The sequence below is a fragment of the Methylovirgula ligni genome (assembly GCF_004135935.1).
GTDB classification, from domain to species: domain Bacteria; phylum Pseudomonadota; class Alphaproteobacteria; order Rhizobiales; family Beijerinckiaceae; genus Methylovirgula; species Methylovirgula ligni.
This window is the reverse complement of the sequence record NZ_CP025086.1, coordinates 3,081,596-3,137,544: the sequence shown is the minus strand read 5'-3', so window position 1 is coordinate 3,137,544 and position 55,949 is coordinate 3,081,596. Positions and strand designations below refer to the sequence as shown.

At 62.6% G+C, this 55,949-nt stretch carries 57 protein-coding genes and 1 tRNA gene (1 of these 58 cut by a window edge); 25 read left to right on the top strand and 33 right to left on the bottom strand.

The annotated features are described in order from the left end of the window. Positions 1–4: 4 nt before the first annotated feature. Positions 5–78, top strand: a tRNA-Gln gene (locus CWB41_RS15185). 189 nt (positions 79–267) lie between these two features. Continuing rightward, entirely contained in the window at positions 268–675 is a 408-nt protein-coding gene (locus CWB41_RS16525; RefSeq protein ID WP_342633304.1) for a hypothetical protein, read from the top strand. A 39-nt stretch (positions 676–714) separates the two neighbouring features. On the opposite strand, the gene CWB41_RS15175 is transcribed toward CWB41_RS16525, so the two are convergent. The 5 genes from CWB41_RS15175 to CWB41_RS15150 all read right to left on the bottom strand — a co-directional run bounded on the left by CWB41_RS15175 (position 715) and on the right by CWB41_RS15150 (position 5,683). Further along, on the bottom strand, positions 715–1,026 hold the full coding sequence (locus tag CWB41_RS15175) for a hypothetical protein (protein WP_115836148.1): 312 nt from the start codon (positions 1,024–1,026) through the stop codon (positions 715–717). Between the two features lie 43 nt (positions 1,027–1,069). Continuing rightward, the gene (locus tag CWB41_RS15170; protein WP_147301471.1) at positions 1,070–1,363 is read right to left on the bottom strand and encodes a hypothetical protein; all 294 of its coding nucleotides are present in this window, start codon (positions 1,361–1,363) and stop codon (positions 1,070–1,072) included. A gap of 707 nt (positions 1,364–2,070) precedes the next feature. Then, on the bottom strand, positions 2,071–2,850 hold the full coding sequence (locus CWB41_RS15160) for an SDR family NAD(P)-dependent oxidoreductase (RefSeq protein ID WP_115836151.1): 780 nt from the start codon (positions 2,848–2,850) through the stop codon (positions 2,071–2,073). Beyond that, positions 2,847–4,172, bottom strand: a complete 1,326-nt coding sequence (locus tag CWB41_RS15155; protein WP_115836152.1) for an FAD-binding oxidoreductase — start codon at positions 4,170–4,172, stop codon at positions 2,847–2,849. Before CWB41_RS15155 ends, CWB41_RS15160 begins: the two co-directional genes overlap by 4 nt. Before the next feature lie 11 nt (positions 4,173–4,183). Beyond that, on the bottom strand, positions 4,184–5,683 hold the full coding sequence (locus tag CWB41_RS15150; protein ID WP_115836153.1) for a UbiA family prenyltransferase: 1,500 nt from the start codon (positions 5,681–5,683) through the stop codon (positions 4,184–4,186). 229 nt (positions 5,684–5,912) lie between these two features. On the opposite strand from CWB41_RS15150, the gene CWB41_RS15145 reads away from it, so the two are divergent. After that, on the top strand, positions 5,913–7,307 hold the full coding sequence (locus CWB41_RS15145; protein WP_115836154.1) for a hypothetical protein: 1,395 nt from the start codon (positions 5,913–5,915) through the stop codon (positions 7,305–7,307). A 2-nt stretch (positions 7,308–7,309) separates the two neighbouring features. Here CWB41_RS15145 and rnhA read toward each other — a convergent pair whose 3' ends face one another. The 11 genes from rnhA to CWB41_RS15090 form a co-directional block, all read right to left on the bottom strand. Then, entirely contained in the window at positions 7,310–7,753 is a 444-nt protein-coding gene (rnhA, locus tag CWB41_RS15140) for a ribonuclease HI (protein WP_115836155.1), read from the bottom strand. Continuing rightward, complete coding sequence (thrB, locus tag CWB41_RS15135; RefSeq protein ID WP_115836156.1) at positions 7,750–8,715, bottom strand: homoserine kinase; 966 nt, start codon at positions 8,713–8,715, stop codon at positions 7,750–7,752. The genes rnhA and thrB overlap by 4 nt, the downstream gene beginning before the upstream one ends. Positions 8,716–9,166: 451 nt before the next feature. Continuing rightward, the gene (tgt, locus tag CWB41_RS15130) at positions 9,167–10,300 is read right to left on the bottom strand and encodes a tRNA guanosine(34) transglycosylase Tgt (RefSeq protein ID WP_115836157.1); all 1,134 of its coding nucleotides are present in this window, start codon (positions 10,298–10,300) and stop codon (positions 9,167–9,169) included. After that, on the bottom strand, positions 10,297–11,361 hold the full coding sequence (gene queA / locus CWB41_RS15125) for a tRNA preQ1(34) S-adenosylmethionine ribosyltransferase-isomerase QueA (protein ID WP_115836158.1): 1,065 nt from the start codon (positions 11,359–11,361) through the stop codon (positions 10,297–10,299). The genes tgt and queA overlap by 4 nt, the downstream gene beginning before the upstream one ends. Positions 11,362–11,468: 107 nt before the next feature. Further along, complete coding sequence (locus tag CWB41_RS15120) at positions 11,469–11,924, bottom strand: peptidylprolyl isomerase (protein WP_115836159.1); 456 nt, start codon at positions 11,922–11,924, stop codon at positions 11,469–11,471. A gap of 106 nt (positions 11,925–12,030) precedes the next feature. Continuing rightward, positions 12,031–12,579, bottom strand: coding sequence for a peptidylprolyl isomerase (locus CWB41_RS15115; protein WP_115836160.1), 549 nt, complete (start codon positions 12,577–12,579; stop codon positions 12,031–12,033). Positions 12,580–12,598: 19 nt separating this feature from the next. Continuing rightward, positions 12,599–13,102, bottom strand: coding sequence for a pantetheine-phosphate adenylyltransferase (gene coaD, locus CWB41_RS15110; RefSeq protein WP_115836161.1), 504 nt, complete (start codon positions 13,100–13,102; stop codon positions 12,599–12,601). 73 nt (positions 13,103–13,175) lie between these two features. After that, positions 13,176–15,923, bottom strand: coding sequence for a DNA gyrase subunit A (gyrA, locus tag CWB41_RS15105; RefSeq protein ID WP_115836162.1), 2,748 nt, complete (start codon positions 15,921–15,923; stop codon positions 13,176–13,178). A 235-nt stretch (positions 15,924–16,158) separates the two neighbouring features. Continuing rightward, entirely contained in the window at positions 16,159–17,265 is a 1,107-nt protein-coding gene (locus CWB41_RS15100; protein ID WP_115836163.1) for an E22 family MetX-like putative esterase, read from the bottom strand. A gap of 36 nt (positions 17,266–17,301) precedes the next feature. Continuing rightward, on the bottom strand, positions 17,302–17,790 hold the full coding sequence (gene ssb, locus CWB41_RS15095; RefSeq protein ID WP_115836164.1) for a single-stranded DNA-binding protein: 489 nt from the start codon (positions 17,788–17,790) through the stop codon (positions 17,302–17,304). 129 nt (positions 17,791–17,919) lie between these two features. Beyond that, positions 17,920–19,056, bottom strand: coding sequence for a radical SAM protein (locus CWB41_RS15090; protein WP_115836165.1), 1,137 nt, complete (start codon positions 19,054–19,056; stop codon positions 17,920–17,922). Between the two features lie 144 nt (positions 19,057–19,200). Between CWB41_RS15090 and CWB41_RS15085 the strand changes: the two genes are divergently transcribed. After that, positions 19,201–19,572: a cyclic nucleotide-binding domain-containing protein gene (locus tag CWB41_RS15085; protein WP_115836166.1), complete on the top strand. Its 372-nt coding sequence runs from the start codon at positions 19,201–19,203 to the stop codon at positions 19,570–19,572. A 12-nt stretch (positions 19,573–19,584) separates the two neighbouring features. On the opposite strand, the gene dctA is transcribed toward CWB41_RS15085, so the two are convergent. Next, the gene (gene dctA, locus CWB41_RS15080; RefSeq protein WP_115836167.1) at positions 19,585–20,925 is read right to left on the bottom strand and encodes a C4-dicarboxylate transporter DctA; all 1,341 of its coding nucleotides are present in this window, start codon (positions 20,923–20,925) and stop codon (positions 19,585–19,587) included. 205 nt (positions 20,926–21,130) lie between these two features. On the opposite strand from dctA, the gene uvrA reads away from it, so the two are divergent. From uvrA to CWB41_RS15060, 4 genes are all read left to right on the top strand, one after another. After that, positions 21,131–24,079: an excinuclease ABC subunit UvrA gene (gene uvrA / locus CWB41_RS15075; RefSeq protein WP_115836168.1), complete on the top strand. Its 2,949-nt coding sequence runs from the start codon at positions 21,131–21,133 to the stop codon at positions 24,077–24,079. A 153-nt stretch (positions 24,080–24,232) separates the two neighbouring features. Continuing rightward, positions 24,233–26,188 (top strand): pilus assembly protein TadG-related protein, encoded by a 1,956-nt coding sequence (locus tag CWB41_RS15070; protein ID WP_115836169.1) that lies wholly within the window; start codon positions 24,233–24,235, stop codon positions 26,186–26,188. 62 nt (positions 26,189–26,250) lie between these two features. Next, positions 26,251–26,784 (top strand): TadE/TadG family type IV pilus assembly protein, encoded by a 534-nt coding sequence (locus CWB41_RS15065; protein WP_115836170.1) that lies wholly within the window; start codon positions 26,251–26,253, stop codon positions 26,782–26,784. Continuing rightward, entirely contained in the window at positions 26,785–27,228 is a 444-nt protein-coding gene (locus CWB41_RS15060; protein WP_115836171.1) for a TadE/TadG family type IV pilus assembly protein, read from the top strand. A gap of 116 nt (positions 27,229–27,344) precedes the next feature. Here CWB41_RS15060 and CWB41_RS15055 read toward each other — a convergent pair whose 3' ends face one another. From CWB41_RS15055 to cysS, 6 genes are all read right to left on the bottom strand, one after another. Next, positions 27,345–27,593, bottom strand: coding sequence for a hypothetical protein (locus CWB41_RS15055; RefSeq protein ID WP_129396523.1), 249 nt, complete (start codon positions 27,591–27,593; stop codon positions 27,345–27,347). A 3-nt stretch (positions 27,594–27,596) separates the two neighbouring features. Further along, on the bottom strand, positions 27,597–28,403 hold the full coding sequence (locus tag CWB41_RS15050; RefSeq protein ID WP_129396522.1) for a polysaccharide deacetylase family protein: 807 nt from the start codon (positions 28,401–28,403) through the stop codon (positions 27,597–27,599). Beyond that, positions 28,400–29,170: a hypothetical protein gene (locus CWB41_RS15045; RefSeq protein WP_115836173.1), complete on the bottom strand. Its 771-nt coding sequence runs from the start codon at positions 29,168–29,170 to the stop codon at positions 28,400–28,402. Before CWB41_RS15045 ends, CWB41_RS15050 begins: the two co-directional genes overlap by 4 nt. Before the next feature lie 135 nt (positions 29,171–29,305). Next, a complete protein-coding gene (cimA, locus tag CWB41_RS15040) occupies positions 29,306–30,901 on the bottom strand; it encodes a citramalate synthase (RefSeq protein ID WP_115836174.1) in 1,596 nt (531 codons plus the stop codon). Further along, a complete protein-coding gene (locus CWB41_RS15035; protein ID WP_115836175.1) occupies positions 30,898–31,398 on the bottom strand; it encodes a GNAT family N-acetyltransferase in 501 nt (166 codons plus the stop codon). The genes cimA and CWB41_RS15035 overlap by 4 nt, the downstream gene beginning before the upstream one ends. Beyond that, positions 31,395–32,753, bottom strand: coding sequence for a cysteine--tRNA ligase (gene cysS, locus CWB41_RS15030; RefSeq protein WP_115836176.1), 1,359 nt, complete (start codon positions 32,751–32,753; stop codon positions 31,395–31,397). Before cysS ends, CWB41_RS15035 begins: the two co-directional genes overlap by 4 nt. Positions 32,754–33,057: 304 nt before the next feature. Here cysS and CWB41_RS15025 point away from each other — a divergent pair, with 304 nt between their 5' ends. Next, positions 33,058–33,405, top strand: a complete 348-nt coding sequence (locus CWB41_RS15025; RefSeq protein ID WP_115836177.1) for a hypothetical protein — start codon at positions 33,058–33,060, stop codon at positions 33,403–33,405. A gap of 36 nt (positions 33,406–33,441) precedes the next feature. Here CWB41_RS15025 and ubiA read toward each other — a convergent pair whose 3' ends face one another. Beyond that, positions 33,442–34,368, bottom strand: a complete 927-nt coding sequence (gene ubiA, locus CWB41_RS15020) for a 4-hydroxybenzoate octaprenyltransferase (RefSeq protein WP_115836178.1) — start codon at positions 34,366–34,368, stop codon at positions 33,442–33,444. Then, positions 34,365–34,835, bottom strand: a complete 471-nt coding sequence (locus tag CWB41_RS15015) for a hypothetical protein (RefSeq protein ID WP_245411224.1) — start codon at positions 34,833–34,835, stop codon at positions 34,365–34,367. Before CWB41_RS15015 ends, ubiA begins: the two co-directional genes overlap by 4 nt. A 91-nt stretch (positions 34,836–34,926) precedes the next feature. On the opposite strand from CWB41_RS15015, the gene CWB41_RS15010 reads away from it, so the two are divergent. Together CWB41_RS15010 and CWB41_RS15005 are read left to right on the top strand one after the other, a co-directional pair. After that, the gene (locus CWB41_RS15010) at positions 34,927–35,673 is read left to right on the top strand and encodes a 16S rRNA (uracil(1498)-N(3))-methyltransferase (RefSeq protein WP_115836179.1); all 747 of its coding nucleotides are present in this window, start codon (positions 34,927–34,929) and stop codon (positions 35,671–35,673) included. A gap of 235 nt (positions 35,674–35,908) precedes the next feature. Continuing rightward, positions 35,909–36,187, top strand: a complete 279-nt coding sequence (locus tag CWB41_RS15005; RefSeq protein ID WP_165203877.1) for a porin — start codon at positions 35,909–35,911, stop codon at positions 36,185–36,187. A 55-nt stretch (positions 36,188–36,242) separates the two neighbouring features. On the opposite strand, the gene CWB41_RS15000 is transcribed toward CWB41_RS15005, so the two are convergent. Then, positions 36,243–37,616 carry a glutamate--cysteine ligase gene (locus tag CWB41_RS15000; RefSeq protein WP_115836181.1) on the bottom strand — a complete coding sequence of 458 codons (1,374 nt, stop codon included), beginning with the start codon at positions 37,614–37,616 and terminating at the stop codon, positions 36,243–36,245. A gap of 344 nt (positions 37,617–37,960) precedes the next feature. Here CWB41_RS15000 and CWB41_RS14995 point away from each other — a divergent pair, with 344 nt between their 5' ends. Continuing rightward, on the top strand, positions 37,961–38,125 hold the full coding sequence (locus tag CWB41_RS14995; protein ID WP_115836182.1) for a Flp family type IVb pilin: 165 nt from the start codon (positions 37,961–37,963) through the stop codon (positions 38,123–38,125). Between the two features lie 49 nt (positions 38,126–38,174). Here the strand turns inward: CWB41_RS14995 and CWB41_RS14990 are convergent, their stop codons facing one another. The 6 genes from CWB41_RS14990 to CWB41_RS14965 form a co-directional block, all read right to left on the bottom strand. Further along, positions 38,175–38,924 (bottom strand): DUF937 domain-containing protein, encoded by a 750-nt coding sequence (locus tag CWB41_RS14990; protein WP_115836183.1) that lies wholly within the window; start codon positions 38,922–38,924, stop codon positions 38,175–38,177. Between the two features lie 181 nt (positions 38,925–39,105). Then, positions 39,106–40,152: an MlaD family protein gene (locus CWB41_RS14985; protein WP_115836184.1), complete on the bottom strand. Its 1,047-nt coding sequence runs from the start codon at positions 40,150–40,152 to the stop codon at positions 39,106–39,108. Between the two features lie 13 nt (positions 40,153–40,165). Then, positions 40,166–41,008, bottom strand: a complete 843-nt coding sequence (locus CWB41_RS14980; protein ID WP_181902955.1) for an ABC transporter ATP-binding protein — start codon at positions 41,006–41,008, stop codon at positions 40,166–40,168. A 2-nt stretch (positions 41,009–41,010) separates the two neighbouring features. Further along, positions 41,011–42,144, bottom strand: coding sequence for an ABC transporter permease (locus tag CWB41_RS14975; RefSeq protein WP_115836185.1), 1,134 nt, complete (start codon positions 42,142–42,144; stop codon positions 41,011–41,013). 104 nt (positions 42,145–42,248) lie between these two features. Beyond that, positions 42,249–43,664, bottom strand: coding sequence for a methylenetetrahydrofolate--tRNA-(uracil(54)-C(5))-methyltransferase (FADH(2)-oxidizing) TrmFO (gene trmFO, locus CWB41_RS14970; RefSeq protein WP_115836186.1), 1,416 nt, complete (start codon positions 43,662–43,664; stop codon positions 42,249–42,251). Next, the gene (locus CWB41_RS14965; protein WP_115836187.1) at positions 43,661–44,308 is read right to left on the bottom strand and encodes an LOG family protein; all 648 of its coding nucleotides are present in this window, start codon (positions 44,306–44,308) and stop codon (positions 43,661–43,663) included. Before CWB41_RS14965 ends, trmFO begins: the two co-directional genes overlap by 4 nt. 240 nt (positions 44,309–44,548) lie before the next feature. Between CWB41_RS14965 and CWB41_RS14960 the strand changes: the two genes are divergently transcribed. From CWB41_RS14960 to CWB41_RS14910, 11 genes are all read left to right on the top strand, one after another. After that, entirely contained in the window at positions 44,549–45,772 is a 1,224-nt protein-coding gene (locus CWB41_RS14960) for a LysM peptidoglycan-binding domain-containing protein (protein WP_165204393.1), read from the top strand. A gap of 162 nt (positions 45,773–45,934) precedes the next feature. Continuing rightward, positions 45,935–47,851 (top strand): ABCB family ABC transporter ATP-binding protein/permease, encoded by a 1,917-nt coding sequence (locus tag CWB41_RS14955; RefSeq protein ID WP_245411251.1) that lies wholly within the window; start codon positions 45,935–45,937, stop codon positions 47,849–47,851. A gap of 56 nt (positions 47,852–47,907) precedes the next feature. Further along, positions 47,908–48,606, top strand: coding sequence for a phosphatidylserine decarboxylase (locus CWB41_RS14950; RefSeq protein ID WP_115836189.1), 699 nt, complete (start codon positions 47,908–47,910; stop codon positions 48,604–48,606). Between the two features lie 54 nt (positions 48,607–48,660). Then, a complete protein-coding gene (locus tag CWB41_RS14945; RefSeq protein ID WP_115836190.1) occupies positions 48,661–49,533 on the top strand; it encodes a CDP-alcohol phosphatidyltransferase family protein in 873 nt (290 codons plus the stop codon). A 202-nt stretch (positions 49,534–49,735) separates the two neighbouring features. Further along, the gene (gene infA, locus CWB41_RS14940) at positions 49,736–49,954 is read left to right on the top strand and encodes a translation initiation factor IF-1 (RefSeq protein ID WP_115836191.1); all 219 of its coding nucleotides are present in this window, start codon (positions 49,736–49,738) and stop codon (positions 49,952–49,954) included. Between the two features lie 14 nt (positions 49,955–49,968). After that, the gene (locus CWB41_RS14935) at positions 49,969–50,607 is read left to right on the top strand and encodes a Maf-like protein (RefSeq protein WP_245411225.1); all 639 of its coding nucleotides are present in this window, start codon (positions 49,969–49,971) and stop codon (positions 50,605–50,607) included. 20 nt (positions 50,608–50,627) lie between these two features. After that, positions 50,628–50,846 carry a DNA gyrase inhibitor YacG gene (locus CWB41_RS14930; protein WP_115836401.1) on the top strand — a complete coding sequence of 73 codons (219 nt, stop codon included), beginning with the start codon at positions 50,628–50,630 and terminating at the stop codon, positions 50,844–50,846. 6 nt (positions 50,847–50,852) lie between these two features. Then, on the top strand, positions 50,853–51,647 hold the full coding sequence (locus CWB41_RS14925; RefSeq protein ID WP_115836192.1) for a YdcF family protein: 795 nt from the start codon (positions 50,853–50,855) through the stop codon (positions 51,645–51,647). 212 nt (positions 51,648–51,859) lie between these two features. Next, positions 51,860–52,696: a tetratricopeptide repeat protein gene (locus tag CWB41_RS14920; RefSeq protein WP_129396521.1), complete on the top strand. Its 837-nt coding sequence runs from the start codon at positions 51,860–51,862 to the stop codon at positions 52,694–52,696. 3 nt (positions 52,697–52,699) lie between these two features. Next, positions 52,700–53,353, top strand: a complete 654-nt coding sequence (locus CWB41_RS14915) for a glutathione S-transferase family protein (RefSeq protein ID WP_115836194.1) — start codon at positions 52,700–52,702, stop codon at positions 53,351–53,353. A 28-nt stretch (positions 53,354–53,381) separates the two neighbouring features. Beyond that, the gene (locus CWB41_RS14910) at positions 53,382–54,089 is read left to right on the top strand and encodes a DUF1614 domain-containing protein (RefSeq protein WP_115836195.1); all 708 of its coding nucleotides are present in this window, start codon (positions 53,382–53,384) and stop codon (positions 54,087–54,089) included. Positions 54,090–54,177: 88 nt separating this feature from the next. Here CWB41_RS14910 and CWB41_RS14905 read toward each other — a convergent pair whose 3' ends face one another. After that, positions 54,178–55,035 carry a polyphosphate kinase 2 family protein gene (locus CWB41_RS14905; RefSeq protein ID WP_115836196.1) on the bottom strand — a complete coding sequence of 286 codons (858 nt, stop codon included), beginning with the start codon at positions 55,033–55,035 and terminating at the stop codon, positions 54,178–54,180. A gap of 55 nt (positions 55,036–55,090) precedes the next feature. Between CWB41_RS14905 and CWB41_RS14900 the strand changes: the two genes are divergently transcribed. After that, positions 55,091–55,495, top strand: coding sequence for a DUF1489 family protein (locus CWB41_RS14900; protein ID WP_115836197.1), 405 nt, complete (start codon positions 55,091–55,093; stop codon positions 55,493–55,495). Positions 55,496–55,599: 104 nt separating this feature from the next. Then, positions 55,600–55,949: the start of a DnaJ domain-containing protein gene (locus CWB41_RS14895; RefSeq protein ID WP_115836198.1), read on the top strand. 376 nt of this gene lie beyond the right edge of the window; the window shows 350 of its 726 coding nt (coding positions 1–350); it begins with the start codon at positions 55,600–55,602; its stop codon lies beyond the right edge, outside the window.

Sequence of the window (55,949 nt, the reverse complement as noted above, 5' to 3'; positions counted from 1 at the left end):
ACGATGGGGGATAGTTCAACGGTAGAACAGCGGACTCTGACTCCGTTAATCTTGGTTCGAATCCAGGTCCCCCAGCCAACTGATTTTAAATGGCTTTCTTGTTTTTTAAGCCGGGCATGATGATGCGCGCGGCTCGCAAGCCGGCAGCGGCTGCCAAAACGCTATTGTTTGGTATTGGGATTGCGCCGGTTGATCTGAATCGATCTAAGTGATGCGAAAGCGATCACGCACCGGCGGCTGATCTGGAGTCAATCAGGAGATTGTAAAGTGATCACAAGCGCCCAGGTGCGCGCGGCAAGGGCACTCATTCGGTGGAGTGCGGAAGATTTGGCCCAGGCGGCAAAGCTGGGCGTCGCCACCGTTCGGCGCGCCGAGGCCGAGGAAGGCCCGTTATCGATCACGCTGGCTAACGCCGATGCCATTCAGCGCGCACTTGAGCAGGGCGGTGTCATTTTCGTCTTCGAAAGCGAGGATAGCGGTGCGGGCGTGAGGCTGGCCAAGCGTGAAACAACTGCGGGGCTTACCCGCCAAATTGACGCCATCGAAGCCCACCTGGCCAACACCAGCAATGAGCCGCCTCAAACGCCCAAGGGCGGGATGGAAAGGCTGGAACGCGCCCGCAAGGGCGACGCCGTGACGAAGCTTAAGAACAAGCGGACGAAGCTGAAGAAATGAGGCGCGTCGGATCTGGACGCCGCCTATGTCGGTTCTCAATCAACCGCTGAGAATGTCTTTTAAGCGCGGCGCCAAGACATAGACGAAGCTTGCCTTGAGCATAGGGCTCCACGTCGCCGGCATCGTATCGATCAGAATACAGGCGAAGCGAGCCTGACCTAGCAAACTTTCTGATTGCTGCAGATGCCCGTCTATTGCGGCAGTCATTGCATGTGCTGCAACGTAACCGGCATGGGCGCTAAACTCTGCTTCGACTCTTTCGAAGATCATTTTGACAGCTTGCGCTAATCGCCGTGCATCATCGTCCGTCGCGGTGACACCATATCGGTCGGCAAGCTCATCTAGCTTCATCGCAGCACCATTCCGCGACTCTGATCAAAAAGAGGTCGGCCGATCAACCTGCGGCCTGCACCGCGCGCTTTAATTGATATTCAGCAGCAACTCGTTGATACGGCTCGTTTACGCTCTTGATTCGATATTGAAACTCAGTGCCCACCGGCGGCAATCGCGCGAGCACACTGAATGGATCGCCGGGATTTCGCAAATATCCTCCGCGCGGATCAAGCGTGACAGTCTCTCCGATCTCGTAAAGATGAGTCACAAGCTCCTGCCTGATTTGCGGTGTCGGAGAGGCATTAATAGCCACGCCAAATGATCGAGTTCGTTTCATGATAAGAACCTTGCCCAAGCTCCGGGATGCCACACAGCCGCGTCTCGCGGCTGCGCTCTGCCGCCACCAAATGCGCAGAAGCTGTTACTTCGCCGCTTTCTCAGGGGCCGGGGAGATGCCAAAGCCGCCTTCGCACAAATACAAGGGATCGCTCCAAATTATTTGTGCGCATAACGACCTTATCAACTTCGATAACGACTAAATATTACCTTCGCTGATATTGTAAATATACACATTATTATCAAAAATACTAGGCACGGTCGTTGGTTTATCTTTTTGATCATACAAATAAAGGCGCAAGCGAAACGCCGCGTCCGAGGCAATTGTGATATGTTCATCAATCACGGCAGCGGAGCACAGCGATGGCCAAGAGTCAGCGACACGGGAATAAAGAAGCGAAGAAGCCGAAAAAAGAAAAGCCGAAGCCAATCGCGGCTGCTCCGACGTTGAAGATTGGTGAAAAGAAGAAATAGGGCCGATGGCAACCCGGTCGGAACGACTCGCGGAATTTGAGGCGGATAAAGAGCCAAGCGCAACCGAAGACGTTGAGTTGCTGTGCGAGGATCATAGGGGGACTTACACGCTTCCGTTTCCATGCCGGCGTGTTGGACGCGAATGGTGCAATCAGACGACTGGCCAAATAATCGAGGCGGAGATCCTCGGTTGGCGACTTTGGCAGCGATAGCCGGTGACGTGCCCAAAGTTGGGAGCCGTAGAGGCAGCGGCTAAATGTTGATTTTGTTGAAGATGGCCACGGGCAAGTTGCGGATGACGATCATGATCCCGCGCCAGAATCCCGGCGCATAAATCTCCGGGCCGCCTTTTTCGCCGGCGCGGACGATGCTCGCCGCGATGGCCTCGGGCTTCGCCCAGAGCGGCCCTTTATTGGCGATCGCCGCCGTCATCGGTGTATCGACGAAACCGGGTTTGATGATCACCGCGCGCGCGCCGAGCGGCGCCAGCTTGTGGGCGATGCCCTCGACGAGAAGGGCGAGGCCGCCTTTCGTCGCGCCATAGATGAAATTCGAGCGGCGCCCCCGGTCGCCCGCCACGGAGCCAATCACCAGCAGCGTGCCGGCGCCCTGCTTTTCCAGCACGGCGGTGGCGGCGAGGCACCAGGCTGCGGCGCTGGAAAAATTCGTGGTGATGAGCCGCGCCGCTGCCGCCGGATCGCGCTCGAGTTCGGCTTGCTCGCCGAGGACGCCATAGGCGAGCAGGAGAATGTCGAGGCCGCCGAGACGGTCGACCATTTTGCCAAGTTCAGCGCTGGCGTTGGCGCTCGCGCAATCGAGCGGCCAGTCGATGGCCTCGGCCGCGCCACGCGCCTTGAGGTCGGAGGCGATCTCGTTCAGCCGCGCTTCGTTGCGCCCGGCGAGCAGGATGCGTGCGCCGCCCGGCGCCCAGAGCCGTGCCGTCGCCTCGGCGATCGCCGAGGTCGCGCCGAGGATGATAATCCGCAGCGGCGTCACGGGAGCCACGGCAATTTCGGTCGACGCGCCGCTCATGCGGACACCCTGCGCCAAAAGTCGGAACTCATCGCCGGATCTTTCTCAAACTCCTGCCAGCGCGGGAAGGAGAGGCGGAACATTTCACGCGAAATACGGCCATCTTTGGCCGGGTAAAGCGCGCCGCCCGCGTCGCGGACGATAGCGTCGAGCCGTGTGAGCAAGGCGAGCGTCGCCGCGCCACGATTGGGAAAATCGAGCGCCAATGTCGTGCCGGCGCGGGGGAAGGAAAAAAGCCCCGAGGCGGGAACGTCGCCGAAGGTCTTGAGCACGGCAAGGAAGGAGGCTTGTCCCTCCTTGGCGATTTCCTCGAGCAAAGCGCGGATAGCCTCGCGTTCCGTCGCGCGCGGGACGAGGCATTGATATTGCAGCAGGCCGCTGCGGCCGTACAGCCGGTTCCAGCCGTGGATCGCATCGAGCGGATAGAAGAACGGCACGTAATGCTGCAGCTTCGTATGCGGCCGGCCGGCATGCAGACGATAATAAAGCTCGTTGAACGCGCCGATACTCAGCGGGTTGAGCAGAAATTCCGGCGCATCGGCGACGACGCGTTTCCAGGTTTTGTCGTCATGCGCATCGTGGAATCCGTAAGGCGTCCAATTGCCCCGCGAGAAGATGCCCCGGCCGAGGCTTTCGCCGCGCGAGAGGCAATCGACCCAAGCCACCGTGTGTTCGAACTTTTCCGTGCTGGCATCGGCGAGAGACCAGAAGGCGTCGAGATTTTCGAAGGGGATCGTCTCGACTTCGAGCGACGAACTGTCGGTCTTGACCAGCGCGATCTCGGCCCATTCGATGATGCCGGTGAGGCCGAGCCCGCCGATGGTCGAGGCGAAGAGAGCGGCATCGCTTTCGGGCGTCAGCGTCAGGTGGCCGCGATCGCTGCGCAAAAGGCCGAGCGCGCGTACATGCCGCCCGAACGTTCCGGCGCGATGATGGTTCTTGCCATGCACATCGTTGGCGATAGCGCCGCCGAGTGTCACGAAACGGGTGCCCGGGGTCACTGGCAGAAACCAGCCATGCGGCACGATCAGCCGCAGAATCTCGGAAAAGCTCGTGCCGGCCTCGGCCCGCAAAATCCCCTGCGCCGGATCGAAGGCAATGAACCTGTCCACCCGCGACATATCGATGAGGTCGCCGGTATCATTCAGGCAGGAATCGCCATAGGAGCGCCGCAGCCCGATCGGCAGCAGGCTTGCGCCATTCGCGGCGCCAAGCAATTTGTCGAGTTCGTCACGAAAGCGCGGCGTGGCCACACGCTGCGGCGCGCGCACCACGCGGCCCCATGACAAAATATCGCTACGGGTGACGAAAGGCTCGCTCACATGCGGACTTTCTACAGCAGGGCTGCGGCGAACATTGCGACCATCGCCGCTCCATAGGCGAGGCTGAGCCTGTCCTTCAGCGCGAACGCGACCGGATCATCGTTCAATTCCCCGCGATGACACAAGAGCCAAATCCGCGACAGCCAGAGAAAAATAATGATCGGAAAGCCCCAGAGGAAGAACGGATGGCGGTAAAAGCCTTCCGGAAACGCATAGGCGACCAGATAGATGACCATCACCAGCACGGTCGCGAGCATGGCGCCGACGCCGAGCGAGAGGACGAGCGGGCCATCTTCCGCGCGATAGCCGCGGCCCGGAGTCTGGGTCAGCCCGTGCGCGACCATGCGGGTGATCTCCGTCTGCCGTTTCGCGGCGGAAAGCGACAGGAAAATAAACATCGAGAAGACGAAGAGCCAGGGCGAAAAGACGACGCCGGTGACGACGAGGCCGAGCGCGAGGCGGATCGTGAAGAGTGAAGCGAGAACGAAAATATCGACCAGCGGCTCGCGTTTCAGCCAGAACGAATAGGCGAGGCTGATGGCAAGATAGAGCGCCAGAACCCCGACGCAGGCGGGGCCGATCAAGGCCGCTATAGCAAAAGCTATAAGGCCGCCGACAGCGATGACCAGCATGGCCGAAGCGATCGGCAGATCGCCGCTGGCGATCGGTCGCAATTTCTTCGACCAATGCCGCCGGTCGTCCGCCAGATCCCACAGATCATTGAGGAGATAGGTCACGGAGGCAAGGAGGCTCAGGGCCACGAACGCCCCGAAGGCGTAAGCCCAGGCGACCGGATCATGCGCCTTGCCGCCGAGGATCAGCGGGACGAAGACGAGCGAATTCTTCGCCCATTGATGAGCCCGCAGACCCCGCCGCAGGGTCGGAAAATTGAGCAACTTTGTCGGCAGGACGGCGGCGAGCTGCGTTTTGGTCGCGATCTTCTGCTCCATGGCGCTGGAGCGACCGACGAATATCGCCGCGGTCGCTGCGTTCCAGACATGCAGATCCGCGGTGGAGTCGCCGGCGTAGATGAATCCGTGCGGAAACTGCGCCGAAACCGTCTGCGCCTTTGCCGCGCCTTTCAAATTGTGCCCGTCGGCTGAGGCGATCACTTCGCTGATGAACGGAAAGCGTCGACGGATTTTCTCCGCGATGGTGATGTCGGCCGCCGTCGCGAGCACGATTTTGCGGCCGCGTTCGGCTTCCTTTTGCGCCAGCTCGACAACTTCATCGCAGGCAGGAAAAGTCTCGATGTCGTCGTCGGTGACGACATCCGCCAGGCGATTCTTGACGACCGCGCGTCCGGAGAAAATCCAGCCCGGAATTTTCCACGCTTCGCCCGGTCGGCGTTTCAGAAACAGAAGCAGGGATTCATGCAGCACATCTGTCGATAGCAGCGTGCCGTCGAGATCGATCACGAGCGGGAGTGAAAGATCATAGCCGAGCGGGGCGCGATTGCCTGGCGCAACCACACTGAGAGAAGGGCGCTTTTCGACTGAGGCCGGTTGCATGGTCCACTCGGAGACTGACGGAACCGAATAGGCCCATACTATAAAAAACAGGTAAATCGCGCCAGATAAACCACGACTGCGAAACCCTTAGAGTCAATTGAAGTTAATCGACTTTTCAGCCCGGAGGCGCGCGTAAGGGGAAGCCTTCAGATGGCATTAACGCGCCGACCCTATCATCCGCGCAGCGTTTCGGTCGTCTTTCCGACAGAGCTTCAACAACCTCTGGATCATGCCTCATTCCACACAGAGCGGCGCATCGGCCGGCCGGCGCGCCATCCTCACGGGCGGCGAAGTCGTGGCGCTGCTCGTCGTTCTCATGGCGGTGCTGAAGCTCGTAGCCGTCTGGTTCTTCGTCCCGGCCGCACGCACGACCTTCGATCTCGGCTTCGGCTTCGACCCTTATGTGAGATCGCTTGTCGCGGGCAGAGGCTATGTCTCCTGTGGCAGCGGCAGCTGCGATGTCGCTTCGCGCATGCCCGGCCTGCCGTTGTTTCTCGCGGCCTTGGCGCCGCTGACGACCAGCCTGCGCATCGTCGATGCCATAAAGGTTCTTCTGCTGAGCCTGCTCGTCTATCTCGCTGTTCGCGGAATCGACCGGCGGCTTGCCGTCAGGCACTGCTGGCAGGTGGGCATCTACATCGCACTCGGCCTTTTTCTCGTGCTCTCGCCGAACCTCATCAAACATGCCTCGGCCGCCTATTACGAAGAAGGCTATGTGCTCGAACTTCTGGCCATCACGGCCGTCTGTCTTTTCTTCGTCGCCGTCGCGCCGCGCGAAGCGAGTGCGGGGCGTTACGTGGCGGCGATCGCCGCGGCCTCCGTCTGCTATCTCTTCAAGTCGTCGCTGATCCTCGTTTGGGGCGCGGTCGCGTTACTGATCGTCGTCTTCGCGCTCACATCCGGACGACGGGCTCTCGCGGCCGGCCTTGTCGCCGTCGCATTGATCGCTCCTGCGGGCTGGCTGGCTCACAATGCGATTGAAAGCCATCGCCTCTCGTTCATGTCGAGCACGGACGGCGAGAACATGTATCGCGGCTGGAACACCTATACGCTCGTGCTTTATCCGCATTGCAGTCTCGACATGCTGTTCGATCCGGTTACGACCTGCGAAGGCGAGGCGATAACTTCGCCGCATGAGCCGGGGCGGGCGGGGTTCAAGACGGAATGGGCGTGGAACGACGCCTATAAGACTCGCGCCACGGAATGGATCAGGCAAAATCCCGGTGCTGCGCTGAAGACGTTCGCGGTCAAGGCCTACGAGGTTCTTCTCTCGCCGCAGCTCGTGCCCTATCGCAATTATGTTCCAGCGCCGGACGGCAGCCATCTGATCGAACTGCCGCGTTCGCGCGGGGAGGCGGACGTCGGCTCCCTATGGCTGGCGCTCGGCCGGCTCATCGAGATTTTCGCCTTTGGGGCGAGCCTCTATCTCCTTATTCGCGGCGACAGCGCGGCACGGCGGGTGGCTCTCGCGAGTCTCGCGCTCGGCGTCTGCTATGCGACGCCCTATATTCTCGGCTTCGGCTATGAGCGGCACTTTTCGATCTTGATCATGCTGGCGGCGCTCTCCAGCCTGTTTCTTGTTTCTGCCCTCGTGCGGCTGAGCGGCGCAAAAGCCGCCGCATAAATTCAGCGTTTTAAAAAGGGCCGCATGCCTTCGCGCGCCAGCTCGTCGGCGCGCTCATTCATCGGATGGCCGGCATGGCCTTTCAGCCAGTGCCAATGAATCGTGTGGCGCGCGGCTGCCTGTTCGAGTTCCTGCCAGAGTTCGATGTTCTTGACCGGCTTCTTATCGGCGGTGCGCCAGCCGTTCTTCTTCCAGCCCGCGAGCCAGGTGGTAATGCCGCCGCGCAGATAGGCGGAATCGGTATGGAGATCGACATCGCAGGAGCGTGTCAGGGCTTCGAGAGCGCGGATCGCGGCGGTGATCTCCATGCGATTGTTGGTCGTCGCCGCTTCGCCGCCGGAGATTTCCTTGCGCTTGTCGGCGAAGGTGATGACCGCGCCCCAGCCGCCGGGGCCGGGATTGCCGGAGCAGGCGCCGTCGGTCCAGATCGTGACTTTACCGCTCAAAATGCCAATCCGAGATCGCCGGGACTCGTTGCCTGCTGATGGAAGCGCAGCCGTCGGACATATTCGCGGGGGTCCTTCGGCTTCACGAGGGCGCCAGGGGGTACGTTCAGCCAGTCAACCAGACGGGTGAGGGTGAAGCGTAGCGCCGCCCCGCGAGCGAGGATCGGCAGAGCGATGATTTCCAGCGGCGTCAACGGGCGGGCGCGTTGATAGGCGTCGATCAGGGCCTTGCCCTTGGTGACGTTGTACGAAAAATCCGGCTCGAAACACCAGGCGTTGAGGCAGACCGCGAGATCATAAGCGAGAAAATCCGTGCAGGCGAAGTAGAAGTCGATCAGGCCGGAGACTTTGTCGCCGAGGAAGAGAACGTTGTCCGGGAAGAGATCGGCATGGATCACGCCGCGCGGTAGATTCCGCGGCCAGAGTTCTTCGAGCGCCGCAAGTTCGGCGGCGAGAAAGGCAGCCAGCCCCGGTTCGACGCTGTCGGCACGGTCCCTGGCTTGCATCAGGAGCGGCGGCCAGCCGGAAATCGAAAGGCTGTTCGCGCGTTCGAGCGGGAAATCCGTACCCGCACGATGCAATTCCGCAAGCGCGGTGCCGAGAGCGGCGCAATGCGCGACGAGCGGGGCGCGCGTCGAGACGCCTTCGAGAAAAGTCACGATCGCGGCGGGCCTGCCGGCGAGCGGCTTAAATAGAGAGCCTTCACGCGTTTTTACGGGCTGCGGGCAGACGAGGCCGCGCGCGGAGAGATGCTCCATCAGGCCGAGAAAGAAGGGCAGATCGTCGGCGTTTACCCGCTTCTCATAGAGCGTGAGGATGAAAAACCCGGCCTCGACATGGAGCAGATAATTGGAATTCTCGACGCCTTCGGCGATGCCCTTGTAGGCAAGCAATTTTCCAAGCCCGTAATCGGCAAGAAAATCCCTGAGAGCGAGGTCGGAAACGTCGGTGTAGACAGCCATGATGCCAGCAATGGAATATCGAGGAGATGAATGCGCGCTTGAGCTGAGAAATGTTTGCCGCCCGCTCCACCGAGCTTGAGACCAGACGGCCTTTTAGCAGGAACACCGGCACACAAAAGCGCGATCAGGCGCCGGGCGCGCCTTTCCTGGGGGTATTTTTACCGAGATTACGAATGAAAAAAAAATTTTTTCTTTTCTGCCATTTTTGCGGGCAAGATGCATCGTTGATGCGTGACAATGCGTCACGTCTGGGCTACAAACCCTTGCCATCGTGTTGAGAGCCTTCGGGTTCACCCGGTGTGCATCTAGTCCAAGTCGTGGGAGGAACCCCTTTCATGTGCCGGCGTGCAGATCACGCCGTCCCCCTCGGGGGAACAGGCCAGAAAGGGTCTAGGACGAGGGAACGGAGAGGCGAAGCGAGGCCCTTGAGCCCGTTTCGCCTTTTCCATTTTCAGGCTCTGGATTCGGGACCTTCGCCGCGCGCCCAGCGGGCTTTCGTCTCGGCGCAGAAGTCGGCGTAACGGCCCGCCGCGATCGCCGCGCGGATATCCGTCATCAGCGTTTCGTAATAGGCGAGGTTGATCGTCGTCAGCAGCATCATGGCGAGAATCTCGCCGGCCTTCACGAGATGATGCAGATAGGCGCGGGAATAAATGCGCGCGGCCTCGCAAGACGACTCCGGATCGATCGGTCGCGGGTCGTCGGCATGTTTCGCGTTGCGCAGGTTGATGCGGCCGTGGCGGCTGTAGACAAGGCCGTGGCGGCCGGCTCGCGTCGGCATGACGCAATCGAACATGTCGATGCCGCGGCGGACGGATTCGATCAGATCGTCGGGCGAACCGACGCCCATCAGATAGCGCGGCCGCGCCGCCGGCAGATAGGCGGCGCTTGCCTCGATCATCGCCAGCATCACGTCCTGCGGTTCACCAACCGCGAGGCCACCCAGCGCATAGCCGTCGAAGCCAATGCCGACGAGCGCCTCCGCGCTGGCACGGCGCAGGGCCGGGCTTTCGCCGCCCTGGACGATGCCGAAAAGCGCGTGGCCCGGCTGGGTGCCGAACGCCGCCTTGCAGCGCTCGGCCCAGCGCAGCGAAAGCCGCATGGCGCGTTCGACATCGGCCTCAGGCGCCGGCAGCCGCACACATTCGTCGAGCTGCATCTGGATGTCGGAGCCGAGCAGCCGCTGGATCTCCATGGCCCGCTCCGGCGTCAGATGATGCCGCGCGCCGTCGATATGCGATTGGAAGGTCACGCCGCTCTCGTCGAGCTTTCTGAGCTTGGCGAGCGACATGACCTGGAAGCCGCCGGAATCGGTCAGGATCGGCCAAGGCCAGTTCATGAATTTATGCAGGCCACCGAGCGCATCGATGCGCTCCGCCCCCGGCCGCAACATCAGATGATAGGTGTTGGCCAGCACGACATCGGCGCCGAGCGCATGGACATCCTGCGGATACATCGCCTTGACGGTCGCCGCCGTACCGACCGGCATGAAGGCGGGCGTGCGGATTCTTCCGCGCGGCAGCGTGATCGTGCCGGTGCGTGCGTCACCGTCTTTGGCGTGGATATCGAATGTCAGTTCGGTCATGGGGCCGGGTGGAGCAGGCAGGCATCGCCATAAGAATAGAAGCGGTAGTCCGAGGCTATCGCATGTTTATAGGCCGCTTGCATCGTCTCGAGTCCACTGAAGGCCGCGACCAGCATGAAGAGCGTCGAGCGCGGCAGATGGAAATTGGTCAGCAGCAGATCGACGGCCTTGAAGCGATAGCCCGGGGTAATGAAAATCGCCGTCTCATCGGAGAAAGGCGCAATCTTTCCCGCCGCTGTCGCCGCGGATTCGAGCAGACGCAGGGAGGTCGTGCCGACCGCGACGATGCGCCCGCCAGCCGCCCGCGCTGCATTGAGCCGCGCGGCGGTCTCGGCATCGATTTCGCCCCATTCGGCGTGCATCCTGTGCGCCTGCGTGTCATCGGCTTTCACCGGCAGAAAGGTGCCGGCGCCGACATGCAGCGTGATCTGCGCGATCTCGACGCCGCGCGCGGCGATGGCGGTTTTGAGCGCCGGGGTGAAATGCAGGCTCGCGGTCGGCGCGGCGACGGCGCCGCGATGGACAGCGAACAGGCTCTGGTAATCGTCGCTATCCTGCGCGTCGGCGGGCCGCTTGCCGGCGATATAGAGTGGCAGGGGCATGGCGCCAAGCGCCTCGATGGCGCGATCGAGGTCCGCGCCGCCGAGCGGGAAGGCGAGCATGACTTCGCCTTCGCCGAAATTTTCCAGCACTTCCGTTGCGACGATCGTATCGCCGCGCTGAAAAGCTATCGTGTCGCCGCGTTGCAGTTTTTTCGCGCCTTTCGCGAAGGCCCGCCATGTGTCGTCGGAGACACGCCTGTGCAGCAGCACTTCGATCTTGGCTTTGTTCACGCCGCGAGTTCGTACGCCCTCGAGCCGGGCCGGGATCACGCGCGTATTGTTGACGACGAGAATGTCGCCGGGCCGTAGAAAATCCGGGAGATCGCGGATGGTGCGATCCTGCAGCGGCTCCGGCGAAGCCGGCGCGACGACGAGCATACGCGCGGCATCGCGCGGAATGATCGGGCGCAGCGCGATCCGCTCGGGCGGCAGATCGAAATCGAACAGATCGACACGCATGTTATGCCGCGTCATTGCGAGGCGCGAGAGCGCAGAAGCAATCCAGACGTTTCATGCTTGGATTGCTTCGCTTCGCTCGCAATGACGAAATATGCAAGTCGCAGCACTTAGCTCAGCTTGGCGGAAATGATCTTGTCCGGATCGCGTACCGGCTCGCCACGCTTGATCTTGTCGACATTCTCCATACCGGAGACGACTTTCCCCCACACGGTATATTGCTTGTCGAGAAAGCGCGCGTCGTCGAAGACGATGAAGAATTGCGAATTGGCGGAATCGGGATTTTGCGCCCGCGCCATCGAGACGGTGCCGCGTACATGCGGCTCGGCGTTGAATTCGGCCTTGAGGTTCGGATATTTCGAGCCGCCCGTGCCGGTGCCATGCGGGCAGCCGGTCTGCGCCATGAAGCCGTCGATGACGCGATGAAACACGACGCCGTCGTAGAAATGCTCTTCCACGAGCTTTTTGATATGGGCGACGTGTTTGGGCGCGAGATCGGGCCGCAGCTCGATCACTACGGGGCCTTTGGTCGTCTCAAGCGTCAAAGTGTTGCCGGCTTCCGCCATGACGATGCCTCCATCTGTTGTCGGCGCTTCCCTTAATCGAAGCCAGGCGCGAGGTAAACCTTCGCCTGTGCCGGCGCGGGGAGCCGCGCCGGGATTCGCGCGGCGATTATTTCGCGTCGGTCGCGAGTTCCATTTTCACGATCTTGTCGGGGTCGGTGACGGTGCCATTGTCGGCCTGCGAGCCCTTCTTGATCTTGTCGACCACATCCATGCCGTCGATCACCTGGCCGAAGAGCGTATATTGCCCGTCGAGGAAGCCAGCTTCGTCGAAGCAAATGAAGAATTGCGAATTTCCGGAATCGGGGTCGTCCGCGCGCGCCATGCCGAGTGAGCCGCGCTTGAAATGCGCCTTGGAGAATTCGGCCGGGACATTCGGCAGGTCGGAGCCGCCGGTGCCCGTGCCGGTCGGATCGCCCGTCTGCGCCATGAAGCCCTCGATCACGCGATGGAACTTGAGGCCATTGTAGAAGCCGCGCTTGGTCAGCGCCTTGATCTGCGCGACCGTCTTCGGCGCGAGATCGGGCCGGAGCAGGATCGTGACTCGGCCATCCTTCGTATCAAGATAGATTTCGTTCTTCAGGTCGGCGGCGGCGAGCGGCAGCGTCAAAACCATGAAGGCAAAGGCAGCCAACAGGCTGCGACGGATCAAGCGCATGTTTCCTCCTCGGAGCAGATTAGGGCGCGGTGTTTAATTTCACCGCGAGGGCTTTGGCGACGACATCGGGTACGAAGGGTGAGACATCGCCGCCGAGCAGGGCGATCTGACGCACCAATGTCGCGGCAATATGACGAACTTGCGGGGAGGCGGCGAGGAAGATGGTTTCGATTTCCGGCGCCATAATGCCGTTCATGCCGGTCATCTGCGACTCGTAGTCGAGATCGGTGCCGTCGCGCAGCCCACGCACCAGCAACGTCGCCCCAGTCTCGCGCGCGGCGGTGACTGTCAGGCCGGAGAAGGTCATCACCGACAATTTGCAGGAATGTGTCGCGGCAAGGCTGGCGCAGGCGGCGCGGATGAATTCGGTGCGCTCGGCGGCGGAAAACATCGGCGTCTTGCCCGGATGCACGCCGATCGCCACCACCAATTCATCGCAAAAACGCGCGGCGCGCGCGATGATGTCGACATGGCCGTTGGTCAGCGGGTCGAACGTGCCGGTATAGAGCGCCTTGCGGGTCATGCGCCTTCTCTAGCCGAGCGCGGGAGCGGGGGCAAATGTTCCCCACCCGCAGACGGGGAGGGGAACGGTAACCTTATTCGCTCGCGGCCTCGCCCGGCTCACCGTCACTCTCGCCATTCTCGGCCGCCTCGTCTTCGCTGATGCGCTCGACGCTGACGACACGTTCGCCCTCGGCCGTATCGAAGACGATGACCCCTTGCGTGCCGCGGCCGGCGACGCGGATGCCCTCGACCGGGCAGCGGATCAACTGGCCGCCATCGGTGACGAGCATGATCCCGTCGCTGTCCTCGACCGGCATGGAGGCGACAAGCGGGCCGTTGCGCGTGTTGACTGCCATGGCGACGATGCCTTTGCCGCCGCGCCCGGTGATCCGGTATTCGTAGGACGAGGTGCGCTTGCCGTAGCCATTGGCGGAAATCGTCAGAATGATTTCTTCTGCCGCCGACATGGCGGCATAACGCTCGGAGGAGAGCGCAGCAGCGGCTTCTTCGCCGTTCGTCTCCTCGGACGTCTCGGCGGCCTCGACCGCTTCGCCGGCGATAGCGCGGCGCATCTTGAGATAGGCTGTGCGTTCGCCGCTCTCGGCCTCGATATGGCGCAGGATGGCGAGCGAGATGACCCGATCGTCCTTGGCGAGCGAGATGCCGCGCACGCCCATGGAATCGCGCCCCTTGAAAACGCGCACATCGGTGACCGGGAAGCGGATGCACTGGCCTTCGGCCGTCGTCAGCAGCACGTCGTCATTCTCGCTGCAGATCTGCACATCGACGATCTGTTCACCCGCATCGAGCTTCATCGCGATCTTGCCGGCGCGGTTCACCTGGGCGAAGTCGGAAAGCTTGTTGCGGCGGACGGTCCCGCCTGTCGTCGCGAAGATCACGTCGAGCTTCTCCCACTGCTCTTCGTCCTCCGGCAGCGGCATGATCGTGGTGATCCGTTCGCCCTGTTCGAGCGGCAGGATGTTGACCAGCGCCTTGCCGCGCGCCTGCGGTGCGGAGGCCGGCAGACGCCAGACTTTCTCCTTGTAGACCTGGCCGAGCGAGGAGAAGAATAGAACCGGCGTATGCGTCGAGGCGACGAAAAGCTTGGCGACGAAATCCTCATCGCGCGTCTGCATGCCCGAGCGACCCTTGCCGCCGCGCCGCTGCGCCCGATAGGCAGAAAGCGGCACGCGCTTGATATAGCCCGCGTGCGAGACGACGACGACGACATCCTCGCGCTGGATGAGGTCTTCGTCCTCGAAATCGGCATCGCTATCGAGAATCACGCTGCGCCGCGGCGTCGCATGCGCGAGTTTGACCGCCAGTAGTTCGTCCTTGATGATGCCGAAGAGACGGACGCGCGAGCGGAGAATATCGAGATAATCGGCGATCTCGGCGGCGTGCTTTTCCAAAGCCGCGCCGATTTCCTCGCGGCCGAGCGCGGTCAGGCGTTGCAGCCGCAGTTCGAGGATACCGCGCGCTTGCGCCTCGGAAAGGCGGCAGGTGCCTTCTGCGGATAGGACGTGTCGGGGATCAGCGATGAGCGCGATGAGCGGCGCCATGTCGTACGCCGGCCAGTCGCGGCTCATCAGCGCTTCGCGCGCCGTCGCCGCATCGGGCGAGGTGCGGATGACGCGAATGACCTCGTCGATATTGGCGACGGCGATGGCGAGGCCGACCTGCAAATGCGCGGCGTCGCGCGCCTTGCCGAGCAGAAACTTGGTGCGGCGAGTGACGACCTCCTCGCGAAAATCGACGAAGGCGCGCAGGAAATCCAGGAGGGTCAGCGTCTCGGGCCGGCCGCCGTTGAGGGCGATCATATTGGCCGGGAAACTCGATTGCAGCGCGGTAAAGCGCCAAAGCTGGTTCAGCACGACATCGGCGACCGCATCGCGCTTCAATTCGATGACGATGCGCATGCCCTGGCGATCGGATTCATCGCGCAGGTCCGAAATGCCTTCGACTTTTTTCTCGCGTACCAGATCGGCGATCTTTTCGACGAGCGTCGCCTTGTTCACCTGATAGGGAATCTCGCTGACGATCAGCGCCTCGCGATCCTTGCGGATTTCCTCGACCTCGACCTTGGCGCGGACAAGGATAGAGCCGCGGCCCGTCAGATAGGCGGAACGGATGCCGGCGCGGCCGAGAATATTGCCGCCGGTCGGAAAATCCGGGCCGGGGACGATGCCGATGAGTTCTTCAATGCTGATCTCGGGCCTGTCGATGAGCGCGATGACTGCATCGATCACCTCGCCGAGGTTATGCGGCGGGATATTGGTCGCCATGCCGACGGCGATGCCGCCGGCGCCGTTGACGAGAAGATTGGGAAATTTCGCCGGCAGGACGACCGGCTCGCGTTCGCGCCCGTCGTAGTTCGGCTGGAAATTGACGGTCTCGTTGTCGAGATCGTCGAGCAGCGGCAGCGCGGCGGTGGCGAGCCGTACTTCGGTATAGCGCTCGGCTGCCGGCGGATCGCCATCGACCGAGCCGAAATTGCCTTGGCCGTCGATGAGCGGCAGCCGCATCGAGAAGGGCTGCGCCATGCGCACCAGCGCGTCATAGATCGCGAGATTGCCGTGCGGATGGTATTTGCCCATCGTGTCGCCGGTGACGCGCGCCGATTTGTTGTAGGGGCGCTCCGGCGTGTAATTGTTCTCGTACATCGAATAGAGAATGCGCCGGTGCACCGGCTTCAGGCCGTCGCGAACATCGGGCAGCGCGCGGCTGACGATCACGCTCATCGCGTAATCGAGATAGCTGCGCCGCATTTCGTCGGAAATGGAAACCGGACGGACGTCAGAACCCGCGGGTCCGGCGCCGTTTTCTTCATTATCGGCCAAGGCAAATCATCCAGGCTTTGGAGGAGCCTTTGATATAATCAATCTTGCTCCAAAAGGCCAGCCGACCCGCTGTGGCGCGGCTTAAAAATTCCATTTAATTTCAGTTACTTAATATGCCGCTCTTGAATGTTCACAACCAGATGGTCGCTGGGCCCCGTTTCACTTCGCAAATGGACGGTTGTTTTGCCAGTCGGCGGGCTGAAATCCGTCGCGATTCGGCAGCCATACATCGCGCTTAGCGTGCCAGGAACGCCCGGATTTTTTCACCGAGCGGCGCAATGGCGAAGAGGCCGTTGGCATGGCCGAAGGGGCCGTGGATTTCCGCGACTTCGACCGGCGCGTCGCCCTTGGCGATGGCCGCAGCCGTCGCGCGTGCCCTCTCGGCGCGGAACACCTGATCCTCCGGGCTGTAGAGCAGGAGCGTCCTGGCCCGGATAGTTTCGAGGTCGGCCAAAGTGCCGCTCGGCCCGGCGGCGAAAGTCTGATTGGCTTTGACGAGATAGAGCAGGTGATTGGAGTCGGAAATTTTGGCGCGCTCGGCGGCGATGGCGGCGACCGTCGCTTCGACTTTGAAGCTGTTGCCGAGGGCGTCAGCGGGATTGGCGCCGGGGTCGGCATAGGCGCGGCCGAATTGCGCGTCGGTCCAGAGCCAATGATTGGCTTGAAGGGTGATGAGCTTCAGCGCCAGCGTCAGGCCGGCGAGGGGCTGCGCTTCGGCCACGTAGGCGCCGCCCTGCCAGGCCGGATCGGCCATGATCGGCGCCGCCCAGAGGCCGAGCCACGCCGTCAGCCAGGCGTCTATTTCGCCGGCGCAGATCACCGGCACGATGCGCTCCATCATCTCCGGATAGGCGACGGCCCAGGCGAGCGTCTGCAATCCGCCCATCGAGGGCCCCATGACCGCGTGCAGCCTGCGGATGCCGAGATGATCGACGAGCGCTTTCTGCGCGGCGACGAAATCGCCGATCGTCACTAATGGAAAGGAAAGCCCATAGGGCTTGCCGGTCGCGGGATCGATAGTCGCCGGGCCGGTGGTGACGACCTGCGGATCGCGGGCGTTGAGATTGACGAGTGTATCGGAGGAGAGGACGAAATAGCGCTCGGTATCGATTGCCTTGCCGGGACCGATCAGCGCGTCCCAATAGCCGGGAAACACGTCTTCCGTCGTGTAGCGCCCGGCGGCGTGGCTGGTGCCGGAAAAATAATGCGCGATGAGGATTGCGTTCGAGCGATCGGCATTGAGTCTGCCATAACTCTCCCAGCCAACGCGAACGTTTTTGATGAGCGCACCGCCGGAGGTCCGAAACTCCGGCAGCGCGAAGATCTTTTTCTCGACGATCACGCACGCGCCTCCCGCAGCATGATCGTCCGGCAGCCGTTAAAACGGAATGTCGTCGTCGATCATTTCCGCGGCGCGGCTCGGGCGCTTGTCGGATTCCATTGGCGAGGAATGGCCGAAGCTGCCGCTGGGTTCGGGTGTAGCGCGATCGTCAAGAGATTCGCCCCGTGCGCTGCCACGGCTGTCGAGCAGCGTCAGCTCGCCGCGGAAGCGCTGCAGGACGACTTCGGTCGTACGGCGCTGATTGCCGTCCTTGTCGGTATATTCGCGCGTCTGCAATTGACCCTCGAGATAGACCTTGGAGCCCTTCTTGCAATATTGCTCCGCGATCCGGCCCAAATTCTCGTTGAAAATAACGATATTGTGCCATTCGGTGCGGTCCTTGCGCTCGCCGCTCGCCTTGTCGCGCCAGGACTCGGTCGTCGCGAGGCTGAAGTTCACGACGGAATCGCCCGAATTCAGCCGCCGTACTTCGGGGTCGCGACCCAGGTTGCCGATCAGAATGACCTTGTTGACGCTGCCCGCCATGGCTCTCTCCTAATAACGCTTCTCGCGGCCGACCTTAGGGCCACCAACGCCCACCGCAGACTCCAAATGGCGTCAGGGCACGGGTTTTCCACGGAAAGCAATGTTCTTTCTTTGTTCTAGACCGCCGCATCACTCTTGGCAAGCGGCGCTTTCCGAGGCTCGGGGATCGACGACCGGGCGCAGCGGCCAGAGATCGGCGAAAAAGTCGGCGCGACGGGCCGCGAAGCTGCGCTGCGGCGGCTGCCGCGCTGGGTCCAGCCGGGCGCTGACGCGCCGGACGCTATGGCTGATGCCGCACGGGCGGTTGCAGGACGCCATTTCCCGCCTGATCGCCCCGGCATTCTCCCAAAAGCGCTTCAGGTCGCCCTTTTGTTTGAGCTTCAACCCGCCGAACGCGTCGGAAAAGCAAAGCCGCGCCTTGCCGTAGCTGTCGACCATGATGTTGCGATCGTAGGTATTGCAGATGTGCTCGCTCGTCTCGACCTTCGAGGCCCAGCCGAGTTCGAGATCGCGGGCGCGGGCGAGGCTTTGCCAATACATGCGCACCTGCTCGATCCACACCGGATTCAAACCGAGGTTGAAGCGCTCGTTACAGCGCTGAATGATGTCGCAGAGCTCGTCGGGGTCGACCTTGGAATGATCGCGGAAGAACGCATCGGTCGGGTCGTGCTGTGCGAACGAAGGCTGCAGCGAATTGAGCTTCAGCCGGTCGGCGCCGATGTCGTTCAGGACGAAATCGTAGAAGTGTTCGAGATCGCGGTAGGACTCGTCGAAGACAAGGCCCATGACGTAGATGCGGCTCGTCGAGCCAGGCACGCGGGCGCGCGCCTCGAGCAGCAACCGAAGCGCTTTGACGGCCTTGTCGAAGGCGCCTCGGACGCCGCGCGTGCGGTCATGCACCTCGCGGCGCGGGCTGTTGAGCGAAATAGAAATCTCGTGCGGCCCCTCGGCGATCATCCGGTCGGCCATTTCCGCCGTCTGGATCCGCGTGCCATTGACCACTGAGAGAGCCGTGAGCCCCAGCCGGCGGCATTCGCGCATCAGGCCGAAATAAGTGTCGAGGTCGAGCATACTCTCGCCGCCGCAGGTGACCATCGCGCCTTGCGGGTTGAGCTCGTGGAATTCGCCGAGAACCTCCAGCTTGCGAGGCAGCGGGAGGTAATTGGCGGCGTCGGTATCCTTGTCATGCCAATAATTGCAATGCTCGCACTTGAGATTGCAGCGGCGGTTGGTCTCAATGAAAATATAGCGCGGTGGTGATCGCACGGGGTAAAATCCAAATCTATTGAGGTCGAAACTAAATCTATGGAAACCGAAACTGTAGCAAAGTTCCTAGCCGAGGCATAGGCTGTTCGGGAGCGCGATCGGGTCTTCTTCGGTTGGACCGGCGGACGCGAATTGGGGGTGATTATGGCCAATGCGCCTTTGGATTTCAGTCTGTTGTTGAAGGCCGGCCTGCCGACGCGCGCCTATGTCGCTGACGAGGTCATTTTTCGCGAGGGCGACAAAGCCGAAGCCTTGTTCGTCGTCCAGAGCGGAAGCGTCGAAATTCATGCCGGCCACCGTGTCGTGGCCATTCTCGGGCCCGGTGAGTTTTTTGGTGAAATGTCGCTCGTCGATCCGGCGCCGCGCAGCGGCACGGCGATCGCGGTGACCGATGTGACGCTGGTGCCGGTTTCCGAAAAGCAGTTTTTGAAAATCGTCAGCGAGACGCCGAGCTTCGCGCTCGATCTGTTGCGGCTCTTCGTCCGCCGCCTGCGGGCGCGGGATGGGTATTATTGACGAGGCAGGAGGTCACGGCTCTCGCGGCGATTCCGCTTCCGCCATTGCAAGCTTGAGGCTCGCCTCCGCCGGGTCTCTGCGCCCGGCATCGAGTGCGGCGTTCAGCTTGGCGCGGTCGAGCTCGCCTTCGGAGGCCGAGATCACCACGGTTGCGACGCCATTGCCGATGAAATTGGTGATTGCCCGGCATTCACTCATGAATTTATCGATGCCGAGGAGGATCGCCATGCCCGGCACCAGCGCGGGCGAGACTGTCGAGAGCGTCGCGGCGAGCGTGATAAAGCCCGCGCCGGTGACGCCGGTCGCGCCCTTCGAGGTCAGCATGGCGACGATCAGGATCGACAATTGCTGGCCGAGCGTGAGGTCGAAGCCGAGCGCGTGGGCGATGAACAGCGTCGCCAGGGTCATATAGATATTGGTGCCGTCGAGATTGAACGAATAGCCGGCAGGTACGACAAGGCCGACGACGGATCGCGAACAGCCGAGCGCCTCGAGCTTTTCGATAAGCCGCGGCAGCGCGCTTTCCGAGGAACTCGTGCCAAGCACGATCAGCAATTCGTCTTTCAGATAGGCGAGGAACTTGAAGATGTTGAAGCCGGCGAAGCGGGCTATGCCGCCCAGGACGAATATGATGAACAACGCCGAGGTCAGGTAGAAGGTCGCGATCTCGCCGGCGAGGGCGCCCAGCGCCTGCGCGCCGTATTTGCCGACGGTAAAGGCCATGGCGCCGAAGGCGCCGAGCGGGGCGGCGCGCATGGCGATCTCGATAACGCCGAAGATCGCTTTGGTCGCTTGGTCGAGCACGTCGCTCAATGTTTTGCCGCGCTCGCCGAGCGCCAGCAGGGCGAAGCCGAACAGGATCGAGAACAGCAGCACCTGCAGGATGTCGCCGCGGGCGAAGGCGCCGACGACCGAATCCGGGATGATGTTAAGGAGATATTCGACCGGGTGTTCGCCGCTGGCGGCCGTGACATATTTGGCAACGGCGGCGGCATTGGCGTGGGCGGCGAGGCCAGCGCCGGGGCGGATCAGATTGCCGATGATGAGGCCGATGGCGAGCGCGAGGGTCGAGACGACCTCAAAATAGACGAGCGCCTTCAGCGCGACGCGGCCGACCTTGCGGGCGTCGGAGATATGGGCGAGGCCGGCCGTGACGGTCAGGAAAATGATCGGCGCGATGACCATTTTGATGAGCTTGACGAAGCCATCGCCGAGGGCCTTCACCCAGTCCGCCGTCGCGGCATGCGGCGCGAGCCAGCCGAACAAGGCGCCGAGGAAAATGGCGAAGAGAACCTGGATGTAGAGCTGTTTGTAAAACGGCGGCCGGCTTTTGGCGGGGGCGGGAGCGTCCATGGCGTTTCCTGCGGTAGGCTGTTTTTGTGTGTCTTCCGGTCCGGCCGGGCTGGCGCGGGGCAAAGCCGCACTTGGCCTTGCCCTTGCTAATCCATATCTTAGGCCTGTCGCGATTTTCCGCGAACCTTAGGCAGCGCGCAACCTCCCAAGCCCGGGTCCCCTGTTTTCCTCCCCGCGGGGAGACGAGGATATTCTACGAAAGTCCATGAAAGCACCGCGAAAAACCACCCCCCGCAAGGCCAAGGAGCCGGAGCTCAATCTGCCGTTTCCCAAGGACGACCGCCGCCTGATCGTCGTGCGCGGCGCACGCGAGCATAACCTCAAGAACGTCGATCTCGTCATTCCGCGTGACAAGCTCGTGGTCTTCACCGGGCTTTCGGGCTCGGGAAAATCCTCGCTCGCTTTCGACACGATCTATGCCGAGGGCCAGCGCCGCTATGTCGAATCGCTTTCGGCTTATGCCCGCCAATTCCTGGAAATGACGCAGAAGCCTGATGTCGATCAGATCGACGGGCTTTCGCCGGCGATCTCCATCGAGCAGAAGACCACCTCGAAAAATCCGCGTTCGACGGTCGGCACCGTCACCGAGATCTATGATTACATGCGCTTGCTTTGGGCGCGCGTGGGCATTCCCTATTCGCCGGCGACGGGTCTGCCGATCGAGAGCCAGACGGTGAGCCAGATGGTGGACCGGGTGCTGGCGCTGCCCGAGCGCACGCGGCTCTATCTGCTGGCCCCGGTCGTGCGCGGCCGCAAGGGCGAATATCGCAAGGAAATCGCCGATTACCTGAAACGCGGCTTCCAGCGGCTGAAGATCGACGGGCAATTCTACGAGATCGCCGAGACGCCGGCGCTCGACAAGAAGCTGAAGCACGACATCGAAGTCGTGGTCGACCGCATCGCCGTGCGGCCGGATCTGGCGGCGCGGCTTTCGGAAAGCTTCGAGACCGCGCTCGAACTCGCCGACGGTATCGCCCTTATCGAATATGCCGACGAGAAGGAGGACAACGGCAAGCCGAAGCAGATCGTCTTCTCGTCCAAATTCGCCTGTCCCGTCTCCGGCTTTACCATCTCGGAGATCGAGCCGCGGCTGTTCTCATTCAACAATCCCTTCGGCGCGTGTCCCGAATGCAGCGGCCTCGGCAGCGAGGAGACGGTCGATCCGGAGCTGATCGTGCCGGACCCGAAGCTCACTTTGCGCAAGGGCGCCATCGCGCCCTGGGCGCGCTCGACCTCGCCTTACTATCTCCAGACGCTCGAATCGCTCGCCAAGCACTACAAGTTCCGGCTGGATACGCCGTTCGAGGCGCTGCCTGAACATATCCAGGAAATCCTGTTCTACGGGTCGGGAGAGGACCCGATCCGCTTCTCCTACAACGACGGCCTGCGCTCCTATGACGTGAAGAAGCCCTTCGAGGGCATTATCAGCAACCTCGATCGGCGCTATCACGAAACGGAAAGCGATTGGGCGCGAGAGGATATCGCCCGTTTCATGACGGCGACGCCGTGCAAGGCCTGCAAAGGCTATCGGCTGAAGCCAGAGGCGCTGGCGGTGAAGATCGCGGGCAAGCATATCGGTCAGGTCGCCGAACTCTCGGTCCGCGACGCGCGCGCGTGGTTCGGCACGCTGCCGGAAACGCTCGACGAGAAGCGCGTTGAGATCGCCCGCCGCATCCTGAAGGAGATCAACGACCGGTTGACCTTCCTCATCGATGTCGGGCTGGATTATCTGACGCTATCGCGCGCCTCGGGCACGCTCTCCGGCGGCGAGAGCCAGCGCATCCGGCTCGCCTCGCAGATCGGCTCGGGCCTCACCGGCGTGCTCTATGTGCTCGACGAGCCCTCGATCGGGCTGCACCAGCGCGACAACGCCAAGCTGCTCGAAACCTTGCGGCGCCTGCGCGATCTCGGCAACAGCGTCATCGTCGTCGAACATGACGAGGATGCGATCCTGACGGCCGACCATGTCGTCGATGTGGGGCCGGGCGCCGGCATCCACGGCGGCGAGATCGTCGCGCAGGGCACGGCGACGGAGATCATGGACGATCCGAAGTCGCTGACGGGGCAATATCTGTCGGGCCGTTTGCAGGTGCCGGTGCCGCGCACGCGGCGCAAGCCCGATCCGGCGCGCAAGCTCAAGATCGTCGAGGCGACGGGCAACAATCTCAAGGATGTCTCGGTCGACATTCCGCTTGGGCTTTTCACTTGCATCACCGGCGTTTCCGGCGGCGGCAAGTCGACGCTCATTGTCGATACGCTCTACAAGGCCGTGGCGCGCAAGCTCAATGGCGCAGTCGAACATCCGGCGCCGCATAAGGCGATCGAGGGCCTGCAGCATCTCGACAAGGTCATCGACATCGATCAATCGCCGATCGGCCGCACGCCGCGCTCCAACCCCGCGACCTACACCGGCGCCTTCACGCCGATCCGCGAATGGTTCGCCGGCCTGCCGGAAGCGAAGGCGCGCGGCTACCAGCCGGGGCGCTTCTCCTTCAACGTCAAGGGCGGGCGCTGCGAAGCCTGCCAGGGCGACGGCGTCATCAAGATCGAGATGCACTTTCTGCCGGACGTCTATGTCACCTGCGATGTCTGCAAGGGCACGCGCTATGAGCGCGAGACTCTGGAAGTGAAATACCGCGACAGGTCCATCGCCGACGTGCTCAACATGACGGTCGAGGAAGCAGGGGCCTTGTTCAAGGCAGTGCCCCCGATCCGCGAGAAGATGGAGACTTTATCGCGCGTCGGCCTCGGCTATATCAAGGTCGGGCAGCAGGCCAACACCCTATCGGGTGGCGAGGCGCAGCGGGTGAAGCTCGCCAAGGAGCTTTCGCGCCGCGCGACCGGGCGCACTCTCTATATTCTCGACGAGCCGACGACGGGTCTGCACTTCCACGATGTCGCCAAGCTGCTCGAAGTGCTGCACCAGCTCGTTGAAGGCGGCAACAGCGTCGTCGTCATCGAGCACAATCTCGATGTCATCAAAACCGCCGACTGGATCATCGATCTCGGTCCCGAGGGCGGTGACGGCGGCGGCACGATCGTCGCGCAAGGCACGCCGGAAGATATTGTGAAGGTGCCGCGCAGCCACACCGGCCATTACCTGAAGCCGGTCCTGGAGCGCCGCCCCGCGCCCCGGAGGAATGCAGCGGAATAGACCCTGCCTAGCATCGCCTGCATTGGTCTATTCTTGGGCATTTACACCGAGTAAACCATTCAAATTATCTCATCCTCTTTCTGTTTTCCTCTTATAACTTCTTAAACATAAATATTCTTAGTTTTGGGGCGTCGTAGTTCTCGAGCCCTTCTCATGATCTTTGATTTGTTGCGCCGGTTTTCGCGTCATCGCGCGGGAACCGTATCGATTATCGGCGCGCTAACACTCCCTCTGCTTCTCGGGTTTGTGTCGCTCGCCGGCGAGTTCGGCTATGGGCTCGTGGTTAAGGTCGAGAACCAGCGGACGGCAGACCTCGCGTCCTTTGCTGCCGCGCTTGCCTATTCATCGACGAATTCGACGACGACGATGACCTCCGTCGCGCAGAATGTCGCGGCGCTCAATGGCATTGGCGCGTCGCAGACGAGTGTCGGTCTCGTGTCCTCGCCCAGAACAGCGGGCGACCAGGCGGTTTCGGTCAATATCCTGCGCAATGACGTGCTGCTGCTCGCCCCGATTCTACGCTCCGGCTCGACGTTGCCGGTCTCAAGCCAGGCGGATGCGCAGCTCGCGGCGGCGCCATCGGCCTGCATTCTCGCGCTTTCCGGCAGCGGCACCGGCGTGACGCTCAGTGGCGGTACGTCGGTTTCGGCCGCGTCCTGCTCGGTTTCATCCAATGCGACGGTCAGTGTCCCTTGCGGGACGTCGATCACCGCGAAGTCCGTGAGCTACAATGGCACGACGCCAACTCAGCCTTGCAGCGGCATTTCCGGCTCGCTCGTCAAGCAGACGACGGCTGATCCGCTGGCCTCGAACACGGCTGTCACAGCTTTGCAGACCCATGCAAATTCGCTGTCTTCGCTCAGCGCGCCGGGCGCCCCCAATGTTTCAACCGGCACCCTGCTGGAATTTGGCTATAGCAACCAGAGCACGACCCAAAGCGCGCTGACCACAGCGGGCTGCTCCTCGTCCTACACAAATTCGGGTGGCTCGTGGACAGTGACCTGTCCCAACGGCGGCACATATACCTTCGCAGGCGTTGTTGTCGACGGCGGCGTCAGTGTCAGCTTTGCCGCGGCAACCACGGCCGCAACCTTCAACTTCGGCCCAGGCAAATCCTCGGGCTGCAATGGTGGCACGTTCAGTATTTGCAACACGGGCTCGACGCTTACGTTCGGCGGCGGAACCTTCAACATCAGCCGGGGCATTATGACCGGCGGCGGCACCACCACGACTTTCGGTGCCGGCACATTCAACATCGGGTCCGCAACCTCGTCCTGTAGCGGCAGCGGGGGCAATTTCAGCGTTTGCAACACAGGCACGACGCTGACGTTCGGCGGCCCCAGCACTTTCGTCATCGCCGGCGGTATCTATAATACCGGCGGCTCGACGCTCACGATGGGCAGCGGCTCGACCAACAGCTTCAACATCGGCCCGAGCAGCAGCGGCTATGCGGTCCTTGTCGGCGGCGGCTCCAAGACGACTTTCGCCGACGCGACTGGCAGCGGCGATCTCTTCCAGCTTGTCGGCAATCTGAGCGCGCCGAACGGCGGCACCTGCATGACGATCAGCGCAGCCGCGCAGCATGATATCGACGGCTATTTTTCGACGGCGGGCGGCACAGCGCTGGGGGCGGGCGTCTATTCCGTCTACGGCTACATCGCCTTCGGCGCCAATGGTGGCGGCGACGTAAGCTGCAACGGCTCGACGATCGGTGTCTCGGGGACCGGTGTCACTTTGGTCATGGCGGGGCAAAGCACCGTATCGGGTTCCTCCTGCACCAGCGCCGTTTTCTGCGAAGGCGCCGGCTTCAACAATATTTCCCTTTCGGCTCCGACATCGGGCACGGATGCAAATCTCGTCATCATCGGCCCATCGTCAGCTACGGGCGGCGCCTATTTCAGCGAAGGGGCGAGCAATACGCTGCTTTCCGGCGCGCTCTACTTTCCCAAAGGACCGATGGCGCTGAGTGGCGGCGCCAGTGTCGGCAACCAGACCGGTCAATGCCTGCAGGTCATCGCCTCGCAGATCACTCTTTCCGGCGGTACCCATCTGACGAGCAATAGCTGCATCAGCTCGTCGGGGTCCGCCCAAGTCGAGCTCGTGCAATGAACAAAATCGCTTCCTTCCTTCGGCCGCTATCGGCGGTAATTTTCGCATGGGCACGGCGGCCGATGGCCGACCGCGCGGGCGTCTCGGCGGTGGAGTTCGCGCTTCTGGCGCCGATTTTCTGTCTCCTCCTCGCGGCGGCGGCGGATTTCGGCGGCGTGCTCTATGTCAAATTCGGTTTGGAAAGTGCGGTTTCGGCGGCCGCCAATTATGCGCTGCTGAATGCGTCGAACGTCAATTCGACGAACGGCGGCGCATTGGCGACCAACCTTGCCACGATCGTCGAAAGCGAGCGGGCGGCGAACTGGGCGAACGGGAGCATTATCGTCAACAACGGCCCCTCGGCCACGATCAATTCAGGCGCCATCTCGTCGGGCGGCACGGCGGCGAATGCCAATGTTTGCTATTGCCCGACAGGGTCGGGCGCGTCCGTCACATGGGGCGGGGCGGTGACGTGTGGATCGACCTGCGCCAGCGGAGGCCTTGCCGGCAAATTCATCTCGATCGTCGCCACCAGAGTCTACAGCCCGATGTTCTCGTCTTATGGCATCGTCAAGAACGGCGCGATTTCCTCCACCGCGGTCGCGGAAACCCAATAAATGAAACAGCTCTTTGGCCGCTTTGCGAGATGCCGCTCGGCGGCGACCGCGGTCGAGTTCGGCATGGTTTCCATGCCGCTGCTTCTCTGCATTTTCGGAATTATCGAGTTTGGCCGGCTGATGTGGACGCGCGAAGCCCTGCAGCAGACGGCGATCGCCGGCGCGCGCTGCATGGGTCTCGTGCAGAACGCCTGCGGTTCGGCCGGGATTTACAGCTCCTCGCTGGCGACGAGTTACGTCGAGTCTCAGGCCGCTTCCTGGGCGATCACCCTCGGCGCCACGAACGTCACATTGAATGCGAATGCGACCTGCGCAGGCCTGACCGGCTTTTCGCAAGTTTCGATCGTCTACACGTTCAACACGGTCGTTCCGGCCTTGATCAAGGCACTCGCGGGCGGAACCCAGCTCTCCGCCACGGCGTGCTTCCCAAACGCGCAGTCCTGACTGGCGATTTGCTCTTGCCCCATGCGTATTCGACATGGGTTGATTGAAAAATTCTATGGCTTTCCAATAGATAAGCGAAACACAAGGCGTTTGGCGCCCAATGGCTCGGAAGATGGTCAAGCAACGGCCATTAAATCATGCGTTGGCTGCATAACAGCGCCGCAATATTCAAAGTTCTGCTGCGCCGCAAAAGCATTTAATAAAATTTCAGTTCCGGTTTCGCCGCGCTTCGAGACAGTTTTTTTCAGTGCGTTGAAACCGGGTTTGCCGCGAAAGCTCGTTCCCGCGACTCGCGTGCTAAAACGCCCGCCGGTTCCTCCTCCTCCCTCCGGCGGGCGTTTTCTTTTCCAAAAACCAGCGCGCACCGCTCAGTCAAATACGACACGATTGACGACCCAAGGGCCCAGCGTGCCGCCGGGGTGACTGTGGCTCAACAAAAGGCAAACGATTTTCTGTTTGGCCAGAAAATCCGGCTGCGGAAAATAATCGCCAAAAGGTGACGCGAAGAACCGTGACGCGATGCCGAGGTTCTCGGCCAGCCAGTCCTGCGCAAGCGCCCATTCATCGGCAAAGCGTGCTGGCGTGTGGGCGGCAGGATCGAGATGCGTCCAATAATGATTTTGAATGTCGACGCCGGCGTCGCGCAGTTCGCGGAGCTGCGGGACGGTCAGGCTTTGCAAATAGTCGGGAATGTCGAGGTTCGTCACTCCGAGCGCCTGCCGCAACTCTTCGATCAGCGCGTGACTTTCCTGCGGGTCATCGTGCAGGCGCAGCAGGCGCTTGATCTCCGCGCGGAGGCTATCCTTCTGACGAAACGTCAGCAGCCACCAGGTCTTGCCGCGCAAAGTCACTTTGCGTTTGCGTGTCTGGTCAAGCAGCCAATGGAGCGCCGCGAAGGCATAGGCGCGGCCGTCTGCGACCTGCCAGGGATTGACGAATAAAGTCACCGCATGACCGAGCCGCCGAGCCAGGAGGGCCGCCTGCGCCGAGGCGACAGTCGCGTCGTCGATTGTCAGGGCATCGCCTTTTCCGGCAAGCGCGTCTGCGAGCGGCACCAGCTTCTGTTGCGTATCGAGGCGCGCCCGGACGCGATCTGCCGGAGTCATGTTTCGATGGCTGAACAGCTTCGCATCGACGCGATCGATGACCCCGTGCAAGGCATATATGTCGCTCAATTCCGCCTCGCTTGGCGTGACTTCGCCAACCGCTCCCGCAGTTCGATGGCAAGCGCGGTTTCGACGGAATCATCGCGCAAGAGCCTGGCGTAAATGGAATCGCTTTGGTGTTCTTCCAGGGGAAGCAGATACTCGCGCCGCCGCGGCAGGCAGATCAATGCTAGATTCGCCGTCGCGGCCTCGAGAGCGAAATAAAGATCGAGCATGTTGACGTGCGGCCAGGTGCGCACATCAAACCGCAACATCTCCGTGTCGAACATCACCGTCCCGGTGCCGAGGACGTCTACATGGCGCGCTTTCGGCAGGGCGCCGGCGAACCAGATCGTTTCGCGGCTTTTCGCATAGCTCGTGAAGGGATCGAGCAAAACCGAGCCGTGATATCCGACGATTGCGCGACGCTGGCGAGCGGTAAGGGCTTCGCTCGTCCTGCGGACATAGTCTCGAGGATAGGCGATGTCATCATCAACGCCGAGGTAAAGGCAATCGCTCTTCTCCAGTGTCAGCCCGAGAAACTTGCCGTTGCCCTGCAAGCCGGGAACATCGCGCGATAAGATTGGAACGACGCGCGGGTCGTCTTTTGCGGCTGCCGGAACCGCATCGTGTCCATCGAGATAGAGGTAAAGCCGATCCACCTGGCCGATGACGGAATGAAAGGCCGTGGGGAAAGTGTGGGCGCGGCTGGGCATGGTGGCCATGCCAGCGACGACCGGCGGCATTTCGTGATGCGCGCCGAGGGAAGTGAAAATACGCTTTGTCAGCCGGATCATCACTCAGATCGTCAGAATATCAATATTGTGAATATCGATCGAACTATAAAGCTAATGGCTCCATATCACCCGCGCGCATGAAGCGGAAGGCCCTCGCACTCTGCTCATGCTCCGATCTTATCCTGCGGAGAGAATTTATTTCGCGCCGGCTTTCAGCAATTTGTAGGTGATCGCATCGACCAGCGCCTGGAACGAGGCGTCGATGATATTGGCCGAGACGCCGACGGTCGACCAGTTCTCGCCGCTGCCGTCGCTGAATTCGATCAGCACGCGCGTCACCGCATCGGTGCCACCCTGGAAGACGCGGACACGATAATCGACGAGTTCGAGATCCTCGATGAACGGCTGATATTTGCCGAGATCCCGGCGCAGCGCGAGGTCGAGGGCGTTGATCGGCCCGTTGCCTTCCGCGACCGAGATCGACGTGTCCTCGCCGATGCGCAGCTTTACCACCGCTTCCGAGACAGTGACGTATTCGCCCTTGGCGTTATGGCGGCGCTCGGCATTGACGCTGAACCGCTCGACCTCGAAATAATCCGGCACCGTGCCAAGGCTGCGCCGCGCCAGCAGCTCGAAGGAGGCGTCGGCGCCTTCATAGGCATAGAACTGCGCCTCTTTCTCTTTCACGTCTTCGAGCAGGCGGGCGAGGCGGGGATCGTTCTTGTCGAGCGCGACGCCAAGCCGTTCGAGTTCGGCCAGGATGTTGGATTTCCCGGCCTGGCCGGAAACAAGCAGGCGGCGCCGGTTGCCGACTGCCTCCGGCACGATATGCTCGTAGGTCGCCGGGTCCTTCATCACCGCGGAGGCATGGATGCCCGCCTTGGTTGCGAAGGCCGAGGCGCCGACATAGGGCCGGTGCCGGTCCGGCGCGCGGTTCAACAATTCGTCGAGCGTGTGGCTGACCTTGGTCAGCGCGGCGAGCTGCTGATGCGACACGCCGATATCATAAGCCTCGGCATAATCCTTCTTAAGCAGCAAAGTCGGGATGATCGAGACAAGATTGGCGTTGCCGCAACGCTCGCCGAGGCCGTTCAACGTGCCCTGAATCTGCCGCGCCCCGGCACGCACCGCCGCCAGCGAATTGGCGACGGCATTCTCGGTGTCGTTATGCGCATGGATGCCGAGGCGGTCATGCGGGATGTGCTTCGCGACTTCGCCGACGATGCGCTCGACCTCGTGCGGCAGCGTGCCGCCGTTGGTGTCGCAAAGGACGATCCAGCGCGCCCCGGCCTTATAAGCCGTGCGCGCGACGTCCAGCGCGTAAGCGGGATTGGCTTTGTAGCCGTCAAAGAAATGCTCGCAATCGAGCATGGTCTCGCGCCCGTGCTGCACGGCGAGTTCGACGGACTGCGCGACGCCGGCGAGATTGTCTTCCAGCGTCGTGCCGAGCGCGACCCGGACATGATAGTCCCAGGCCTTGGCGACATAGCAGATCGCATCGGCCTCGGCGTCGAGCAGGGCGGCGACACCCGGATCGTTCGAGGCCGAGCGGCCGGTGCGGCGGATCATGCCGAAAGCGGAAAATCGCGCGTGCGCGAACTTTGGCTTCTTGACAAAAAATTCCGTGTCGAGCGGATTGGCGCCGGGATATCCGCCCTCGATATAATCGACGCCCAAGGCATCGAGCAACGCGGCGATGCGGCGTTTGTCGTCGAGCGAGAAATCGACTCCCGTCGTCTGCGCCCCATCGCGCAGGCTCGTGTCGTAAAGATAGAGGCGCTCGCGGCTCATCGGCTTTGGCCCCCCGCATCGAGCGCCTTGGCCATTTTCGTATTGGCGAGCCATTCGCCGTCGAGGGCGATGCTCTGCCGGGCCTGCGGCGTGAAGCCGAGCTTCTCGAAAAAGGGCAGGGCGGTGTCGCTCGCATCGACATTGAGGATTTTGGCGCCGCGGCCGCGCGCCAGCGTCTCGGCCGCATTGGCGAGGAAGGTGCCGACGCCTTCGCCGGCCACCTCCGGCCGTACAAAGAGCATATCGAGGAGGTCGTTGCCTTTGAGGCTGACGAATCCCACAGGTTCGCCCTCGCGCAGGGCGAGCAAAGTCGTCTGCGCGGCGAGGCGCTTGGCGAAGCTCGCTTCGTCATCGGCGCGCGCGCTCCAGGCGGTGCGCTGCGCCTCGTCGTAATCGTCCCGGGTCAGATCCTCGATCGCGTCGCGGAAGATTTGCGCGACGGCGGCGGCATCCTGCGGCAGGAACGGGCGTAGCGCTGGCTTGGCGGCCGTGCTCATCGCTTCACCTCCCAGCTCGTCGTGCCGTCCTTGTTGTCCTTCAGCACGATGCCGAGGCTGATCAATTCGTCGCGGAGGCGGTCGGATTCGGCCCAGTCCTTCGCCCGGCGCGCGGCGAGCCGCGCCTCGATCAGGTTTTCGACATGGCTTTTGTCGAAGAGGATGGGCGCCGGGTTCCAATCGGAAAGCTCGGACTGAAAGAGGCCGAGAAAATGGCCGGAGGAGGCAAAGCGGGTGCCCGCCAGCGCCACGTCGCCCTCCTGCGCCTCGCGGTAAAGCCGGCGCAGTACGGTGATCGCCTCGGGCGTATTGAGATCGTCTTCGAGCGGGGCGAGAAATTCCGGCGCCAGCGTCGCTTCCGAGACGGCGAATTGCTTGGCGAGCGGATAGAACTTGTCGAGTTCGCGCTGGCTTTCGTCGAGGCTCGACAGCGTCCAGTCGATCGGCTGACGATAATGCGCCTTGAGCATGTTGAAGCGCACGACCTCGCCCGGCCAGTCCTTCAGCGCCTGGCGGATGGTGAGGAAATTGCCGAGGCTCTTCGACATTTTCTGGCCTTCGACCTGCAGGAAGCCGTTGTGCAGCCAGTAGTTGGCCATTGTCTTGTGGCCGAAGGCGGAGCAGGTCTGGGCGATCTCGTTCTCATGATGCGGGAAGACGAGATCGATGCCGCCCCCGTGGATGTCGAAGATCTCGCCGAGATATTTCCAGCTCATCGCCGAACATTCGAGATGCCAGCCGGGGCGGCCGTAGCCCCAGGGGCTTTCCCAGCCCGGCTCGTTCGGCGCGGACGGCTTCCACAGCACGAAATCCGTGGGGCTTTTCTTGTAGGGTGCGACCTCGACGCGCGCCCCCGCGATCATCTCGTCAAGCGGCCGGCGCGACAGCTTGCCGTAATCTGGCATCGACGGCACGTCGAAGAGCACATGCCCCTCGGCGACATAGGCGTGACGCGCCAGCAGCAGCCGCTCGATGAGCGCGATCATCGCATGGATATGCTCTGTCGCGCGGGGCTGAAACGTCGGCTCAAGGCAGTAGAGCGCCGCGGCATCGGCCTGGAAGATCGCATTCGTCTCTTCGGTCAGGTCACGGATCGAAATGCCGCGCTCGGCGGCGCGCGCGTTGATCTTGTCGTCAACGTCGGTGATGTTGCGGACATAGGTGACATGCTCCGCGCCATAAAGGTGGCGCAGCAGTCGGAAAAGCACGTCGAAGACAATGAGCGGCCGGGCATTGCCGATATGGGCGAAGTCATAGACCGTCGGCCCGCAGACATACATCCGCACGTTGTCCGGATCGAGCGGGACGAACTCCTGTTTCTGCCGTGTCAGCGTATTGTAGAGCTGCAAAGACATAGCTTCCCTTCAGCAGCCTTGGCTGGCCGGGGAGGACTGTTCTGAACTCGGGATGAGGACGAGACGGCTCCGGCCAGCGCGAGGCTAGCGAATAATAATCCGGCAGGGACGGATATAAGAGCACATCATGCCCGGGACCATGCTTGAGAAGCGAATTGGGGTCAAGGCGTTCCGAGGGGAAAGCTTAACCAAATTTTAGAGGCGCTCGGCCAAAAATGGCTGGCGTGCCGGATTTTCGATTCCTGCACTTCGCACGCGCGGACGCGGGGTACCAGTCATGCGCTCAGGTCATTTGGGGGGCGTAATGACGTTTATCGTGCGCGATTACCGGCGGATATTGCCGCTCGGTCTGTCGATTCTGGCTGGGCTGATCGCCCTGGCAGCGATGCGCACCGAGGCCCGCGCCGCGGGCACCAAGCAAGCTTTTGCCAGCCAGACTTTCGTCATCCCCGCCGACGACGGCTACGGCACGCGCGATTGTCTCGGCAAGGATAAGGCCTGCGGCGAGGTCGTCGCTTCGGCTTGGTGCGAGGCGCATGGCCTGGCTGCGCCGATCGCCTATGGCCCGGCTTCGGACGTGACCGGCGCGACCGCCGGCGCCAAGCCGCTGAAGCTCGACCCGAATTCCTTCATCATCACGTGCCGCGAATAACCTGCCGGGAATAACGCCGTGCAAGGCGAAGATCGCCTAGAGCAAGGCCTGCACGGCAAGGCCCGCGGCGAAAATCAATCCGGCATCGCGATTTGAGCGAAAGACTCTGAGCGCCGAGCGGGGGTCGGCCGGATCGAGGCGGACAATCTGCCAGAGGAAATGCGCGCCGAGGCCGAGCCAGCCGACAAGCGCCCATCCGCGCGCGGCGCCAGCGGTAAAAAGCGCGACGCCGATCAAGCCGAAGGCGACGACATAGAACAGGCCGACCGCCTCGCGCACGCGGCTGCCGAACCGCAGAGCGGTCGATTTCACCCCGGCGATCAGATCGTCCTCAATATCCTGCAGTGCATAGATCGTATCGTAGCCGATCGTCCAGCAGATGCCGCCCGCATAGAGGAAGACAGCCGGCCACGTGAGGCTCGCCATTTCCGCCGCCCAGCCGACCAATGCTCCGAAGGCGAAGGCGAGGCCCAGCACCGCCTGCGGCCAGAAAGTGACGCGCTTCATCAACGGGTAGACGGCGACGATGGCGAGCGAGGCGGGCGCCAATGCGATGGTGAAACCGTTGAAGCAGAGGAGAACCGCCAGCCCCACCAGCACTTGCGCGCCCAGAAACAGCGCCGCCGCGCGCCCGCTGATGCGGCCCGAGGCGAGCGGCCGATTGCGGGTGCGCTCGACTTTGGCGTCGATGTTGCGATCGAGGATGTCGTTATAGGTCGTGCCGGCCCCGCGCATCGCCACCGCGCCGATCAGGAACAGCGCGAGATGCCAGAAATTGGGCGGCGCATGTTTCACATTGCTGGCGAGCAGCGAGGCCCACCAGCACGGCAGCAGAAGCAACCACCAGCCGATCGGCCGGTCGAGCCGCGCGAGCTGGATATAGGGCTGCCAGCTCGGCGGCGCATAGCGAAGCAGAGAGAGCCCGGCGGCGTCGGGCAGGCTGGCGCTGGGCGATGAATTCATAGAGGTCCGGCGGGTAGTTTCTGGCCGCCGAGCAGCGAGTCGCCTCCCGATTCCTGGTTTTTCTTTTCCTGGGCGGCGAAGGCGCACGCCTTGCCCGCGATTTCCTTCGAATGACTGTAGCTCTTGCCGAGAGTCATGATCGCTTCGTCGGGGACGGTGCACCAATCCTTGTTCTTGCTTAGATAATCGAGCAGCGCTTTTTCGGCCTCGGCGAGGGCGCGGAACTTCGGGCAGGAGAGCGCCGGATCAAGCTGGCCTTTGGCGGAGGTTTTGGCCAGCTTGTTCAGCGCCTGGATGATGTCCATGCGCTTCTTGGACAGATTGCCGATATCCTCGCTGCATTCGGCGGCCTTGGCGGGTTGGCTCAAGCCGAGCGAAAGGGAGAAAGTCAGCGGCGCCGCCACTGCCGTAAAGGCTAGCCCGGCAAGGGCCAGAGCCGTCCCGCGGGTTCGGAAAAGCTCGATCATCGCTTACCCCGTAAAATGTCTTTGACTGTAAGATGTTGGTCTCATAGCAAAATCCCCTCGCAAGGGGCAAGCGCCCGATGACGGAGGGTGAATGACACGCTACGACTTCACGACCCGGCGCCTGTTCGTTGAGGCGCCGCTCGCGGCCGAGGCGCTGATCAGCCTGCCGGCGCCCCAGGCGCATTATCTGCGCAACGTATTGCGTCTTTCCGATGGCGCGGAACTCCTTGTTTTCAATGGTCGGGACGGGGAGTGGCGGGCAGCGCTGGCGCCGGGCGGCCGCAAGCAAACGAACCTGATCGTGCGCACCCAGACACGTGTGCAGGAGCCGCCGGGCGATCTTCACTATCTCTTCGCGCCGCTAAAACACACGCGGCTCGACTATGTGGTGCAAAAAGCCGTCGAAATGGGGGTGAGCCGGCTCCAGCCGGTCCTGACCCGTTACACACAGGCGGAGCGTCTCAACGCCGGGCGCATGCAGGCCAATGTCATCGAGGCGGCCGAGCAATGCGGCATCCTCGCCGTGCCGGAGGTCGCCGCGCCGCTGAAATTGGAGGCTGCGCTTGCGGCGTGGCCGGCGGAGCGGCTGCTGATCTTCTGCGATGAGGAGGCGCCGGTGCAAGACCCACTCGCGGCTCTGTCGGCAGCCGCAAAACATCGCCTGCCGCTTGCGGTGTTGATCGGGCCGGAGGGCGGTTTCGATGCGGCGGAGCGCGCGGCGCTGCTGGCCCTGCCGCATGTCGTGCAAATCTCGCTCGGCCCCCGGATCTTGCGGGCCGACACAGCGGCCGTCGCGGCTTTGGCGCTCGTCCAGGCAGCCCTCGGCGATTGGCGCTAGCTGCATTCGCGACATTGTGCGTTCACGAGATCGCGCGCATCTCCACGATATTGCCTCAAACTGCCCTTAACCACAGCCATAGAGAGTTTGATGCAAAGCGGTCGATCGATGCGTATCGCGGTCGCCGCTGGAAGAGATTGCCGGGGCTGAAATGCAGCCCGGCGATCCATTGATGGGACAACTCATGTCAGATCATACGCGCCTTCCTATTGGCTTGGTCTGCGTCGGTTCGAGTTTGTTGTTTTCTGTTTTCGTCACCCCGGCTTTCGCCTTCGGCCCCTGCGCGGCCTACGGGCCCGACTTCGCCCTTGTCGAGGGGACGCATAGCTGCGTGCGTATCGGCGGCCATGTCCGCGTGCAGTTCGGCGAGCCTGTCGCAGATTATCATTTCAGCGCCAACCACTTCGGCGCTGCTGCGACTTCCGCCGCGCTACGCAGCGATGGCGGGGGCTACTCGGATATCGTCGAGCCGCGCCATATGCGCGTCGATACGACGGAAGAATCGTATCGCTAGAGTTTTCTGAAGGCGCAGGATTGCTTCGGCTTCGGCGCGCGACGACGTGTCAGGCCTAGAAGGCGCATTCCGTAAAAGCCGGATCGACGCTCGTGTTCCACTTCGTCTTGAACAAGTGGATCAGACTCTCCGCCTGGCTTTTGCCCGATGCGACAGCTTCAAGCGGTTGCAGGAAGACGGTTTCATCTTGGCCCTTCTCGTCGCGGATGGCGCGTCGCGCAAGACCGCCGCGCACGAGCGCCAGAACCTCTTGCGCAATCTCCCGCAACGGGCGGTCGGCGATCTTGGCCGCGAGGCCGAGACGCGGCACCTCCGCGCGCAGAGCCTCGCGCTCGGCGGCGCTCCATCCCTTGACGATCTCCCAGGCGCTATCGAGCGCTTGCGTGTCGTAGAAGAGCCCGAGACAGAGCGCCGGAAGGGCGGTCAGGAATGTCTGAGGCCCCGCATCGGCGCCGCGCATCTCAAGATAGCGCTTCAGCCGCACCTCGGGGAAGATCGTCGAGAGATGGTTGGCCCAGTCCGCCAGCGTGGCGTGCTCGCCGGGCAGAGCCGCGAGCCGGCCGGCCAGGAGATCGCGGAAGCTCGCGCCGGCGACATCGTGATAGCGCTCGCCGCGTTTGACGAAATACATCGGCACATCGAGCGCGTAATCGACATAGCGCTCAAAGCCCATGCCGGGCTCGAAGGCAAAAGGCAGCATGCCGGTGCGCGCCGCGTCTGTGTGGCGCCAGATTTCCGAACGCATCGACAGATAGCCGTTGAGCTTGCCGTCGGTGAAGGGTGAATTGGCGAAGAGGGCGGTAATCACGGGCTGCAGCGCGAGCGCGACGCGCAGCTTCTTCACCATGTCGGCTTCGCTGGAAAAATCGAAATTCGTCTGCACCGTGCAGGTGCGGAACATCATGTCGAGGCCGAGCGTGCCGACCTTCGGCATGTAGCGGGCCATGATCTCGTAGCGCTGCTTCGGCATCATCGGCGCCTCGGCGCGCGTCCGCTTCGGGCTCATGCCGAGATCGAGGAAGCCGATGCCAAGGGGGGCGGAGACTTTCCTCAGGGCGGCGAAATACCAGTCGAATTCCGCCTTGGTCGCATGCGCGTTGGGGCGCGGAGCGCCCGAAAGCTCGAACTGGCCGCCGGGCTCGAGCGAGATGGCGCCATTGGCCTCGTCGTAAAGGCCAATGATATGGCCCTCCTCGATGATCGGCGCCCAGCCGAGTTCGCGCTGCATGCCTTCGAGCAAAGCGCGGATACCGCCCTGCGCGCCGCGGCCGGCATAAGGCACCGGACGCAAGTCCGCGCGATAGAAGGGAAGCTTTTCATGTTCGGTGCCGATGCGAAATTCTGCCGGCGGCCTGGCGCCGGCTTCACTCCAGGCAACAAGCTGATCGCGCGACGTAACGGGCGTCGGATCGGAAACGTCGCGGGCCATGAAATGCTTTGCTTTCGTTGATCTGTTGCGCGGGAGGGGATGGACTCGGTCAGGTGCATCCGGAAGACGTCGCGAGACTTATATTATGTAGATATGTCAGCTCTCTGCGTATTATCTCTCAGTTTCTACATCAGCCATGAGGGGTCGCCCGCTCCCCCTGCAGCGCATCGCAAAATAAGCGCAGCCGGATCGGCCTGCAATGGGAGTGTCACCGCATTTTGTCCAAGCCGGCCAGAGGCGCTGCCGCGAAGATGGGCGAGTTATCTCGGGAACCTATAAGTTTGAGAACGGCCGCTTAATATTTTTTCCATGGCTCCCCGGCAGAGTGGAGGAGGGAGAGCTCTATGAATTTGATTCGGCGGTTTATACGAGACGAGTGCGCGGCCACCTCGATCGAATATGCTTTGATCGGCTGCGTCATTTCGGTCGTCATCGTCGCCGCGGTGCGCGCCGTTGGCGTGGCGCTGCAGAGCAAATTCTACGGCCCGATCAGCTCGAATTTGTCCTAGGGCGGCGCGCTCCGCAGCTTCCGCATTCCAGAGCGCGCCGGCCGCAGGTTCAGCGGTTGCTGTTGAGAATCTTGCCGATCTCGTCCTGCAAGCCCGATTGCGAGATGTTCGCCGGCAGATTGCCGGTCTGGAACATACTCGTCAGCGAGCTAAGCGCGGAGCCGAGCGAGGAATTCGCCGGAGCGGCGCCAGCCGGGGCATTACCAGCTCCGCCGCCTCCGAGGAAACTGCTCAGGATGTTCGTCAGCGTGCCGAGAAGGCCGCCGCCGCTGCTGGCGCTCGTGCCACTCGCCGACCCCGTCGCGCCGCCGAGGATCGAGCCGAGATTGCCCTGTTCTGCCGCGCTCGCCAATTGGCCCAAAGCCCCGCTGAGCCCCTGATTGCGGAGCGAGGCTGCCAGGCCGCCGATCGCAAGGGAGGCCACAACCGGCAGGATTTGCAGGAGAACGTCGGGGCGAATGCCGGTCGCCGCCGAGGCTCGTTCCACGATTTGTTGAACGATGTGATTGGAGCCGAGGATTTGCGACAGCGTATCGCTGCTTTTCTGGGTCGCGTCCGGCGATGGTGTCGCGCTCGTATTGTTGAAGGACGCTTGATGGGCGCTATCGGTCGCGGCCGAGATGACCGAGCCGAGCGTGCTGGGGTTGGTGGCGGCCTTGGTCAGGCCGGCGGAAATGGCGGGGATCAAGGCCTGAACGGCCGCTTGCGCCTGCTCCGGCGAAAGGCCGAAGCGCTGAGCAATGTTGTCGATCGCCTGGCCGCCCTGCGCACTTTGCAGAATATCACTCAAGTTAAACATGCATGAACCTCCTCGCTGCCGGTCAATTTTGCCGCCCCCGTGTCGCGCGCGGCAATCCTACGTTGTTGATTGCGAATTTGCGAGAGGTGACCTGAAGCAGCCGGCTCCACCATGCACACGATCGCGTGCCGCCCCATAGCGGCAACTTATGACATTGATTTTACGTACATTTCGAGTCGCCCTAATGGGCTTTCTTGCCGAAGATGAATTGCTGTGGGTTTTCCTGGATGGACCTGATGACCACGTCGAGGTCCTGCAGGGTCTTGCGGCCATCGACCGCGAGGCCCTCATACTGATGCAGGCCGGTGCTGCTGAAATGATTGAGGTTGGCGGTCAATTCCTTGGTGCGCGTATCGAGGTTATCCGCCAGCGTGTGGATCGATTTCGCCGCTTCGGCGACCTCCTCGAAGGCGCCCTTCGAATCCGTCGTCTTGAAGAAGCCGTTGAGGCTGGTCAGCACGGTGTCGACCTTGTCGGCGGCCTTGTTGAGCTTCGCGGAAAGCTCGGACAGGTCGTTGATCATCGACTTGACCTGATTGGGGTCGATGGCTTTCACGACATGGTCGCTGTCGTCCGCGAGCGTCGCCAGTTTCGCGGAAAGGGGGCCGATTTCCTTGCCGACCTCTGTCATCGCGGAGAGGAATTGCTTCACGCCGTCCGAATTCGCGGCGAGCGCGTCGGAGAACTTCTCTATATTCTTGATCGAGGCGTTGAGCGGCGCCGAATTGTCGTCGAGCAGCTTGTTCGCCTTGGTCAGCAGGTCGGAGGCCTGCCCGGTGATCGAACGCGCGGCTTCCATCAAATCCTGAAAGTTGGAGTGTTCGGCGATGATGACCGGCGGCCCGTTCGCCGGCTTCGGCAGTAACGGCGCATTGACGTCGCCGCCCGAGAGCGCGACGGATTGCACGCCGGTGAAACCACTCGATTCGAGGCGCGCCTTGGTGTCGGCGCGCACCGGCACGCGCGCATCGACGTTGATCAATGCGTAGACATGCGCGGGGTCTTGCGGCATCAGGTTGATCTCGGTGACCTCGCCGACGCGCACGCCGTTGAAGAGTACGAAGCCGCCGCGTCCGAGGCCGGCAATCGAGCCGGTAAAGATCACCTTGTAGGTATGCGTGCCCTGCGGCTGGCTGGTTCCCGAAAGCCAATAGACGGTAAAGAATCCGATCGCGACGATCGCCAGGGTAAAGGCGCCGATCAGAGCGTAATGGGCCCGCGTTTCCATGAATCCTCGTTCTTCAACGCAACGGCAGGGGCGCCGCGCGCACCTGCGGTCGCGAGGCCGCGTCCGCCTGCCGGGCACGCTTGCCGTGGAAATAATTGCGCAGCCACGGATGCTCCGAGGCCAGCATGGTGCTGATCGGCCCCGTCGCGATCACTTTGCCATCGGCCAGGGCGGCGACACGGTCGCAGACCGCGTAAAGGCTGTCGAGATCGTGCGTGACCATGAAGACGGTGAGGCCGAGGGTCTTCTGCAACGTGGCGATCAATTCGTCGAATTCGGCGGCGCCGATCGGGTCGAGGCCGGAGGTGGGCTCGTCGAGAAACACCAGTTCCGGGTCAAGCGCCAGCGCGCGCGCCAAAGCCGCGCGTTTGATCATGCCGCCGGACAATTCGGAAGGATATTTGTCCGCGGCGTCGGGTTCCAGACCGACAAGCTCGATCTTCAGCATGGCGAGTTCGTCGGCGAGGCGCCCTGTTAGCCGCAAATGCTCGCGCAGTGGCAATTGCACATTCTGCTTCACCGTGAGACCGGAGAACAATGCGCCCATCTGGAACATGACGCCGAAACGCCGCTCAAGCCGTTTGCGGGTCGCCAGATCGAGCGTGTCGAGATCGGCGCCGAAGACTTCGATCAAGCCGCGTTGCTTCGGCGTCAGGCCGAGAATGGTGCGGGTCAAAACCGATTTGCCCATCCCGGAGCCGCCGACAAAACCCATCACTTCGCCCTTGCGGACATCAAGGTCGAGACCGTCGAGGATGATCTTGTCCCCGAAAGAGACGGAAAGGTCGCGCACCTTGATCACGAGCGGCGTGCTGGTCTCGGTTTGCAGGGGAGCGGGGAGAACAATCTCGGCCATGCTCAGAACCGGATCGAGCTGAAGAAGATGGAAAAGATGCCATCCACGACGATGACCATGAAGATCGATTTGACTACCGAGGCCGTCACCTGCCGGCCGAGCGATTCTGCCGAGCCGGTGACATTGAAGCCCTCGGTCGAAGCGATGAGACCGATGACGAGCGCCATGAAAGGCGCCTTGATGATGCCGACCCAGAAATCGCTCGTATCGACCGCGTTCTGCAAATGCGTGAGGAAATTCTCCGGCGTGATGCCGCCATAGCCCCATGCGACCAGCATACCGCCGAAGAGCGCGGCCGTATTGGCGACGATGGTGAGCGCCGGCAGCGCCAGGATCAGCGCGATGAGCCGCGGCACGACCAGAACCTCGATCGGCTGCAAACCCATCACATGCAGCGCGTCGATCTCTTCGCGCATCTTCATCGCGCCGAGTTCGGCCGTAATGGCGGAGCCGGAGCGGCCGGCGATCATGATCGAGGTCAGCAACACGCCTAGCTCGCGCATCGTCAACATGCCGACGAGATCGATGGCGTAAGTCGGCGCTCCGAAGCGTTGCAGCAGATAGATGCCGCGCTGGGCGACAATGCCGCCGACGAGGAAATTGATCAGCGCGATGATCGGCAAGCTGCGGAAGGCGAAATTCTCGAAATGGAAGATGACCGAGTTGCCGCGAAAGCGCGACGGCGTCAGCAGCGTGCGGCCGAGACTGGCGATCACCTCGCCGAAAAACGAGGTCGCATTGAAAATGTCGCGTCCGGTCGTGACGAGGCTTTCGCCGACATCGGCGGCAATCTCGAAGCCGAGGTTCTTGCGCTTCTGCGGGAGTTCGGGAAAGGTCCGGTAGCGCGCTTCCGACAAAAGGATTTGAAATTCGGGCCGCACGCGCTCGAACCGCGTTTCGATGCCCCAGTCGCGCAGATCCTGCCGCGTCCGGTCGATGAGAAAGGCGCCGGACGTATCGAGCCGTTCGACCTCGCCGAGATCGAAGACTGCCTGCGCCGCGCCGCGCGCCTCTGTGATGAGGGCTTCGACTTTGTCCTGAAGCGCCCGCGCGCCATCGATGGTCCAGCTTCCGGCGAAGCTGAAACGCAGGGCATCGTCAATTCGTGCGCTGGAAAAATCAGGGCTCTGCGGCATCGCCAATACTGGCCAAAGGCTCAAGTTCGCGCTGGGGTGTTTAATGCTGACTCACGGCAAAGTCGAGGCAAGCGCGCTCTTGCTATACGTACCCGCGCTCTCCCTCATTCCGCCGCGCGATGTGCGCTACTGCTAAGCCACGCCGCGTTCCAGGTTTCGAGATCGGCCGCTGCACGGGCGCTGAGCACGCGCTTCCTCGCGGCGGCTTTTTCCGGTCCGCGCAGGCGCTTGCCGCTCTCGGCTGTGACCGCTTCGGCCAGCGGTGGAAGCAGGCCGAAATTGGCATTCATCGGCTGGAATGAGGCGCGGCCCGCATCGATGACTTCAATGTGGCCGCCGGTGATGTGATTGATGAGCGCGCCAAGCGCAGTGGTCGGCGGCGGCGCTTCAAGCGGCAGATCGAGACGCTCGGCGGCGGCAAGCCGCCCGGCAAGCAGGCCGACGGCGGCGCTTTCCACATAGCCCTCGCAACCGGTGATCTGACCGGCGAAGCGCAGCCGCGGTTCGGCTTTGAGCCGCAATCGCGCGTCGAGCACTTTCGGCGAATTGAGGAAGGAATTGCGATGCAGCCCGCCGAGCCGCACGAAATTCGCGTTTTCGAGGCCGGGGATAGTGCGGAAGAGCGCCACTTGCCCGGCATGTTTCAGCTTGGTCTGGAAGCCGACCATGTTGAACAAAGTGCCGAGCCTGTTGTCTTGGCGCAATTGCACGACGGCATAGGGCTTTTTGCCGGGCTCATGCGGATTGGTGAGGCCGAAGGGCTTCATCGGTCCGTACCGCAAGGTCTCGCGGCCGCGCTCGGCCATGACCTCTATCGGCAGGCAGCCGTCGAAATAGGGCGTGCCCTCGAATTCCTTGAAAGCGGTCTTCTCGCCCGCGATGAGGCCATCGATGAAGGCTTCATAATGTTCGCGCGAGAGCGGACAATTGATGTAGTCGGCGCCGTCGCCTTCCGGCCCGACGCGGTCGTAGCGCGACTGAAACCAGGCTTTGGTCATGTCGATCGTCTCGCGCTCGACGATGGGCGCGATCGCGTCGAAAAAGGCGAGGTCGGCTTCGCCGGTCAGGCCGCGGATCGCTTCGGCCAGCGCCGGGGAGGTGAGCGGGCCGGTGGCGATAATCACCTGATCCCAATTGGCCGGCGGCAGGCCCGCGATCTCGTCACGGACGATGCTCACCTGCGGATTGGCCTCAAGCTGCTGGGTCACATGCTGCGCGAAGCCTTCGCGGTCGACCGCGAGCGCGCCGCCCGCCGGCACCTTATGCGCATCGGCGGCGGCGAGGATGAGCGAGTCGAGCCGCCGCATCTCGCGATGCAGGATGCCGATGGCGCTCGTTTGCGGATCGTCGGCGCGGAAGGAATTCGAGCAGACGAGTTCGGCGAAGTCGCCGCTCTGGTGCGCGGGCGTCGTTCGCGCCGGGCGCATTTCGTGCAGCACCACCGGCAGGCCGAGGCGGGCGATCTGCCAGGCGGCTTCCGAGCCTGCCAGACCCGCGCCGATGACATGGACGGGTTTCACAGCCGCGGATCGATGGAGGTCTTGGTGCGGCCAAGGACGGCTGCGCGTCCCGCCGCCGCTTCGAGCATCGGCAGAATATCGTCGACGGCTTCGGCAACGAGATAGCGCACTTCGAAGTTCGACTGGATGAGCCGGTGCGCGCGCATATGGGCGAAGAGATCGAGCAGGGGACGCCAGAACCCGCCGATGTCGGCGAGGAGCACCGGCTTCGTGTGACGTTCGAGCTGTACCCAGGTGAGCTGTTCGACGAGTTCCTCCAGCGTGCCGACGCCGCCGGGCAGGGCAACGAAGGCATCGGCCTTCTCGAACATCAATTGCTTGCGCTTGTGCATGTCGGGCACGACGATCAGGTTCTGTGCCTCTTCAAGCGCAACTTCGCGGTCAGTCAGAAATTGCGGGATGATGCCGGTCACAAAGCCGCCGTGGGCGAGGGCGGAGCGGGCGATCGCGCCCATCAGGCCGGTATTGCCGCCGCCATAGACGAGCCCGATATGCGCTGCAGCAAGAACACGTCCGAATTGGGCGGCCGCCTCGATATAGAGCGGCTCGGCCCCTTGCGAGGAGCCGCAATAGACGCAGACGTTGCGGATGAGGCCCGCGGTCGGCGCGATGAGGGAGGAATCTTCCAGGTCGATATTGGTCATGCCGCGCTTGTCGTCCTCATGCTGGGATGGGTCAAGGAGTTCCCATAAAATACAAATCTGGCGCGGAAATCGGGCGGCCTGAACCTTTCGCAAGAGTTGGCGCAGGGCGCGGATAAAAAACTGCTGAACAGTTTTTACGTTCGGTTCTAAAGCTCCGATTTCGCTTCCCTATTCGCAGAAAGGCGTTAAATGGGCGAACAAAGGGGGACGGACAAAGTATCCGTCGGGAGGACACTGCCGATGAAGCGTTCGCAGTTTGTGGCTCTTCTCTTGGGCGCCGCCGTCGTGGCTGTCGGCGCGGCCCTGGCTTGGCGCGCGCATCTCCTTCAGACTCCAGTGTCGCAGCCGCTGCCAATCGCCGGCATAGTCCCGCCATCAGGCCACGCGCCGGAGGCCGCCACGCTCACCGTGCCGCCGGCGCAGGTCGAGCCCGCAAAGCCACAGCAACAGATCGACGAGGCCGCGATCCCACCCGAGGGGCCGGTGGCGCGGCCCGCAGCCGCCCTGGAGCCGGCACCGCCGCAATTCGACACCGTTCGGGTCGAGCCGTCGGGCGATGCCGTCGTCGCCGGCCACGGGCAGCCGAACGATCAGGTCGCCTTGCTCCTCAACGGTAAGGCGATCGCCAATATCGACGCCGATGGTGCCGGTAATTTCGTCATCGTCCCGACGCCCCTCGCGCCCGGCAATTATGAGCTGACGCTGGAAGCCCAGCGGCCGGGCGAGCCGTTGCGCCTGTCGCGACAGGTTGTCACCGTCTCGGTGCCGGCCAAGGGGCAAAAGAATCTCGTCGTTGCCGTCGCCGAGCCGGGCAAGCCAAGCGCGGTGCTAGCCGATACCGCCGCGCCGCCGGAGGCCAAGCCCGCTAACGCTACGGGGGTGACGCCGGTGCCTTCGGTGAGTTTCAAGACGACCGAAGTGGATCGTGACGGGTTTTATGCGACGGGCGCGGCGACACCCCCGGGCGAACGTGTGCGCATCTACCTCAATGGCGCGCCGCTTACGGCGGTGACGGCGGCGAAGGACGGGCACTGGTCGCTGACGGTCAAGAAGGGGCTTGCACCCGGCCGCTATGTTGCGCGCGCCGATGCGCTCGATACCGGCGAAAAAGTCATCGCCCGCGCCGAAGTCAACTTCGATGTCCCGGTTCTCGCCCCGGTAAGCACGCCGTCCGCAGCCGCTGCGGCGCCCGCCGCCGCGCAAGCGCCGGTTCAGCAAGCGCCGGTTCAGGAAATGGCCAGCAACGCCGTAACTCCCCCCGCTGCCGCTTCAGTCAATGATGCCATCGTGCCGCGTGTCGATACGGCCACGGTCGCGCGCGGCGACAGCCTGTGGCGGATCAGCCGCAAGCTGTTGGGTCATGGCATGCGCTATACCTCGATCTACGAGGCCAATGCCTCGCAAATCCGCGACCCCGACCTGATCTATCCGGGCCAGGTCTTCGTCATGCCAAAGACGCAATAGAGAGGCGATAGCGGCGCTCGGCCGCGAGCTTTCGCGAACCTGCCTGGGGTTTCGAGCGCGGCTGCCTATATGGAGAGCAAAGGCTCGAAACAGGCCGCGCGCGCCATCCGTCAAAAGAGAGACATGCTACAGAAAACTCCCGATTCGCTCGCGAAACCGCAGATGCGGCCGCCATTTGCGGCGCGTGCCACCGCGACATGGGCGAAGCTTTGGCCCTATGTCTGGCCGAGCGGCCGGCGCGATCTGCTATGGCGGATGTTCGCGACCCTCGCTCTGCTGCTGATTGGCAAGCTTGTCACCGTCGCCGTTCCTTATGCGTTCAAATGGGCGACCGACGGGCTGGTCGGCCATTCCGCCGCGCATCATATATTCGGCTTCGTCGCCGGGCCGCTGGCGCTGACCTTGCTCTACGGCCTGCTGCGCGTCGCGATGGCGGCCCTGACCCAGGCCCGCGATGCGGTCTTCGCCGCCGTTGCCATGAATGCGGTGCGCCGGCTCGCCAACGATGTCTTCGTCCACCTTCACCTTTTGTCGCTGCGCTTTCATCTGGAGCGGCGCATCGGCGGGCTGACCCGGATTCTGGAACGTGGGCGCGACGCGATCGAGACGATCGTGCGGACGGTCGTCCTCGTCGCCGCACCCACGGCGGTCGAATTCCTGCTGATCCTCGCTGTCTTCCTCTTTCAGTTCGACTGGCGCTATACGCTGTCGGTCGCGATCATGATCGCGGCCTATATGGCCTTCACCTTCACCGCCACCAACTGGCGCATCAACATCCGCCGGACGATGAACGAGAGCGATGTCGATGCCAACACCAAAGCGCTCGACTCTCTCCTGAATTACGAGACGGTGAAATATTTCGGCGCCGAGGCACGCGAGGCCGCGCGCTATGACAAGTCCATGGCGCGCTATGAAGTAACCAGCACGAAATCCTATACGTCGCTGACCTTTCTGAATTTCGGCCAGGCGGTGATTTTTTCGCTGGGGCTTACGGCGGTCATGGCGCTGAGCATCGCCGGCATACGCGCCGGGCGCAACAGCGTCGGCGATTTCGTCCTCATCAACGCGATGATGATTCAGCTCTATCAGCCGCTCAACTTCCTCGGCTCGATCTATCGCGACATCCGCCAGGCAACGATCGATCTCGAAATGATGTTCGATATTCTCGGCAAGGACCCTGAGATCGCCGACCGGCCAGGCGCCAGGCCGCTCGCCGTCGATGGCGGCCATCTGCGCTTCGACAACGTCCATTTCTCCTATGATCCAGAGCGCGAGATTTTGAAGGGCATCAGCTTCGACGTGCCGCCGGGCAAGACGCTCGCCATTGTCGGTCCCTCCGGCGCCGGCAAATCGACCATCTCGCGGCTCATCTTCCGCTTCTACGAGCCGGCCTCCGGCGCGATCACCATCGATGGCCAGAACATCGACGCGGTGACGCAGCAATCCCTGCGTGCGGCGATCGGCATGGTCCCGCAGGACACGGTGCTGTTCAACGACACGATCGGCTACAACATTCGCTACGGCCGCGCCGATGCGACGGACGCCGAAGTGCACGAGGCGGCGCGGCTGGCGCAGATAGACCACTTCATCGAGAGCGTGCCCGGCGGTTACGGCGCGCAGGTCGGCGAGCGCGGGCTGAAACTTTCGGGTGGCGAGAAGCAGCGCGTCGCCATCGCCCGCACCATCCTCAAGGCACCGCCGATCCTCGTCCTCGACGAAGCCACCTCGGCGCTCGACAGCTTTACCGAGGGCGAAATCCAGGATGCGCTCGATCGCGTCTCGAAGGGCCGCACGACGCTCGTCATTGCCCATCGGCTTTCGACCGTCGTCAACGCCGACGAAATCCTCGTGCTCGACCACGGACGGATCGTCGAGCGCGGATCCCATGCCGCGCTGCTGATCCACAACGGCGTCTATGCCGCGATGTGGAACCGGCAGAATGAGGTGCGCCGGGCCGAGGAGGTCTTGCGCCGCGCTGCGCAAGAAGAAACGGTTGCGCCGCACGCGGCGCAGGCCGATGAGGTCGAGCTTGAGCCGCGCTCTTACGACGAAGATGACGCCGACGTTGCTCTAGGGTAAAGCATGACCCGAAGAGATGCAGACTTTTCCAACAAGATCATGCGACGTGAAAATTAATGAGCGTCATCGATTCGATCCGTAAGCAAATCCCGCCGATCCATCCCGAAGGCTACAAGTTCATCGCGATCTTCGCGGTGGTCACTCTGGTTCTCGGCTGGATCTACGATCCTCTGTTCTGGGTCGGCCTGGTGCTGACCATCTGGTGCGCCTATTTCTTCCGCGATCCGCCGCGGGTGACGCCGCTGGAGGAGGGGCTTGTCGTCTCGCCGGCGGATGGCCTCGTTTCGGCTGTCGGCCCGGCCGCGCCGCCGCCGGAACTGGGGCTTGGCGCCGAACCCTTGCTGCGCATTTCGATTTTCATGTCCGTCTTCGACGTTCACGTGAACCGCGCGCCGATGGCCGGGCGCGTCGCCAAGATCGCCTATCGGCCGGGCCTTTTCCTCAATGCCGATCTCGACAAGGCGAGCGAGGACAACGAGCGCAACGGCCTCACGGTCGATACCGCCGCCGGGCGGATCGGCGTCGTCCAGATCGCCGGTCTCATCGCGCGGCGGATTGTCTGTTTCGTCTCCCAGGGCGACAGCCTTGAAGCCGGCGAGCGTTTTGGCCTGATCCGCTTCGGTTCGCGCGTCGATGTTTATTTGCCGCATGGGGCGCGGGCGCTTGTGGCCGTCGGGGCGCACGCCCTGGCTGGCGAGACGATCCTTGCCGATTTCAACGCCGCCGCGCCGCCGCGCCGCTTCGCGACGGATTAAAAGCCTTGCTCGCGGCGATTTCCGCGCGCGGCGATTTGCTTTAAGAAGGCGCGAATGAGCGATCCTTTGCCGAGACGATTTTCGGTCCATTCGGAAACTGCGGCCGAGCCGGGCGCCGGCGCACAGGGCGAGCGCCGCCTTGGCCTCGTGCGCGGGCGCCGCATCCGGCCGGTGCCGTTGCGCATCATCCTGCCGAACCTTGTCACGCTGCTCGCTCTATCGATGGGGCTCACCGGCATACGCTTCGCCGTCGAAGGGCAGTTCCAGATCGCCGTCCTCGTCGTCATCATCGCCGCCATTCTCGATGGTCTTGACGGGCGTCTGGCGCGGGCTCTACGCGGCACGTCGCGCTTTGGCGCGGAACTCGACTCGCTGGCGGATTTCGTCGATTTCGGCGTCGCGCCGGCCCTCATCCTCTACATGTGGAATCTGCATCAGGTGAAGAGCCTTGGCTGGTTTGCGGCGCTCGTCTTCGCCATTGCCTGCGCGCTGCGGCTCGCCCGGTTCAATGTCTCGCTCGACGATCCCAACCCGCCGGCTTGGGAGGGTCATTTTTTCACCGGCATGCCGGCCCCGGCCGGCGCCGTACTTGCGCTGCTGCCGCTCTATCTCAACTTTTCCTTTCTGGCGCTGGCGCCGACACGCGCCCTCGCGCCCTTCGAGATTGGCTATGTGCTGTTTATCGCCTTTCTGATGGCGAGCCGCATCCCGCATTTCTCGGTCAAGAAGATCGGCCGGATTCCGCGTGAATATGTGATCGTCGTCCTGTTCGCCATTGCGGCGGTCGTCTTGCTGCTGGCGACTTTCCCCATGGAAATGCTGGCCTGCCTCAGCCTCGGCTATCTCGCCACTATCCCTTTCGCCGTCCTCAAATATAAGGCCTTTGCAGCTTCCGCGAGCGCGGCCGGGGGCGACAAAGCCGCGTAGAGCCTCTGCCGCGGCAGTTCACAAATGCGGCGTTCTCGATTAGGGTCCGCGCCTCGCGTCACGAAGCCGCCGAGCGGGATACGAAAAAGTGTGAGCGGTTTTTCGCAAAATCCCGCTCTAACGTGTTGGAATCGATCACAATGATTTTGGATCGGTCCGATCCAAAATCATTGTGATTTGGGGCTTCAGCAGAAGGAATCAAATGTCGAAAGAAGAATTGCTCGAGTTTCCGGGCGTGATTACCGAATTGCTCCCGAATGCGACCTTCAGGGTCAAGCTCGAGAATGACCACGAGATCATCGCACATACGGCCGGAAAGATGCGCAAGAACCGCATCCGTGTCTTGACCGGCGACAAGGTCCTCGTCGAAATGACTCCCTACGACCTGACCAAGGGTCGCATCACCTATCGTTTCAAGTAAATCGAGCAGCGGCCGTGAGCGGCGAGAGCAAACCCTGGCGGCCAAAACTGATTCTGGCCTCGGCCTCGGTCCGCAGGCTTGAGCTGCTGCAGCAGATCGGGCTCGATCCGGACGCCTTGATCCCCGCAGACCTCGACGAAACCCCCAACAAGGGCGAGCTGCCCCGCGCGCTGGCTGTCCGGCTGGCCAACGAAAAGGCGGCTGCCGCGGCCCGGATTGCCGCCGAGCGGCCGGAACTCGAGGGCGCCTTTCTGCTCGCGGCGGATACGGTCGTGGCGGTTGGCCGGCGGATTTTCCCGAAGTGCGAAATCGTCGACGAGGCGGCACAATGCCTGCGGCTGCTCTCCGGCCGGGTGCACCGCGTCTATACCGGCGTCACGCTGGTTACGCCCAAGGGCGGCAAGCGCCACCGGCTGGTCGAGACGCGGGTGCGGTTCAAGCGCTTTTCCAGCGAGGACATGGAGGCCTATCTCGCCTCCGGCGAATGGCGCGGCAAGGCCGGCGGCTATGCCATACAGGGGCTTGCGGGGGCCTTTGTCGTCAAGCTCATCGGTTCCTACACCAGTGTCGTCGGTCTGCCGCTCAATGAGACCGTCTCTTTGCTTGCGGGCGAGGGCTTTCCGGCCCATCTCTTCTGGCTCAATCGCGTTTGATCGCCGTTCAACGGAGTACCATGACGCCGAAAGCCGAGAGTGCCGGCGGCCCTGCGCCGGCTCGAACCTGCCCGATCTGTGGCAAGCCGGCGAGCCCGGTTGAGCGCGAGCGGCCGTTCTGCTCGCGCCGCTGCGCCGATATCGATCTGCATCGCTGGCTGAAGGGCGCCTACGCGGTGCCCGTGCGTCCGGAGGAGGACGACGAGCGGCCAGAGCAAACGCAGCCTGAGCAGGACTAGGCGCGCATGTTTTTCGTCGCCTCGAAACTCTTCTGGGCGCTGGTCGAGCCGTTCAACTTCCTGCTGATCCTGGGTCTTCTCGGAGTCGCGCTCGGCTTCAGCGGCTGGCGGCGGCTCGGCAGCGGGCTGTGCATCGCGGCGCTGCTGCTGCTGTCGATCGCCAGCTTTTCGCCGCTCGGCAGCGCTTTGCTGCGCCCGATCGAGGATCGCTTCCCGCTGCCGGGGCCTGATCTTGCGGCGCCGGCGGGAATCATCGTGCTCGGCGGCGGCCTCGACGAGGATCTGACCGCGGCCCGGCATGAGCCGATCCTAATGGAACTCGGCGGCCGGGTGACGGCGGGCGCGGTGCTCGCCCGCCGCTTCCCCCAGGCGCGGCTGATCTTCACCGGCGGCTCCTCCAGCCTGCGGCCGAGCGGGGCGGACGAGGCAACAGGCGTGCGCGATCTATGGGTCTCGCTCGGCATCGACCCGGCGCGCATGACGTTCGAGACGAAATCCCGCAATACCTGGGAGAACGCGCTGTTCACCCGCGCACTTCTCAAGCCGCGGCCGGACGAGACGTTTCTGCTCGTCACGGCCGCCTGGCACATGCCTCGGGCGATGGGCATTTTTCGCAAGCTCGGCTATCGGGTTATCGCCTATCCGTCGGATTACATGACGCTGGGAGATCGCCGCGATTTCTCGCTGATCCGTCTGGGCTTTGGCGAACTGGTCATGTTTCAATTTGCGGTGCATGAGTGGATCGGCCTCACTGCCTATCATCTCACCGGCAAGACCAGCGCCTGGTTCCCGGCGCCGTGACGCCGATTTTTCCGGCGAACACCCTCAACATTTTGAGCAAGCACGATTTTTCGGCTGGATGGTTCCTTCCGGCCGGAAAGCGCGCTACTGGAAAAGCGACTTGCCTCAAACACCATAAGTCAATAAATCCGCGCAGATTTTCATGCTCGAACAAGAAATTGTCCGGTTTCGGCAGGACCGAAGGCGCGATCGAAGATAGGGAAGGAAAGAGAATGCGTTTTTTGTGGTTGGTTACGGCCATCGCGCCGCTGGCGCTCGCGAGCGCGCCGGCCTTCGCGGTCGATACGCTCGATATTCAGCATTGTCAGCAGATGGGCGATGCCGACTTGACGATCCAGGGCTGCGGCAACATCGCCGCCGACAAGAGCGTCGACCCGCATGATCGGGCGGTTGCGGCCTTCAACCTGGGGATCGGCTATTACGCGAAGAACGATCTCGATAATTCCATCAAGGCCTGGACCGAGGCCACGACATTCGAACCGGGTTATGCCCACGCCTACAACAACCTCGCCAAGGCCTATCTGGCCGAGGAGAATTTCGCCAAGGCGATCAGCAATTACGATGAGGCGGTCAAGCTCGACCCCAAGCACGCGCTATCCTACAAAGGCCGCGGCATTGCCGAGTTCCTGAGCGGCGGCAAGGAGAAGGCCGAGGCGGATTTCCAGCAGGTACTCGCGCTGACGCCCAGCGACACCTATGCGCTGCTCTGGCTTGAACTCACCAAGCGCCGGCTCGGCGCCAAGCCGTCCGATCTCGCCAAGGCCAGCACGCAGGTGAACATGGGCGCGTGGCCCGGACCTCTCGTGTTGCTCTATGCGGGACAGTCGACGCCGCATGATGTGATCATCGCAGCCCAGCACGTCGATCAGAAAATCTCCAAGGCCCGGATGTGCGATGTCGGCTTCTATGCCGGCGAGCTCTCACTGGCCGACGGCGACAAGGACGAGGCAATCAAATTGTTCAATCACGCGCTCGACGTTTGCTTCAATTCGGTCGAGGAGCGCACCGCCGCGACGGTCGAGCTCAAGGCTTTGGGCGAGAAGGACTAGCCTTTGTCTCTGACGCTCGTTGTCGCCAACAAGGGCTATTCGTCCTGGTCTTTCCGCGCCTTCATCCTGATGCGGCATTTCGCGATCCCGTTCGACGAGATCGCGATCGCGTTGGGTGAGGAACAGACGCGGGCGAATATTCTCAAATATTCGCCGTCGGCGCGCTGCCCCGCGCTGATCGACGGCGATCTCGTCATCTGGGATTCGCTCGCGATCCTCGAATATCTGGCCGAGATTTATCCGGATATTCCGGTCTGGCCGCGCGCCCGCGACGCACGGGCGATCGCCCGTGCGCTCGCCGCCGAGATGCATTCCGGCTTCCAGCCATTGCGGGTGCATCTGCCGATGAACATGCGCCGTGCGGTGAAACGCCGCGAACTGACGCCGGAGGCCGCGGCGGATGTTGCGCGGATCGAGGCGGCATGGTCCGATGCGCGGCAGAGGTTCGGCGCGGGCGGAGATTTTCTTTTCGGCGGTTTCAGCGCGGCCGATGCGATGTTCGCGCCGGTGGTCAACCGGCTGCATATCTACGATGTGCCGGTCGGCGCCGCGACCCGCGCCTATATGGACGCGGTGATGGCTCTCCCGGCTTATCGTAATTGGCAGAAAGACGCCGTGAGCGAGACCTGGCGCGTCGCCAAATACGAAGAGGTTTAGGTTTATACCAGGGCGAGGGAGCCATACGATGATGCATTATTGGCCGCTGTCGTTGCCCTTCTTTCTGTTGCTCGGCGGCGTTTTCTTTCTGCTCGTCGTCTGGGTCGAAGTCCGCGCGCTGATGTTCGCCTATACCCGCGCCGGGCTCAGTTCGCCGGCCGCGCTTTTCATACTCTTCGGCTCGCTCATCGGCAGCTATGTCAACATTCCGCTGTTCTATCTGCAAAGCCACCCGGGCGTTTCGAGCCAGGTGATCGACTATTTCGGCGTGCAATATGTCGTGCCCGTTGCCGACTGGCAGGGCACGGTCGTCGCCGTGAATGTCGGCGGCTGCGTCATTCCCGTGCTGATCTCGCTTTATATCCTGATCAAATATGACCTGTGGGTCCTCGGCGCGGTGGGCACGGCGATCGTCGCGGTCATCACCCATCAGCTTGCGACGCCGGTGCATGGCGTCGGCATCGCGCTGCCCATCTTTGTCCCGCCGATCGTTACCGCCATCGTCGCGGTGCTGCTCTCGCGTCCCTACGCCGGCCCGCTTGCCTATATCAGCGGCAGTCTCGGCGTGCTGATCGGTGCCGATCTTTCCAATTTGAGCAAGGTCGCGAGCCTCGGCGCGCCGGTGGCGTCCATCGGTGGGGCAGGGACCTTCGACGGCATTTTCCTCACCGGCGTACTGGCGGTGCTGCTGGCGAGCATTACCGGGCCGCGCACCCAGCCGGCGCTCGGCAGGTAGACGCCGTCATTGCGAGAAGCAAAGCGACGAAGCAATCCAGTTTTTGCCCGTGGATTGCTTCGCTCCGCTCGCAATGACGGAATCCTGACTATCCTTTTCGCTTCTTCTTGCCATCGGCTTCCGCGACCGCGGCGTGATAGTCGTGGCGGATTTTGTCGAGATCGACATGGGGCTTGGGATATTTCATGCCCAAATCCTCCAGCGTGTCGCCGACGATTTGTGAGATCGCGAGATTGCGGAACCATTTGTGGTTCGACGGGATGACGAACCACGGCGCGTCCCTGGTGCTCGTCGCGCTCAGGGCGTCCTGATAGGCGTCCATGTAATCGTCCCAGAACGCGCGTTCCGTATAATCGGCTTCGCTGATCTTCCAGTTGCGATGCGGGTCTTCGAGCCGCTGGGCGAAACGGGCGAGCTGCTCCTCCTCGCTGATGTGCAGGAAGAATTTCAGGATATGCGTGCCGCTGTCGAAAAGCTCCGCCTCGAAATCGCGGATCTGTTCGTAGCGCGCCTTGCAGGTGTCGGCGTCGATCTCCTTGTGCACGCGCGTGATCAGCACGTCTTCGTAATGCGAGCGGTTGAAGACACCCACCTGGCTGCGCCTTGGCACGCGCATATGGACGCGCCAGAGAAAATCATGCGCCTGCTCCTCGGGCGTCGGCGCCTCGAAGCGGGAGACGGAGACGCCCTGCGGGTTCATCGCCCGCATGACATGCGAGATCGTTCCATCCTTGCCGCCGGCGTCCATCGCCTGCAGCACGATCAGCAGCGCCCGCTTGCCTTCGGCGTAGAGCAGGGTCTGCATATCGGCGAGCTTTTGCCGGTAGCGTTCGATGAGGTCGGCGGAATCCGCCTCCGATTTTTGATCGCGGGTGTCGGCCGGGTCGGTGTCGGCGAGGCGCAGCTTTTTGCCGGGCGGGACGATGAATTTTTTGCGATAGTCCATATCTGCTTCTAGCACGGGCGCCGGGCCGCCGTCATAGTGCGGCGAGGTCTTTTGAATGACGCTTCACCTGCTCAAGCTTTGCGTCGGCGCGGATTCGATCGCCGATCTCGAGGACTATCAGGCGCGCAAGCGCGGGCAGCCGGTTCATGTGACGCGCATGGTACCGCGCCGCGCCGAGGATTTGCTCGACGGGGGCTCGCTCTATTGGGTCATCAAGGGGCAGATCGCCGCGCGCCAGGGACTTGAAGCTATCGAGCCATTTACGGACTCGGACGGCATCGGCCGTTGCCGGCTGGTGCTCGACCGGGCGATCGTGCGCGTCAGGCCGCGGCCATTCCGGGCGTTTCAGGGTTGGCGCTACCTCGCGCCCGAGGATTGTCCGCCCGATTTGACGAGCCAGGATGCCGCCGAAATGCCGGAAGCGTTGCGCAGCGAGCTTGCGGCGCTTGGTCTATTGTGACGCGGCATGCCGTCACGCAAAAATGCGCGTCTTGCCCGCAAAGTCGCTTGCCGGGAACGCGCCGGCGTAGGAACGTGAAGCGGCATTAACACGGGCAGGGCGGATTGCCTTATATCCTCGCCGGCGTTCTCATCCTTTATCTCGCGCTCTTTGGCACGAGAGCCTTCGCACGCGCCAATCCTGCCGCGCTGGCACTGGCCTTGCGCCGTTTCGCCAGTCTCGGCGTTCTGGCGCTTGCGGGGCTCGCCCTGCTGCGCGGCAGTCTCGATGGCGCCCTGGTGCTGGCTGCATTTGGTCTTTGGCTTCTGGTGGGTGCGAGAAAATCGCCGCCCGCGCGATCCGGGCCGGGGACCGGGCGGCGAACCGGCGCCACATCGCGGCTGCGCTCGGCGGTGATCGAAATGGAAGTCGATCATGCTTCGGGCGTGATGTGCGGGACGGTGCTGGCCGGCCC

What these genes read in the sequence shown, in the direction of transcription:
- CWB41_RS15175 (WP_115836148.1), bottom strand. Translation starts at nt 1,026, where the DNA reads ATGAAGCTAGATGAGCTTGCCGACCGATATGGTGTCACCGCGACGGAC.
- CWB41_RS15160 (WP_115836151.1), bottom strand. Translation starts at nt 2,850, where the DNA reads ATGAGCGGCGCGTCGACCGAAATTGCCGTGGCTCCCGTGACGCCGCTG.
- CWB41_RS15150 (WP_115836153.1), bottom strand. Translation starts at nt 5,683, where the DNA reads ATGCAACCGGCCTCAGTCGAAAAGCGCCCTTCTCTCAGTGTGGTTGCG.
- CWB41_RS15145 (WP_115836154.1), top strand. Translation starts at nt 5,913, where the DNA reads ATGCCTCATTCCACACAGAGCGGCGCATCGGCCGGCCGGCGCGCCATC.
- thrB (WP_115836156.1), bottom strand. Translation starts at nt 8,715, where the DNA reads ATGGCTGTCTACACCGACGTTTCCGACCTCGCTCTCAGGGATTTTCTT.
- tgt (WP_115836157.1), bottom strand. Translation starts at nt 10,300, where the DNA reads ATGACCGAACTGACATTCGATATCCACGCCAAAGACGGTGACGCACGC.
- queA (WP_115836158.1), bottom strand. Translation starts at nt 11,361, where the DNA reads ATGCGTGTCGATCTGTTCGATTTCGATCTGCCGCCCGAGCGGATCGCG.
- CWB41_RS15120 (WP_115836159.1), bottom strand. Translation starts at nt 11,924, where the DNA reads ATGGCGGAAGCCGGCAACACTTTGACGCTTGAGACGACCAAAGGCCCC.
- CWB41_RS15115 (WP_115836160.1), bottom strand. Translation starts at nt 12,579, where the DNA reads ATGCGCTTGATCCGTCGCAGCCTGTTGGCTGCCTTTGCCTTCATGGTT.
- coaD (WP_115836161.1), bottom strand. Translation starts at nt 13,102, where the DNA reads ATGACCCGCAAGGCGCTCTATACCGGCACGTTCGACCCGCTGACCAAC.
- ssb (WP_115836164.1), bottom strand. Translation starts at nt 17,790, where the DNA reads ATGGCGGGCAGCGTCAACAAGGTCATTCTGATCGGCAACCTGGGTCGC.
- CWB41_RS15085 (WP_115836166.1), top strand. Translation starts at nt 19,201, where the DNA reads ATGGCCAATGCGCCTTTGGATTTCAGTCTGTTGTTGAAGGCCGGCCTG.
- dctA (WP_115836167.1), bottom strand. Translation starts at nt 20,925, where the DNA reads ATGGACGCTCCCGCCCCCGCCAAAAGCCGGCCGCCGTTTTACAAACAG.
- uvrA (WP_115836168.1), top strand. Translation starts at nt 21,131, where the DNA reads ATGAAAGCACCGCGAAAAACCACCCCCCGCAAGGCCAAGGAGCCGGAG.
- CWB41_RS15070 (WP_115836169.1), top strand. Translation starts at nt 24,233, where the DNA reads ATGATCTTTGATTTGTTGCGCCGGTTTTCGCGTCATCGCGCGGGAACC.
- CWB41_RS15065 (WP_115836170.1), top strand. Translation starts at nt 26,251, where the DNA reads ATGGCCGACCGCGCGGGCGTCTCGGCGGTGGAGTTCGCGCTTCTGGCG.
- CWB41_RS15060 (WP_115836171.1), top strand. Translation starts at nt 26,785, where the DNA reads ATGAAACAGCTCTTTGGCCGCTTTGCGAGATGCCGCTCGGCGGCGACC.
- CWB41_RS15045 (WP_115836173.1), bottom strand. Translation starts at nt 29,170, where the DNA reads ATGATCCGGCTGACAAAGCGTATTTTCACTTCCCTCGGCGCGCATCAC.
- cimA (WP_115836174.1), bottom strand. Translation starts at nt 30,901, where the DNA reads ATGAGCCGCGAGCGCCTCTATCTTTACGACACGAGCCTGCGCGATGGG.
- CWB41_RS15035 (WP_115836175.1), bottom strand. Translation starts at nt 31,398, where the DNA reads ATGAGCACGGCCGCCAAGCCAGCGCTACGCCCGTTCCTGCCGCAGGAT.
- cysS (WP_115836176.1), bottom strand. Translation starts at nt 32,753, where the DNA reads ATGTCTTTGCAGCTCTACAATACGCTGACACGGCAGAAACAGGAGTTC.
- CWB41_RS15025 (WP_115836177.1), top strand. Translation starts at nt 33,058, where the DNA reads ATGACGTTTATCGTGCGCGATTACCGGCGGATATTGCCGCTCGGTCTG.
- ubiA (WP_115836178.1), bottom strand. Translation starts at nt 34,368, where the DNA reads ATGAATTCATCGCCCAGCGCCAGCCTGCCCGACGCCGCCGGGCTCTCT.
- CWB41_RS15015 (WP_245411224.1), bottom strand. Translation starts at nt 34,835, where the DNA reads ATGATCGAGCTTTTCCGAACCCGCGGGACGGCTCTGGCCCTTGCCGGG.
- CWB41_RS15010 (WP_115836179.1), top strand. Translation starts at nt 34,927, where the DNA reads ATGACACGCTACGACTTCACGACCCGGCGCCTGTTCGTTGAGGCGCCG.
- CWB41_RS15000 (WP_115836181.1), bottom strand. Translation starts at nt 37,616, where the DNA reads ATGGCCCGCGACGTTTCCGATCCGACGCCCGTTACGTCGCGCGATCAG.
- CWB41_RS14995 (WP_115836182.1), top strand. Translation starts at nt 37,961, where the DNA reads ATGAATTTGATTCGGCGGTTTATACGAGACGAGTGCGCGGCCACCTCG.
- CWB41_RS14990 (WP_115836183.1), bottom strand. Translation starts at nt 38,924, where the DNA reads ATGTTTAACTTGAGTGATATTCTGCAAAGTGCGCAGGGCGGCCAGGCG.
- CWB41_RS14985 (WP_115836184.1), bottom strand. Translation starts at nt 40,152, where the DNA reads ATGGAAACGCGGGCCCATTACGCTCTGATCGGCGCCTTTACCCTGGCG.
- CWB41_RS14980 (WP_181902955.1), bottom strand. Translation starts at nt 41,008, where the DNA reads ATGGCCGAGATTGTTCTCCCCGCTCCCCTGCAAACCGAGACCAGCACG.
- CWB41_RS14975 (WP_115836185.1), bottom strand. Translation starts at nt 42,144, where the DNA reads ATGCCGCAGAGCCCTGATTTTTCCAGCGCACGAATTGACGATGCCCTG.
- CWB41_RS14965 (WP_115836187.1), bottom strand. Translation starts at nt 44,308, where the DNA reads ATGACCAATATCGACCTGGAAGATTCCTCCCTCATCGCGCCGACCGCG.
- CWB41_RS14960 (WP_165204393.1), top strand. Translation starts at nt 44,549, where the DNA reads ATGAAGCGTTCGCAGTTTGTGGCTCTTCTCTTGGGCGCCGCCGTCGTG.
- CWB41_RS14955 (WP_245411251.1), top strand. Translation starts at nt 45,935, where the DNA reads ATGCGGCCGCCATTTGCGGCGCGTGCCACCGCGACATGGGCGAAGCTT.
- CWB41_RS14950 (WP_115836189.1), top strand. Translation starts at nt 47,908, where the DNA reads ATGAGCGTCATCGATTCGATCCGTAAGCAAATCCCGCCGATCCATCCC.
- CWB41_RS14945 (WP_115836190.1), top strand. Translation starts at nt 48,661, where the DNA reads ATGAGCGATCCTTTGCCGAGACGATTTTCGGTCCATTCGGAAACTGCG.
- infA (WP_115836191.1), top strand. Translation starts at nt 49,736, where the DNA reads ATGTCGAAAGAAGAATTGCTCGAGTTTCCGGGCGTGATTACCGAATTG.
- CWB41_RS14930 (WP_115836401.1), top strand. Translation starts at nt 50,628, where the DNA reads ATGACGCCGAAAGCCGAGAGTGCCGGCGGCCCTGCGCCGGCTCGAACC.
- CWB41_RS14925 (WP_115836192.1), top strand. Translation starts at nt 50,853, where the DNA reads ATGTTTTTCGTCGCCTCGAAACTCTTCTGGGCGCTGGTCGAGCCGTTC.
- CWB41_RS14920 (WP_129396521.1), top strand. Translation starts at nt 51,860, where the DNA reads ATGCGTTTTTTGTGGTTGGTTACGGCCATCGCGCCGCTGGCGCTCGCG.
- CWB41_RS14910 (WP_115836195.1), top strand. Translation starts at nt 53,382, where the DNA reads ATGATGCATTATTGGCCGCTGTCGTTGCCCTTCTTTCTGTTGCTCGGC.
- CWB41_RS14905 (WP_115836196.1), bottom strand. Translation starts at nt 55,035, where the DNA reads ATGGACTATCGCAAAAAATTCATCGTCCCGCCCGGCAAAAAGCTGCGC.
- CWB41_RS14900 (WP_115836197.1), top strand. Translation starts at nt 55,091, where the DNA reads ATGACGCTTCACCTGCTCAAGCTTTGCGTCGGCGCGGATTCGATCGCC.